The organism is uncultured Roseobacter sp. (genome assembly GCF_947496515.1).
Taxonomy (GTDB): domain Bacteria; phylum Pseudomonadota; class Alphaproteobacteria; order Rhodobacterales; family Rhodobacteraceae; genus Roseobacter.
In genome coordinates this window covers 114535-170749 of sequence record NZ_CANMDB010000003.1, presented here as the reverse complement: position 1 = coordinate 170749, position 56215 = coordinate 114535, and the positions used below count along the sequence as shown (strand labels likewise).

The 56215-nt window shown below is 62.4% G+C and carries 52 protein-coding genes (2 of these 52 running past the window's edge); 20 read left to right on the top strand and 32 right to left on the bottom strand.

Annotated features, from left to right (window positions below; genetic code table 11):
- The 4 genes in view from Q1A53_RS07935 to Q1A53_RS07920 are tightly spaced (at most 2 nt apart) and all read left to right on the top strand, a layout consistent with a single transcriptional unit that may run on beyond the window.
- Window positions 1-440, top strand: partial view of a DUF1365 domain-containing protein gene (locus tag Q1A53_RS07935; RefSeq protein WP_299964832.1) — the 3' portion only. 319 nt of this gene lie to the left of the window's left edge; the window shows 440 of its 759 coding nt (coding positions 320-759); the start codon falls outside the window, past its left edge; the stop codon is at window positions 438-440.
- A complete protein-coding gene (locus Q1A53_RS07930) occupies window positions 437-1672 on the top strand; it encodes an MFS transporter (protein WP_299964830.1) in 1236 nt (411 codons plus the stop codon). Before Q1A53_RS07935 ends, Q1A53_RS07930 begins: the two co-directional genes overlap by 4 nt.
- A 2-nt stretch (window positions 1673-1674) precedes the next feature.
- Complete coding sequence (locus tag Q1A53_RS07925; RefSeq protein ID WP_299964827.1) at window positions 1675-2238, top strand: DUF3833 domain-containing protein; 564 nt, start codon at window positions 1675-1677, stop codon at window positions 2236-2238.
- Window positions 2235-2966 (top strand): SDR family NAD(P)-dependent oxidoreductase, encoded by a 732-nt coding sequence (locus tag Q1A53_RS07920; RefSeq protein ID WP_299964824.1) that lies wholly within the window; start codon window positions 2235-2237, stop codon window positions 2964-2966. The genes Q1A53_RS07925 and Q1A53_RS07920 overlap by 4 nt, the downstream gene beginning before the upstream one ends.
- On the opposite strand, the gene Q1A53_RS07915 is transcribed toward Q1A53_RS07920, so the two are convergent.
- From Q1A53_RS07915 to Q1A53_RS07905, 3 genes are read right to left on the bottom strand one after another with little or no spacing between them, the layout of a single operon-like run.
- Window positions 2945-4024: a saccharopine dehydrogenase gene (locus Q1A53_RS07915; RefSeq protein WP_299964820.1), complete on the bottom strand. Its 1080-nt coding sequence runs from the start codon at window positions 4022-4024 to the stop codon at window positions 2945-2947. The genes Q1A53_RS07920 and Q1A53_RS07915 overlap by 22 nt on opposite strands.
- Window positions 4021-4638: a glutathione S-transferase family protein gene (locus tag Q1A53_RS07910; RefSeq protein ID WP_299964817.1), complete on the bottom strand. Its 618-nt coding sequence runs from the start codon at window positions 4636-4638 to the stop codon at window positions 4021-4023. The genes Q1A53_RS07915 and Q1A53_RS07910 overlap by 4 nt, the downstream gene beginning before the upstream one ends.
- A gap of 24 nt (window positions 4639-4662) precedes the next feature.
- A complete protein-coding gene (locus Q1A53_RS07905) occupies window positions 4663-5316 on the bottom strand; it encodes a histidine phosphatase family protein (RefSeq protein WP_299964815.1) in 654 nt (217 codons plus the stop codon).
- Between the two features lie 222 nt (window positions 5317-5538).
- Here Q1A53_RS07905 and fdhF point away from each other — a divergent pair, with 222 nt between their 5' ends.
- The gene (gene fdhF, locus Q1A53_RS07900; protein WP_299964813.1) at window positions 5539-8304 is read left to right on the top strand and encodes a formate dehydrogenase subunit alpha; all 2766 of its coding nucleotides are present in this window, start codon (window positions 5539-5541) and stop codon (window positions 8302-8304) included.
- A 57-nt stretch (window positions 8305-8361) separates the two neighbouring features.
- Window positions 8362-9123, top strand: a complete 762-nt coding sequence (gene radC / locus Q1A53_RS07895) for a DNA repair protein RadC (RefSeq protein ID WP_299965268.1) — start codon at window positions 8362-8364, stop codon at window positions 9121-9123.
- A 1428-nt stretch (window positions 9124-10551) separates the two neighbouring features.
- Here the strand turns inward: radC and secA are convergent.
- The gene (gene secA / locus Q1A53_RS07890) at window positions 10552-13287 is read right to left on the bottom strand and encodes a preprotein translocase subunit SecA (RefSeq protein ID WP_299964810.1); all 2736 of its coding nucleotides are present in this window, start codon (window positions 13285-13287) and stop codon (window positions 10552-10554) included.
- A 174-nt stretch (window positions 13288-13461) separates the two neighbouring features.
- Here secA and Q1A53_RS07885 point away from each other — a divergent pair, with 174 nt between their 5' ends.
- The 3 genes from Q1A53_RS07885 to Q1A53_RS07875 are packed head-to-tail and all read left to right on the top strand — an operon-like array spanning window position 13462 to window position 15961.
- Complete coding sequence (locus Q1A53_RS07885) at window positions 13462-14325, top strand: peptidylprolyl isomerase (RefSeq protein WP_299964808.1); 864 nt, start codon at window positions 13462-13464, stop codon at window positions 14323-14325.
- A gap of 6 nt (window positions 14326-14331) precedes the next feature.
- Window positions 14332-15558, top strand: coding sequence for a bifunctional glutamate N-acetyltransferase/amino-acid acetyltransferase ArgJ (gene argJ, locus Q1A53_RS07880; RefSeq protein ID WP_299964806.1), 1227 nt, complete (start codon window positions 14332-14334; stop codon window positions 15556-15558).
- A 4-nt stretch (window positions 15559-15562) separates the two neighbouring features.
- Complete coding sequence (locus Q1A53_RS07875) at window positions 15563-15961, top strand: (deoxy)nucleoside triphosphate pyrophosphohydrolase (protein WP_299964804.1); 399 nt, start codon at window positions 15563-15565, stop codon at window positions 15959-15961.
- Window positions 15962-16716: 755 nt separating this feature from the next.
- Here the strand turns inward: Q1A53_RS07875 and infB are convergent.
- From infB to pip, 6 genes are all read right to left on the bottom strand, one after another.
- Window positions 16717-19188, bottom strand: a complete 2472-nt coding sequence (gene infB, locus Q1A53_RS07870) for a translation initiation factor IF-2 (RefSeq protein WP_299964801.1) — start codon at window positions 19186-19188, stop codon at window positions 16717-16719.
- A 9-nt stretch (window positions 19189-19197) separates the two neighbouring features.
- Complete coding sequence (locus Q1A53_RS07865; RefSeq protein ID WP_299964800.1) at window positions 19198-19818, bottom strand: RNA-binding protein; 621 nt, start codon at window positions 19816-19818, stop codon at window positions 19198-19200.
- 22 nt (window positions 19819-19840) lie between these two features.
- Complete coding sequence (nusA, locus tag Q1A53_RS07860; RefSeq protein WP_299964799.1) at window positions 19841-21460, bottom strand: transcription termination factor NusA; 1620 nt, start codon at window positions 21458-21460, stop codon at window positions 19841-19843.
- On the bottom strand, window positions 21461-22039 hold the full coding sequence (gene rimP / locus Q1A53_RS07855) for a ribosome maturation factor RimP (protein WP_299964796.1): 579 nt from the start codon (window positions 22037-22039) through the stop codon (window positions 21461-21463).
- A gap of 129 nt (window positions 22040-22168) precedes the next feature.
- Complete coding sequence (locus Q1A53_RS07850) at window positions 22169-23071, bottom strand: ABC transporter substrate-binding protein (RefSeq protein ID WP_299964794.1); 903 nt, start codon at window positions 23069-23071, stop codon at window positions 22169-22171.
- Window positions 23068-24039 carry a prolyl aminopeptidase gene (pip, locus tag Q1A53_RS07845; protein ID WP_299964792.1) on the bottom strand — a complete coding sequence of 324 codons (972 nt, stop codon included), beginning with the start codon at window positions 24037-24039 and terminating at the stop codon, window positions 23068-23070. The genes Q1A53_RS07850 and pip overlap by 4 nt, the downstream gene beginning before the upstream one ends.
- Before the next feature lie 48 nt (window positions 24040-24087).
- Between pip and ubiG the strand changes: the two genes are divergently transcribed.
- Complete coding sequence (ubiG, locus tag Q1A53_RS07840) at window positions 24088-24834, top strand: bifunctional 2-polyprenyl-6-hydroxyphenol methylase/3-demethylubiquinol 3-O-methyltransferase UbiG (RefSeq protein WP_299964790.1); 747 nt, start codon at window positions 24088-24090, stop codon at window positions 24832-24834.
- Window positions 24835-25035: 201 nt separating this feature from the next.
- Here ubiG and Q1A53_RS07835 read toward each other — a convergent pair whose 3' ends face one another.
- Genes Q1A53_RS07835 through Q1A53_RS07820 form a run of 4 tightly spaced genes read right to left on the bottom strand, consistent with a single transcriptional unit; the run spans window position 25036 to window position 27337 of the window.
- The gene (locus Q1A53_RS07835) at window positions 25036-25479 is read right to left on the bottom strand and encodes a MarR family winged helix-turn-helix transcriptional regulator (RefSeq protein WP_299964788.1); all 444 of its coding nucleotides are present in this window, start codon (window positions 25477-25479) and stop codon (window positions 25036-25038) included.
- On the bottom strand, window positions 25476-26309 hold the full coding sequence (locus Q1A53_RS07830; protein WP_299964785.1) for a carbon-nitrogen hydrolase family protein: 834 nt from the start codon (window positions 26307-26309) through the stop codon (window positions 25476-25478). The genes Q1A53_RS07835 and Q1A53_RS07830 overlap by 4 nt, the downstream gene beginning before the upstream one ends.
- Window positions 26309-26566 (bottom strand): glutaredoxin 3, encoded by a 258-nt coding sequence (gene grxC, locus Q1A53_RS07825; RefSeq protein WP_299964783.1) that lies wholly within the window; start codon window positions 26564-26566, stop codon window positions 26309-26311. Before grxC ends, Q1A53_RS07830 begins: the two co-directional genes overlap by 1 nt.
- 39 nt (window positions 26567-26605) lie before the next feature.
- On the bottom strand, window positions 26606-27337 hold the full coding sequence (locus Q1A53_RS07820; RefSeq protein ID WP_299964781.1) for a ComF family protein: 732 nt from the start codon (window positions 27335-27337) through the stop codon (window positions 26606-26608).
- A 15-nt stretch (window positions 27338-27352) separates the two neighbouring features.
- Between Q1A53_RS07820 and Q1A53_RS07815 the strand changes: the two genes are divergently transcribed.
- Both Q1A53_RS07815 and hemH read left to right on the top strand, forming a co-directional pair.
- On the top strand, window positions 27353-28165 hold the full coding sequence (locus tag Q1A53_RS07815; RefSeq protein ID WP_299964779.1) for a methyltransferase domain-containing protein: 813 nt from the start codon (window positions 27353-27355) through the stop codon (window positions 28163-28165).
- Window positions 28166-28222: 57 nt separating this feature from the next.
- The gene (hemH, locus tag Q1A53_RS07810) at window positions 28223-29302 is read left to right on the top strand and encodes a ferrochelatase (RefSeq protein WP_299964777.1); all 1080 of its coding nucleotides are present in this window, start codon (window positions 28223-28225) and stop codon (window positions 29300-29302) included.
- 73 nt (window positions 29303-29375) lie between these two features.
- Here hemH and Q1A53_RS07805 read toward each other — a convergent pair whose 3' ends face one another.
- Both Q1A53_RS07805 and Q1A53_RS07800 read right to left on the bottom strand, forming a co-directional pair.
- A complete protein-coding gene (locus tag Q1A53_RS07805) occupies window positions 29376-29552 on the bottom strand; it encodes a hypothetical protein (protein WP_299964775.1) in 177 nt (58 codons plus the stop codon).
- Between the two features lie 138 nt (window positions 29553-29690).
- On the bottom strand, window positions 29691-30302 hold the full coding sequence (locus Q1A53_RS07800; RefSeq protein WP_299964773.1) for a L,D-transpeptidase: 612 nt from the start codon (window positions 30300-30302) through the stop codon (window positions 29691-29693).
- A 171-nt stretch (window positions 30303-30473) separates the two neighbouring features.
- Here Q1A53_RS07800 and Q1A53_RS07795 point away from each other — a divergent pair, with 171 nt between their 5' ends.
- Window positions 30474-31019, top strand: coding sequence for a CAP domain-containing protein (locus tag Q1A53_RS07795; protein ID WP_299964771.1), 546 nt, complete (start codon window positions 30474-30476; stop codon window positions 31017-31019).
- A gap of 423 nt (window positions 31020-31442) precedes the next feature.
- Here Q1A53_RS07795 and Q1A53_RS07790 read toward each other — a convergent pair whose 3' ends face one another.
- The 8 genes from Q1A53_RS07790 to Q1A53_RS07755 form a co-directional block, all read right to left on the bottom strand.
- Window positions 31443-31943, bottom strand: a complete 501-nt coding sequence (locus tag Q1A53_RS07790) for a L,D-transpeptidase family protein (RefSeq protein WP_299964768.1) — start codon at window positions 31941-31943, stop codon at window positions 31443-31445.
- 86 nt (window positions 31944-32029) lie between these two features.
- Window positions 32030-32809: an ion transporter gene (locus tag Q1A53_RS07785; protein WP_299964766.1), complete on the bottom strand. Its 780-nt coding sequence runs from the start codon at window positions 32807-32809 to the stop codon at window positions 32030-32032.
- Window positions 32806-34056 carry a class I SAM-dependent RNA methyltransferase gene (locus Q1A53_RS07780; RefSeq protein WP_299964764.1) on the bottom strand — a complete coding sequence of 417 codons (1251 nt, stop codon included), beginning with the start codon at window positions 34054-34056 and terminating at the stop codon, window positions 32806-32808. Before Q1A53_RS07780 ends, Q1A53_RS07785 begins: the two co-directional genes overlap by 4 nt.
- A gap of 39 nt (window positions 34057-34095) precedes the next feature.
- Entirely contained in the window at window positions 34096-35928 is a 1833-nt protein-coding gene (locus Q1A53_RS07775; RefSeq protein WP_299964762.1) for an ABC transporter ATP-binding protein, read from the bottom strand.
- Entirely contained in the window at window positions 35925-37769 is a 1845-nt protein-coding gene (locus tag Q1A53_RS07770) for an ABC transporter ATP-binding protein (RefSeq protein WP_299964760.1), read from the bottom strand. The genes Q1A53_RS07775 and Q1A53_RS07770 overlap by 4 nt, the downstream gene beginning before the upstream one ends.
- Before the next feature lie 165 nt (window positions 37770-37934).
- Complete coding sequence (locus Q1A53_RS07765; RefSeq protein WP_299964758.1) at window positions 37935-39107, bottom strand: CCA tRNA nucleotidyltransferase; 1173 nt, start codon at window positions 39105-39107, stop codon at window positions 37935-37937.
- A complete protein-coding gene (locus tag Q1A53_RS07760) occupies window positions 39089-39685 on the bottom strand; it encodes a CoA pyrophosphatase (protein ID WP_299964756.1) in 597 nt (198 codons plus the stop codon). Before Q1A53_RS07760 ends, Q1A53_RS07765 begins: the two co-directional genes overlap by 19 nt.
- Entirely contained in the window at window positions 39669-40658 is a 990-nt protein-coding gene (locus Q1A53_RS07755) for an Hsp33 family molecular chaperone HslO (RefSeq protein WP_299964754.1), read from the bottom strand. The genes Q1A53_RS07760 and Q1A53_RS07755 overlap by 17 nt, the downstream gene beginning before the upstream one ends.
- A gap of 81 nt (window positions 40659-40739) precedes the next feature.
- On the opposite strand from Q1A53_RS07755, the gene Q1A53_RS07750 reads away from it, so the two are divergent.
- A complete protein-coding gene (locus Q1A53_RS07750) occupies window positions 40740-41177 on the top strand; it encodes an NUDIX hydrolase (protein WP_299964752.1) in 438 nt (145 codons plus the stop codon).
- Here the strand turns inward: Q1A53_RS07750 and Q1A53_RS07745 are convergent.
- Entirely contained in the window at window positions 41165-42442 is a 1278-nt protein-coding gene (locus Q1A53_RS07745; RefSeq protein ID WP_299964750.1) for a PP2C family protein-serine/threonine phosphatase, read from the bottom strand. The two genes, Q1A53_RS07750 and Q1A53_RS07745, sit on opposite strands and share 13 nt — an antisense overlap.
- A 156-nt stretch (window positions 42443-42598) precedes the next feature.
- Here Q1A53_RS07745 and Q1A53_RS07740 point away from each other — a divergent pair, with 156 nt between their 5' ends.
- Window positions 42599-42931: an Hpt domain-containing protein gene (locus Q1A53_RS07740; protein WP_299964747.1), complete on the top strand. Its 333-nt coding sequence runs from the start codon at window positions 42599-42601 to the stop codon at window positions 42929-42931.
- Here Q1A53_RS07740 and Q1A53_RS07735 read toward each other — a convergent pair whose 3' ends face one another.
- Window positions 42932-43738, bottom strand: coding sequence for an SDR family NAD(P)-dependent oxidoreductase (locus tag Q1A53_RS07735; protein ID WP_299964745.1), 807 nt, complete (start codon window positions 43736-43738; stop codon window positions 42932-42934).
- 3 nt (window positions 43739-43741) lie between these two features.
- A complete protein-coding gene (gene ilvA / locus Q1A53_RS07730) occupies window positions 43742-44977 on the bottom strand; it encodes a threonine ammonia-lyase IlvA (RefSeq protein WP_299964743.1) in 1236 nt (411 codons plus the stop codon).
- Between the two features lie 131 nt (window positions 44978-45108).
- Between ilvA and Q1A53_RS07725 the strand changes: the two genes are divergently transcribed.
- Window positions 45109-46326, top strand: a complete 1218-nt coding sequence (locus Q1A53_RS07725) for an argininosuccinate synthase (protein ID WP_299964740.1) — start codon at window positions 45109-45111, stop codon at window positions 46324-46326.
- Between the two features lie 32 nt (window positions 46327-46358).
- Here the strand turns inward: Q1A53_RS07725 and Q1A53_RS07720 are convergent, their stop codons facing one another.
- Both Q1A53_RS07720 and Q1A53_RS07715 read right to left on the bottom strand, forming a co-directional pair.
- The gene (locus Q1A53_RS07720) at window positions 46359-46538 is read right to left on the bottom strand and encodes a DUF1508 domain-containing protein (protein WP_299964739.1); all 180 of its coding nucleotides are present in this window, start codon (window positions 46536-46538) and stop codon (window positions 46359-46361) included.
- Window positions 46539-46813: 275 nt separating this feature from the next.
- Window positions 46814-47509: an HAD family hydrolase gene (locus Q1A53_RS07715; protein ID WP_299964736.1), complete on the bottom strand. Its 696-nt coding sequence runs from the start codon at window positions 47507-47509 to the stop codon at window positions 46814-46816.
- 177 nt (window positions 47510-47686) lie between these two features.
- On the opposite strand from Q1A53_RS07715, the gene msrA reads away from it, so the two are divergent.
- Window positions 47687-48349: a peptide-methionine (S)-S-oxide reductase MsrA gene (gene msrA, locus Q1A53_RS07710; protein WP_299965266.1), complete on the top strand. Its 663-nt coding sequence runs from the start codon at window positions 47687-47689 to the stop codon at window positions 48347-48349.
- Between the two features lie 96 nt (window positions 48350-48445).
- On the opposite strand, the gene Q1A53_RS07705 is transcribed toward msrA, so the two are convergent.
- The gene (locus tag Q1A53_RS07705) at window positions 48446-50701 is read right to left on the bottom strand and encodes an NADP-dependent malic enzyme (protein WP_299964734.1); all 2256 of its coding nucleotides are present in this window, start codon (window positions 50699-50701) and stop codon (window positions 48446-48448) included.
- 123 nt (window positions 50702-50824) lie between these two features.
- Here Q1A53_RS07705 and mutS point away from each other — a divergent pair, with 123 nt between their 5' ends.
- Entirely contained in the window at window positions 50825-53455 is a 2631-nt protein-coding gene (mutS, locus tag Q1A53_RS07700) for a DNA mismatch repair protein MutS (RefSeq protein ID WP_299964732.1), read from the top strand.
- Between the two features lie 56 nt (window positions 53456-53511).
- Here mutS and Q1A53_RS07695 read toward each other — a convergent pair whose 3' ends face one another.
- Together Q1A53_RS07695 and hrcA are read right to left on the bottom strand one after the other, a co-directional pair.
- On the bottom strand, window positions 53512-54075 hold the full coding sequence (locus tag Q1A53_RS07695) for a nucleotide exchange factor GrpE (protein WP_299964730.1): 564 nt from the start codon (window positions 54073-54075) through the stop codon (window positions 53512-53514).
- Between the two features lie 9 nt (window positions 54076-54084).
- A complete protein-coding gene (hrcA, locus tag Q1A53_RS07690; protein WP_299964728.1) occupies window positions 54085-55149 on the bottom strand; it encodes a heat-inducible transcriptional repressor HrcA in 1065 nt (354 codons plus the stop codon).
- A 109-nt stretch (window positions 55150-55258) separates the two neighbouring features.
- Between hrcA and rph the strand changes: the two genes are divergently transcribed.
- Window positions 55259-55972, top strand: a complete 714-nt coding sequence (rph, locus tag Q1A53_RS07685; protein WP_299964726.1) for a ribonuclease PH — start codon at window positions 55259-55261, stop codon at window positions 55970-55972.
- Window positions 55969-56215 carry the 5' end (the start) of an RdgB/HAM1 family non-canonical purine NTP pyrophosphatase gene (rdgB, locus tag Q1A53_RS07680; RefSeq protein ID WP_299964724.1) on the top strand. The gene runs 365 nt beyond the window's last position, so the window shows 247 of its 612 coding nt (coding positions 1-247); the start codon lies at window positions 55969-55971; its stop codon lies beyond the right edge, outside the window. Before rph ends, rdgB begins: the two co-directional genes overlap by 4 nt.

Below are 56215 nucleotides of genomic sequence, written 5' to 3'. Positions count from 1 at the left end.
GGCTCTGTCGCCGGGACGACGGTGCGCTGATCACGGTGATCCCGGAGGTCAGCAACACCTTTGGCGACCGTCACAGCTATCTGTGCTGTCACCCCGATCTGGCGCCGATCACCGGGGCCGATACGCTGAGCGCGCAAAAGATCTTTCACGTCTCGCCCTTTCAGCCGGTGGAGGGGGGCTATAGCTTTCGCTTCGAGATCACGCCCGAGCGCATCAACATCCGCATTGATTATGATCGTCCCGACGGTGGGTTGATCGCGACGCTGACGGGGCGGCGCGAGCCGCTGACCAATCGTGCGATCCTGCGCTCCGCCTTGCTGCGGCCCCTTGGCGCGCGCCGTGTGCTGGCGCTGATCCACTGGCAGGCGCTGAAGCTCTGGGCCCGCGGGGCGCACTACCGCGCACGGCCCACACCGCCCCCGCAGGAGGTGTCGCGGTGAGCACACGCGCCGACCGGCTGCCTGCCTATTCGCTCTTTGCAGCATTGCTTGCCGCGGCGGGGCTGCCGATCTATATCCACGCGCCAAAGTTCTACGTGGATGAATACGGCGTGTCGCTTGCCGCCCTTGGGACCGTGCTCTTCGCGCTGCGGCTGCTCGACGTGGTGCAGGATCCGCTGCTGGGCAAGCTCGCCGAAAAGCTGCGCAACCACCGGGGTATCGCGGTGGCTGTTGGATGCACGGTCATCGCACTTGCCATGCTGGGGCTCTTTGCGGTGTCGCCGCCGGTGCCGCCGCTGGCGTGGTTCGCGCTGACGCTGACGCTGGTGTTCTCGGCATTCAGTTTTCTGACCATCAATTTCTATGCCCAAGGGGTCAGCAAGGGCAGCGACATGACCGGCAAGGGGCATCTTCGGCTGGCCCGCTGGCGGGAAAGCGGCGCGCTCTTGGGGGTCTGCGTGGCTGCTGTGGCACCGGTCGCCCTGGGCGCGGTCCTCGGTGCGCCCTTTGCGTGGTTCGCGGTGGGGTTCGCCGTGCTGGCGCTGGCCTCTGTCCTTGCGATGCGGCCTGAATGGAGCACCGCGGGCGTGCCATCCTCCACCGGGTTCGGCACCGTGCTCAGGGACAGGCTCGCACGCCGTCTGCTGTTGATCGCGCTGGTCAATGCCGCACCCGTCGCCGTCAGCTCGACGCTATTCTTGTTCTTCGTCGAAAGCAGGTTGGATGCGCCGGGGTATGAGGGGCCGCTGCTCCTGGTCTTTTTCCTCTCCGCCGCTGTGGCAGCCCCGTTCTGGGGCGCCATGGCGGAGCGTTTTGGCCCCAAACCGGTGCTGCTGACCGCCATGGTTCTGGCCATCGCGGCCTTTGGGGTGACCCTGACGCTGGGGCCGGGGGACTGGGTGTTGTTCGGGCTCATCTGCATCGCCTCCGGCGCGACGCTGGGGGCGGATTTGACGCTGCTGCCTGCGCTCTTTGCCGACCGCATGGCCCGGATTGCGCCCTCGGCAGCGGAGGGGTTCGGGCTGTGGTCTTTTGTCTCGAAGCTCACGCTTGCCTTTGCCGCGGTGAGCCTGTTGCCGCTGCTGGAGCAGGCGGGGTTTGAGAGCGGCGCGGGCGCGCAAAACCCAGATGATGCACTGGCGCTGCTGGCGCTGCTCTACGCGGCGGTGCCCTGCGCGCTGAAAATCGTTGCGATCGCGCTGTTGGCCATAACCGATCTGAGGGAGGCCTGAACATGGATGCCTGGATGTATCTTATCGTCGGGATTGTGCTGACACTGGGCGGGGTGGCGTTCGTCCACCGGACCTGGGGGTTTGTGGCCCAGAAACCGGAGGATTACGAGGACACTGGGCCCGCGTTTGACGTGCGGCAGCATCTGAACGGCCCGCTGCTCTGCGAAGGCGTGATCTACGGCCCCCTCGGCCGAGTGAGCAGCCGCTTTGTCGCCGAGTTCGACGCCACATGGGACGGCGACAAAGGGTCGATGAAGGAACATTTCGTCTACGATGACGGCAGCACGCAGGACCGCGAATGGCATCTGCACCTGCAGCCCGATGGCCATATCAAGGCCACCGCCGAGGACGTGGTCGGCGAAGGCGCGGGCCGTCAGACGGGCCCCACGGTTCTTTTGACCTACCGCATCCGGCTTCCGCAAGCCTCGGGCGGCCATGTCCTTAGCACGGTTGACTGGATGTATCTCACGCCCAATGGAACCATCATGAACCGGTCGCAGTTTCGTAAATTCGGGATCAAGGTGGCAGAGCTGGTCGCGACCATGCGACCCAAGGAGGCATCGTGAGAGACTTCAAAGGCAAGCGCTATTGGCTTGTTGGCGCGAGCGACGGTCTGGGGGCGGCACTGGCGCATCAGCTCAGCGAGGCGGGGGCGCATGTGATCGTCTCCGCCCGGTCGGAGGACAAGCTGCGCGCGCTGGTCGAGGACCTGCCGAATGAGGCAAGCTATCAGACCGTCGATGTGTCCGATGACGCAAGCGTTGAAGCCGCGGCAGAGGCCATCGGGCACGTGGATGGCTGCGTCTATTTGGCGGGTGTCTACTGGCCCTTTTCGGCGCAGGAATGGAACGCCGAGCAGGCAACCGCGATGGCGGACATCAACTTTACCGGGCTGGTGCGGGTGATGGGCACTGTCGTGCCCGGCATGGTGCGCCGGGATTCGGGCCATATCATGATCACGAGCAGTCTCACCGGGTTCCGCGGGTTGCCCGGCTCCATCGGCTACACGGCCTCAAAGGCGGGCACCATGTCGCTGGCGGAGTGCATGTACGCCGATTTGCGCACAACTGGGGTCGACGTTCAGGTCGGCAATCCGGGCTTCATCAAGACCCAGCTGACCGACAAGAACGATTTCAAGATGCCGTTTCTCATGACACCGGAAGAGGCGGCGGGCTACATGTTCCGGCACATGCAGGGCAACGGTTTCAAGATCAGTTTCCCGCGGCTCTTTTCGCTGGTTTTTCGGGGCAGTCAGTTTCTGCCCGACTGGCTCTACTTTCGCATATTCTCCTGAAGGCGTCCGAGATGGTCGCGAAAGAGCGCCTCGGCCCTGTTCCATACGGCAGCGTCTGGCTCCGGCAGGCTGTGCAGAACCGGCAGAAGTTGCTCGGCGAAATCCTCTGAGCTTTCCAGAGGTAACAGCGACGGCAGATTGTCGATGGCAGTCACGTCGAGCGGTGGGGCGTCGTGGACCCGCAGCGCGGGCTGTTCCCAGCTGGTCGCGCTGTCATAGAGCTTGATGGGGGAGAAATCGCTGTCCGGGTCGCAGGCGATGTCGGCGATCACGGTCAATCTGCGCGGATGTGTGGGGGTATCCGCCGGCACAAAGACCGGTGTGCCGGGGCGCGCCAGCACGCAGTTGAAGAAGAGGTCATGGCTGAGCACCTCTGGGAACGGTCCACCCGAGGCCGTCTCGGTCATGTCCCATTTGGTGCAGCCGACACCCATGGCGGTGCACAGATCCGTGACGCCCGTGCCGACACGTCCCAAAGCACCGATGATCAGGGCGGTGGGTCGGTGACTGCCAGTGCTCAGCAGATCGGACTGCAACTCTGCCAGCAGATGGGTGGAACTGGCCTGTGACGTCACCGGGCCTGCGATGCTGCCGCGTTGCTGTGCCGCCCAGCAGGTCAGCGCGACCGCTGCCCCGGCGTAGCCTGCCCAGTACCCGAAGGCAGCGAGGCGGCGATCCTCGTCGTCGGTCAGATACTCCAGATCGAGCAGGGTCCCGCCGCCGGTGGCAAAGCGCTGCAACAGGCGCAGCCCGGCGGGCTGGCCCTTGAAAGCATGGCCAAACATGATGTGACGATGCCGCAGGGGCGTGCCGTCGTCGGGCAATTCCTTGAGACCGAAGATGATCGCATCGCCGGGCGCCTCGGGCCAGCTGTGCGTGGGCACCATGGTGCAACCGGCAGCGGCGTAATCCGCGTCAGCGATCACCCGGGTAGGCCCGTGTTCAACGCTGATCCGGATGCCCGCGGCGAGCAGCCGCGCGGCTCCCTTGGGTGTCAGGCCCGTACGGGTTTCATTCTCGCGCTGTTCGGCCCGCAGCCACAGATGTGCACGGCTCATAGCATACCTTGGGCTGTCACCGCCCGGACCGAGGGGCGCGCGCGCATCCGGTCGAGGTAGGACGCGATTTGAGGAAAATCGCGTAAGGAGACGTTGTCTCCTTCCAGCCAGTTGCAGACGACAAAGGCATAAGGGTCGGCCAGCGATATCTGCGCGCCCATCACGAAATCGCCCCTCAAGCAGTGATCGGTAAAGAACTGCGCGGAGGCTGCCATGGTCGTGGGGGCCATCGCGGCCATGTCGTCAAAGCTCGACTGCTGGCTGGCCCAGCGGCTGCCGCGCCGCATGTGAGCATGGTTCACGTGCATGGTCGAGGCGAGGTAGTACATGACGCTGCGCATCTGCGCGGCCTCTTCGGGCGCTTGCGGGATCAGACCTGCCGCGGGCGCCAGAGCCGCGATATATTCCAGCAGCGCGCCCGTTTCGGTCAGCAGCGTGCCGTCGTCTGTCTCCAGCGCGGGCACGCGGCCTTTGGGGTTGAGCGTGAGATAGGCCGGTTTGGTCTGTTCCGCGCTGGCGAAATCCACCAGCACGGGGTCATAGGCGAGACCCGCTTCCTCCAACGCGATGGCGGTGGCGACGGAGATTGTGCGGGGGGCGTAGTAAAGGCGCATGGGGCGGCTCCTTTTGGACTGCGGTCAGACGTGGGTTTGGGCGTGGTGCCTGTCCGGCGCTTCGAGATGCGGAATGGCGTTGAACATCGTGGGCGACAGCCTGCCGCCGATGGGAAAAATCCTGTGCTGCGAGGTATTGTAGATCGCCAGCGCCATCTGCGCCATGCCCTCGATATCGAGCCGCAGCATCTGGCGCATGGCCATGGAAATGAGCCCGCCGGAGGTCACGACGAGCGCGGGGCCATCGCCCGCGGCAATCTCCTCCAGCGCCGCGGCCACGCGCGCGTCGAACTCGGCGAAGCGCTCGGGCGCGCCCTCGATCAGATCCCGCTGCCAGTAATCGAAGACCTGGGGCAGATGCGCGGTGAAGCTGACGTTGTCACTGGGGAAGGGCACGCCGTGCTCTTGCTCCAGCGCGCGGGCCAGGGTGAGGTATTCCAGCTCATTGAGCCGCGCGTCCCGCACGGGTTTCAGCCCGGTGTCCATGGAGGCCGCAGTGTCGATGTGCCGGTTCAGCGTACCGGTGTAGAGCCGCGCGTGGTGCTGGTGACCCGCGCGCAGGTGGCTGCCCAGCCAGGCGGATTGCTGATGGCCGAGCGGGCTGAGCTGGTCGTAGCTTGCTTCGTCTTTGGCGCCGGAATTGGCCTGACCGTGGCGGATGAGTGTGATGTGAGACATGTGGTTTCCGGATCCTGACGCTCTGTCATAGGGCAGCGGTGCGGGGGTTGGAAGCGGGGGGCGTGCCTCCGGCGGGAGTTTCTTTGGCAAGATGACAGGGGAGCCTATCGGAAACAGCCCGGGCAGATGGTGGCGCAAAATCGATGTCGGGCGTCGGGAAAGGGGCTGCCGGTAGGGTCCGGGGACGCGTACACTCCCGACAGGTTTTGAGGGAGTGCCGTCATGGGCGAGACCATCACATTCACCCTGGATGGGTCAGAGGTTGAGGCCGAGGCCGGCATGACCATTTGGGAAGTTGCCAACGGTCGGGGTCTGGTGATCCCGCATCTGTGCCACAAGCCAGCCCCCGGGTATCGGCCCGATGGCAATTGCCGCGCCTGCATGGTGGAGATCCAGGGCGAGCGGACACTGGCGGCCTCCTGCATTCGGGAGCCTGCGGAGGGGATGGTTGTGACAACCAACTCCGCACGGGCGGAGGGTGCGCGCAAGATGGTGGTGGAGATGCTGCTCGCGGATCAGCCCGAGCAGGAGGTGGCGCACGACAAGTCGAGCCATCTGTGGGACATGGCCGCGCTGAACGGTGTGGAAGGCAGCCGGTTTCCCAAGCTGGAGGAGGGGCGGATACCGCCGCTGGATGACAGTCACGTAGCGATGTCGGTGAACCTCGATGCCTGCATTCAGTGCGGGCTCTGTGTGCGGGCCTGTCGTGAGGTACAGGTCAATGATGTGATCGGCATGGCGGGGCGCGGGCATGATGCCTATCCGACTTTTGATATGGCGGATCCGATGGGCGACAGCACCTGTGTGGCCTGCGGGGAATGCGTGCAGGCCTGTCCGACCGGCGCGCTGATGCCCGCCACCGTCGTGGACGAGGCGCAGGTCGGGGACAGCAAGGACTTCGATAGCGAGGTCGAGAGCATCTGTCCTTTCTGTGGTGTCGGCTGTCAGGTGTCGCTGAAGGTCAAGGACGGCCGGGTCAAATACGTTGAAGGCATCAATGGCCCCGCGAATGAAGGGCGGCTTTGCGTCAAGGGGCGGTTTGGGTTTGACTACATCCATCATGACCATCGGCTGACAAAGCCGCTGATCCGGCGTGACGATGCACCGGCGAAAGGTCTGAACGTGGATCCGGGCAACTGGTCCACGCATTTCCGTGAGGCGACGTGGGAGGAAGCGCTCGATTTTGCCGCCAAAGGTATGAAGGGCCGGGGGCGCGAGATTGCGGGCTTCGGCTCCGCCAAATGCACCAATGAAGAGGCATATCTGTTCCAGAAGCTGATCCGACAGGGGTTTGGGCACAACAACGTCGATCACTGCACGCGGCTGTGCCATGCGTCCTCGGTCGCGGCGCTGATGGAGAATGTGGGATCGGGTGCCGTGACCGCGACCTTCAACGAGATCGAAAATGCGGATGTGGCGATTGCCATCGGCTGCAACCCGATTGAGAACCATCCCGTCGCCGCGACCTTCTTCAAACAATTCACCAAGCGGGGCGGTAAGCTCATTGTGATGGACCCGCGGGGGCAGGCGCTAAAACGCTTTGCCAGCCACATGCTGCAGTTTCGCCCGGGCGCAGATGTGTCGATGCTGAACGCGATCATGCATGTGATCGTGGAGGAGGTGCTCTACGATCAGCAGTACATCGAGGCCTATACCGAGAACTGGGAGGCGGAAAAGGCGCATCTGGCGGATTTCAGCCCCGAGGCGATGGCGCCCATTTGCGGGATCGAGCCCGAGGTGCTGCGGGACGTGGCGCGGACCTTTGCGGGGGCGAAGGCCGCGATGATCTTCTGGGGGATGGGGATTTCCCAGCACATCCACGGCACGGATAACTCCCGCTGTCTGATCAGTCTGGCGCTGATGACGGGCCAAGTGGGGCGTCCGGGCGCGGGGCTGCATCCGCTGCGTGGACAGAATAACGTGCAGGGGGCGTCCGATGCTGGGCTGATCCCGATGTTCCTTCCGGATTATCAGCCGGTCACCGATGATGGCGTGCGCTCTGCCTTTACCAAGGTCTGGGGCACCGCGGATTTCTCCAACGAACGCGGGCTGACGGTGACGGAGATCATGGATGCGGTCCATGAGGGCAAGATCAAGGGCATGTATGTGCTGGGTGAAAACCCGGCCATGTCGGACCCGGATGTGGAACATGCGCGCGATGCTCTGGCCAAGCTCGACCATCTGGTGGTGCAGGATATCTTTCTGACGGAGACCGCCAATTTTGCCGATGTGATCCTGCCTGCTTCGGCCTTTGCCGAGAAATCGGGGACCGTGACCAACACCAACCGGCAGGTGCAGATGGGGCGCCCCGCGGTGCCGCCGCCTGGTGACGCGCGTGAGGATTGGTGGATCGAGGTTGAACTGGCTGGGCGGCTTGGGCTGCCGTGGGACTATGAAAGCCCGGCGGATGTGTTTGCCGAGATGAAACACAACATGCGCAGCCTCGACAACATCACCTGGGACAGGCTCTCGGGCGAGAATGCCGTGACATATCCTTCGCTCAGCCCCGAAGATCCGGGTCAGGCAATTGTGTTCGGTGACGGCTTTCCGCGCCCCGAAGGTCGCGCGCGGTTCACCCCTGCGAGTGTGATCGCGCCCGATGATGTGCCCGACGAAGACTACCCGATGATCCTGACCACCGGGCGACAGCTGGAGCATTGGCATACAGGCTCGATGACGCGGCGGTCTGCGGTGCTCGACGGGTTGGAGCCGGAGGCGAACTGCTCGCTGCACCCATCTACCCTGCGCAAGCTCGGTGTGGCCCCGGGCGAGCATGTGCAGCTGACCACCAAGCGGGGCAGCATCTCCATCATGGCGCGGGAGGATCGCGCGGTCTCTCCCGATATGGTGTTCCTGCCGTTTGCCTATGTGGAGGCTGCGGCCAACATCCTGACCAACCCCGCGGTGGACCCCTACGGCAAGATCCCGGAGTTCAAGTTCTCGGCCGTGCGGGTCGAGAAGGCCGAGAACGCGGTCGCAGCAGAATAGTTGATAGCGCGGACCGGCTTTAACCAATCAGAAACCATGATCCGGCACAGTCGGGCCATGACGCAGGATCCGAACACCTTTGCCGAATCGACTCTGCCGTTTCTGCTGGACGAGGCGGAGCCTGTGCCTTTGCCCTCGGGTCAGACACCTTCTTACATCGCGGACCATCGCAAGCGATTGCGTAGCCGCTTTATGGAAGGTGGTGCCGGTGCCATGCCGGACTATGAAATGCTGGAGCTTGTGCTCTTCCGGGCGATACCCCGGCGCGACGTCAAACCGCTTGCGCGCGCTTTGATGGAACGGTTCGGCGATTTCAACCGGGTGTTGACGGCCCCCGTGGCACGGTTGCGCGACATCAATGGCGTCGGCGAGGCGGTGATTACCGAGCTCAAGATCGTGGAGGCTGCGGCCCACCGCATGGCGCGCGCCCGTGTTATTCAGCAGAATGTGGTCAGCAGTTGGGACGCGCTGCTGGATTACTGCCACACCACCATGGCCCACCGCGAGACGGAGCAGTTTCGCGTGCTCTACCTCGACCGCAAGAATGTGGTGATCGCCGATGAGGAACAAGCAAAAGGAACGGTGGATCACGTGCCCGTCTACCCGCGCGAGGTCGCCAAGCGGGCACTTGAGTTGAACGCCAGCGCGCTGATCCTTGTGCATAACCATCCCTCGGGCGATCCCAGCCCATCGCAGGCTGATATCTCCATGACGGATCAGATCAACAATGCCTGTCTGGCACTGGGTCTGACACTGCATGACCATCTGATCATCGGAAAATCCAACGAGCTCAGCTTTCGGGCAGAAGGGTATCTGTAGGGACCCGCCAGACGACAGGTCGCGCACTCATCATCAGAACTGATCCTTTCGGTCGCGGGACAACGGGAGCCTGCCGCGAGCCGGTGTTGATGGTGCCGGAAGTCCTGCTCTCGGGCGGTTGTGTTGAAAAACCAGCGGATCCCTTACCGGGACGAGGCCGAAAACCGAATGGTTTTTTGCTGCCCGGTCCGATCCGCGCAAGCCCTTGCGGCAGCGTTTTAATATGTCGGTGTCGCTCTAGCGGAACCCAGCGTCCACGCGGTTGCTGGCGGCTGGATCCATTGATGCCTCACCGCCGTCCCTTGGCACAGGTTTCGCAAAGCCCGCGAATTCTGCGATCCCTTCTGAGCCGTGCGGGTCCAGCATCTGGGCAACCGCAGCATGAACCGTCTCTGCCGGGCGGGCCTCGCACTGGCTTGGGTGGAACGCGCGCCCTGGCCGAACCCGACGAACAGTAGATCGCGGATGTCATATTTTCCGACCCGAACGGCATCATCCTGAAGACGACAGAGGGTGCCTGCGCTCTCCGAGCAGATGGGCCATACGCTGCAGTTCGGTTTCGGGCATCCTTTCAGCAATCGCGCTCACGATGCGACTACCATGATCGGGCAGCGAGTGGTCTTGCATCGGCTCATCACCATCTGTGCCGCACAGTCTTTGGCGTGATCAAGAAGGTAACGGGCAGTGGAAGGCAGAGTTGCTCAGGCATGTTAAGGATAGCAGAGGCCGTCAGAGGATAGATTGCAGTCTGGACGCCGTGCCTGTCCACCACCTCCGCTACTGCGCATGTCTTCGTCGGCGCAAGACGGTGCAAGACAATGGGATCGGGCCATCGCATCATGCCGAGCGCCTTAGTATCTGCACGCACACGATCCATCACTGACTGGCTGTCGGCACCACGCTTCAACTCACCCGACAACTGGGGAGAATGCGATCTGCGGTCCGGCCAACCGGCACCACATGCAGCATCAAGGGCAGGTCGACCGTCTGTCCTGCTACGGTTTGGCGCAAACTGCGCTGACGAAATCGACCAGTTCGGTCTACGCGCTGCAACGACCGTCGAGGGCAGGAGCATGGGCTGGCATCTCGACTGCGTCTGACCCTAGTTTGATTTCCGCTGCGCTTTGAGCAGAGCAGCGCGCGCTCGACAGTGTGATCCGCATCATAGACATCCAGCAGCGGTGCAGGCGTTGCCGGTAAAGTCCACACCACCCCCATCCACTGTCAGCGCATCACCGCGCGTCTCAAGCCCGAAAGGTCGCCGTCAAATCCCAGCGGCCCGCAACTATCAGGAATACCTGTGCCGCAGGCGCTGAAGAAAGAGAGGCCAGTACACCAAAGGCGGCATAGATCCTCCGTCGCATCCACGTGCTTCGCACGCTGCCTTAGGGCGGATTGACGAAGGTTTTTGCCGGTGGCGCAGACGGCCTAGACCAGACGTCCGTGACAGTGTTTGAACTTCTTGCCGGATCCACAGGGGCAGGGGTCATTGCGACCGGGGTTGCCCCAGGTGGTGGGATCGCCCTCGACGAAACCAGCCAACGGCGCGCCAGCGGCTGCTGTCTGAGCCGGTGCGCCACCGGCGGGCGCAGCACCGCCTGCAGCACCAGCGGAGGTCGCCGCAGCTTGTGCCGCCTGTTGCTGCGCGCGGATCTGTTCCAGCATCTCGCGCTGCTCATCCTCGGACAGCGGTCGGATTTGCGACAGCTTTTGCGTCACGTCCGAGCGCAGGCTGTCCAGCATCCCTTCGAACAACTGAAACGATTCATTTTTGTATTCGTTTAGTGGATCGCGCTGCGCGTAGCCTCGGAACCCCACGACCGACCGCAGATGTTCAAGCGTAAGCAGGTGTTCGCGCCACTTCGCGTCGATGGACTGCAAAAGCAACTGCTTTTCGATGTTGCGCATGTTCTCGGAACCGAACTGCTCGGCTTTGCTGGCCATGAAGCTGTCGGATGCCTCAACCAGACGCTCACGCATCACATCGTCATCCACGCCCTCTTCCTCGGCCCATTCCGCGGCGGGAACGTTGACGCCTAATTGCTCCGCCACCGCGGTTTGAAGGCCCTCGGCGTCCCACTGATCGGCGTAGGTGTTGGGCGGCAGATATTCGTCGATCATGTCATCAATGACCTGATGCCGCATGTCGGTGGTGATCTCGCTGAGGTCCGCCGCCTCCATGATGTCGCGCCGCTGGGTAAAGATCACCTTGCGCTGCTCGTTCATCACATCGTCGAATTTCAGCAGCTGCTTGCGGATGTCAAAGTTGCGCCCTTCGACCTTGGCCTGCGCACGTTCGAGCGATTTGTTGACCCAAGGGTGGACGATGGCCTCGCCTTCCTTCAGGCCCAGCGTCGTCAGCACCTTCTCCAGCCGTTCCGAGCCGAAGATGCGCATGAGGTCATCTTCGAGACTGAGGTAGAAGGACGACCGCCCCGGGTCCCCCTGACGGCCCGAGCGACCGCGAAGTTGGTTGTCGATCCGGCGGCTCTCGTGCCGTTCGGAGGCCAGAACATAGAGCCCGCCTGCTTCCAGCACCTTAGCCTTTTCGCCTGCGTGCTCCGGTTCGATCTGCGCGCGGATCTCGTCGGGGTCCGCCTCCGGGTCGGCGGCGATGGCGTTCATCACCTGCATGTCCACGTTGCCGCCGAGCTGAATGTCTGTCCCGCGCCCCGCCATGTTGGTGGCGATGGTCACTGCGCCGAACTTACCGGCATCTGCGACGATCTGGGCCTCCTGCTCGTGCTGGCGCGCGTTGAGCACATTGTGGGGGATCTTCGCGTCGGTCAGCATACTGCTGAGCGCTTCGGATTTTTCAATGGAGGTGGTGCCGACCAGCACAGGCTGACCCTTGGCGTTGCTTTCCTTGATCTGCTCCAGCATCGCCTCGTATTTCTCGCGCACGGTGCGGTAGACCTGATCGTCCTCATCAACCCGCGCGATGGGCTTGTTGGTGGGGATCTCGACCACACCCAGCCCGTAGATCTCCTGAAATTCTTCCGCCTCCGTAAGCGCGGTACCGGTCATCCCGGCGAGCTTGTCGTAAAGACGGAAGTAGTTCTGGAAGGTGACCGACGCCAGCGTGACGTTCTCGGGCTTGATATTGACGCCTTCCTTGGCCTCGATGGCTTGGTGCAACCCGTCCGACAGCCGCCGCCCCGCCATCATGCGGCCGGTAAACTCGTCAATCAGCACCACATCGTCGTCGCGGACGATATAGTCCTTGTCGCGCTGAAAGAGCTTATGCGCGCGCAGACCCTGATTGACGTGGTGCACGATGGTGGTGCTCTCGGGGTCATAAAGCGTGTGGCCCTCTTCCAGCAGATCGCGCTCGCGCAGCAACCCTTCGAGGAACTCGTTGCCCTCGTCGGTGAAGGTGACATTGCGAGTTTTCTCGTCCAGCTCGAAATGGCTGTCGTCCAGCTCCGGGATGACCACGTCGATGGTCTTGTACATATCGGACCGGTCCTGCGCGGGGCCGGAGATGATCAGCGGTGTCCGCGCCTCGTCAATCAGGATCGAATCAACCTCGTCCACGATGGCGAAGTTGTGATGCTTCTGAAAAATCTGGCTCAGCTCGGACTTCATGTTATCGCGGAGGTAATCGAACCCAAGCTCGTTGTTCGTGGCGTAGGTGATGTCTCTGTCGTAGGCGGCGCGCTTTTCCTCCTCGGGCATGTCGGAATGCGCGACCCCGGTGCTGAGCCCGAGCGCGCCGAATACCTGACCCATCCAGGCCGCATCCCGCTTGGCAAGGTATTCGTTCACGGTGACAATATGAACACCCTTGCCCGTCAGCGCGTTGAGGTAAGCGGCAAAGGTTGCCGTCAGGGTCTTGCCCTCACCCGTCTTCTGTTCGGCGATATTGCCACGGTGCAGAAAGACCGCGCCGATCAGCTGCGTATCAAAGGCCCGCAGCCCAAGCGCACGCCGTGCGGCCTCGCGGCAGTTGGCAAAAGCCTCGGGCAACAGATCGTCGAGGCTCTCACCCTCGAGCGCCCGCACCCGGAGCGCTTCGGTCTTCTCTTTGATCTCAAGATCGCTGAGCGCCTCATACTCCGGTTCCAATGCGTTGATCGCGTCAATCAGGGGGCGGGTCGCTTTGACTTTGCGGTCATTGGGCGTGCCAAAAACCTTTTTCGCGAGTGTTCCGATGCCCAGCATGCATTCTCCAGCCGAAGTTGTACGATTGGTGCCGATGTGCTTGCTCGTCCGCGACACAGCCCATAGATAAGACGGACTGGTCACCCTTTGACCAAGCCCATAGGGCGATGTAAGGGGCGCGCCAAACCGTGTCAATGTTGCGCTTTTCGCGCACCGCAGCCCAAGGACCGATCCATGCACAAACACCTCAGACCCCTGGCCGGTGCGGCTCTTTCGCTTTGCCTGGCGCTCCCCGGCTGGGCGCAGGATACGGCCCCCGCTGAGGAGCCGACGGCCGCGACGGTACTTGCCACCGTCAACGGCGAAGAGATCACCCTGGGCCATGTGATCGCAGCCCGTGAAACGCTCCCGGAGCAGTATAACAACGTGCCTGCGGACGAGCTTTACAACGGTATCCTTCAACAATTGATCCAACAGACAGCGCTGGCTCAGAACCTCGGCGATCAGCTGCCCCTGCGGCTCCAGAAGGTGCTGGAGAACGAGGTCCGCTCGCGCAAGGCTTTTGGCGCGATCACCATGCTTGTCGACGGCACCGTGACCGAAGAAGAGATACAGGCGCTCTATGATGAGCAGTTCGGCAGCATTGATCCAGAGGAGGAATATAACGCCTCCCACATCCTGCTGAAGACCGAAGAGGAAGCCATCGCTGTCAAGGAAGCGCTGGATGGTGGGGCGGATTTCGCCGTGACCGCACGCGATAAATCCACCGGCCCCTCCGGTCCCAATGGTGGTCAGCTTGGCTGGTTCGGCGCGGGCATGATGGTCCCGGACTTTGAGGCGGCGACGATCGCCTTGGGGGTCGGTGAAATCTCCGATCCGGTGCAGACGCAATTTGGCTGGCACATCATCCGGCTCAACGATGCACGCGAGACGGCGATCCCGACGCTGGAAGATGTCCGCGATCAGCTGACCGCAGAGCTGGAAAACATCAAGGCGCAGGAAATTATCTCCACCGCGCCGGAAGATGCGGATGTGCAGATGCGGGCGGAACCGGCGATCGACCCTGAGCTGGTGAACCGGACCGACCTGTTGGACTGATCCGGGATGGCCAAGAAGACCTCAGTCTCGCCGCTCGCCCCGGCAGCCTTTCCGGCATTGCAGCCCGTTGAAGGTGTTCGCTTTGCGACGGTTGCAGCGGGCGTGCGCTACCGGGGGCGTGACGATGTGATGCTGGCGCAACTGGATCCGGGCACGGTGCTGGCGGGCGTTTTCACCACCTCCTCGACCCGCGCGGCACCCGTGCTGGACTGCGAAGAAAAGATCGGCGGTGCGTCGGAGGCCGGCGCGGTGATCCTGGTGAACTCCGGCAACGCCAATGCGTTCACCGGCGGCAGGGGGCGGGAGGCCGTCTCTGCCATCACCGACGCGGCGGCGCGGGCCTGTGATGTACCGCACGCCCGGGTCTTTACCTCATCCACCGGTGTGATTGGCGAACCTCTGCCCTTTGACCGGATCACAGCGCATCTGGATACGCTCGCAAAGGCACTCTCCCCCGACGGGATTGCCGCCGCGGCCCGTGCCATCATGACCACCGACACTTTTGCCAAGGGCGCCGGCGCAACGGTTGATCTGGGAGGTAAGACCGTGACCATCTCGGGCATCGCCAAAGGCTCTGGCATGATCGCGCCGGATATGGCCACCATGCTGGTCTATATCTTCACCGACGCCCGGATCGGCCAGGCGGACCTGCAGGACATGGTCAGCCGTCAGAACGCACGGACGTTCAATTGCATCACCGTGGATGGTGATACCTCAACCTCCGACACGATGCTGGTGGCAGCCACGGGTGCGTCGGGCGTCGATGTGACCGGTGACGCAGGCTTCGAGGCGGCGCTGCACAAGGTAATGCTGGATCTCGCGCACCAGGTGGTCCGTGACGGCGAAGGAGCGACGAAATTCGTCGAGATCCGGGTGAGCGGTGCCGTGAACGATAAAGACGCGCGCAGGCACGCCCTGTCGATTGCCAATTCCCCTTTGGTCAAGACGGCCATCGCCGGTGAAGATCCCAACTGGGGCCGTGTCGTGATGGCCGTCGGCAAGTCAGGCGCAGAGGCGGATCGCGATCAGCTCTCCATCCGCTTCGGCGATGTTCCCGTTGCTGAAAAAGGCTGGGTCAGCCCGGATTACGACGAGGCCGCCGCAGCCAGGCACATGAAGGAACAGAGCATTTTCATCACTGTCGATATCGGGCTGGGCGAGGGGGCTGCCACCGTCTGGACCTGCGATCTGACGCACGGGTACATCGACATCAACGCTGACTACCGGTCGTGATGCGATGAAAGTGGTTCTCGTCTCTGCGGTGGCGCTGATCGACGTGGATGGGCGCATCCTGCTGGCTCAACGACCCGAAGGGAAATCCATGGCAGGGCTGTGGGAGTTTCCGGGCGGCAAGGTTGAATCCGGCGAGACACCCGAAGCGGCGCTGATCCGCGAGTTGGAAGAGGAGTTGGGGATCAACACGTGGCAGTCTTGCCTCGCGCCCTTGACCTTTGCCAGCCACAGCTACGATGATTTTCACCTGCTGATGCCGCTCTTTGCCTGCCGCAAGTGGGAAGGCACGCCGATTTCAAGAGAGAATCAGGCGTTGAAGTGGGTACGCTCCGCAGATCTGAAGCAATACCCTATGCCAGAGGCGGATATTCCGTTGATTCCCATCCTGCGCGACTGGCTGTGATCTAGGCAACTGCTTAAAATCGCATCACTTTTTCGGAGTGCTATCTCCATCAAAGCCATCTGCTGAAATTTTAAGCGGTTATGGGCAGTCGCTTGCTCGCCTTTAAGGCGACTGCCTACGCAAAAATTCGCCAATGCAGCAGAATGTGTCGAAATTGTTTATGGTAATTTAAGATAATTACGGTACGCTCAAACTAGTCTTATTCCTGGGGAGGAGAGAGGCATGTTACGAACGATCACTCTGGGGAGTGCTATTTCCATTCAAGGTCAATACGTTCGGGCGTTGCCCGATGGACGGATTGTCGTAAAGGTGGATGATACAAGCTACGCAGGTTCGCCCGTCGTTAAAGCGGCCTGAGTAACGCACTTGTAGCCAAGAAAGAGGGGATGGACATTTTGCCGTCCCCTTTTCCGCGTCGATTTGCAACTTGAACCAAAACAGTCAGCGTATTGTTGGCAAACTCAAGGCAGGCGTTTAGCGGCTGCAACAGGCGCCGCAGCTTTCCTGTAAACAACCGATACTGACATCCCGGCTTTTGGCGGGAGACACTGGCGCAAAATCTCAAAGGCTTCAGTGAAGATACTTGCGCCGAGCGATCACGCTCAGCGCTCCATCCGTTCCCGCCATGTCAAAGCCCGAAAAACCTTACAGTAAAACGCTTGGTGGCGTCTAACGAAGTACCTTACGCATCACGCAGAGCGTTGAAATCCAGGATTTCAGACAGCACTGCGTGACTTAGGTCTTCGCATGACGCCTTAGCTGAGCGTCCGGGTCACCTCTTCGCGCTCGAAGATCTCGATCACGTCATCGGCGCGGATATCGTCGTAGTTCTCGAACGCCATACCACATTCCTGACCGGACTGAACCTCCGCCACTTCATCCTTGAAGCGCTTGAGCGTTTTGAGCGTTCCTTCGTGGATCACCACGTTGTCGCGCAGCAGACGCACACCGGCCGAGCGGCGTGCAACGCCTTCGGTGACCAGACAGCCTGCAACCTTGCCGACACCGGTGACCTTGAAGACTTCCTTGATGGTCGCGTACCCGATGAAGTTCTCGCGGATCTCCGCGCTGAGCAGGCCAGAGGCCGCCGCTTTCACGTCGTCCACAAGGTCGTAGATCACCGAGTAGTAGCGGATCTCCACACCCTTCTGGTTGGCCGTGTTGCGTGCCGAGGCATTGGCCCGAACGTTGAAACCCATGATCGGCGCGCCGCTGGCTTCTGCCAGACCCACGTCCGTTTCCGTGATGGCCCCCACACCGGAGTGCAGAACACGCACACGCACCTCGTCGTTGCCGATTTTCTCCATCGCCTGAACGATAGCCTCGGCAGAGCCCTGCACGTCCGCTTTAACCAGAATGGGCAGCTCGCTGACATTCTCGTCTGCCTTGGCGTTGGCCATCAGCTGTTCGAGCGTTGTGGCAGCACCCGCAGCCGCACGTTTGTCCTTGGCCGCATTTTCGCGGTACTCAGCAATTTCACGCGCCTGCGCTTCGGTATCTGTCACGTTCAGCACATCGCCTGCTTCGGGCGTACCGTTGAGGCCCAACACCTCGACCGGCACAGAAGGCCCGGCCTTTTTGACCCGGTCGCCTTTGTCGTTGATCAGCGCGCGGACCTTGCCGTACTGCTCGCCCACGACAAAGATATCGCCCTGCTGCAGCGTTCCGTTCTGAACCAGGACGGTGGCGACCGGCCCGCGACCCACGTCAAGCTGCGCTTCGATCACCGCGCCGATGGCCGCACGATCAGGGTTGGCCTTGAGCTCCAGGATCTCCGCTTGCAGCGCAATCGCTTCCAACAGCTCGTCCAGACCCTGACCCGTGATCGCGGAAACCTCGACATCCTGCACGTCACCGGACATCTTCTCGACGATGACCTCATGTTGCAGCAGATCCGTCCGCACCTTGTCGGGGTTCGCTGCCGGGCGGTCGATCTTGTTGATCGCCACGATCATCGGGACCTGCGCGGCCTTGGCGTGGTTGATCGCCTCGATGGTCTGAGGCATCACTGCGTCATCCGCAGCAACCACCAGAACGACGATGTCCGTCACCTGTGCCCCACGCGAGCGCATGGAGGTAAAGGCCGCGTGGCCCGGCGTGTCGAGGAAGCTCAACAACTGGCCGCTTTCGGTCTTCACCTGATAGGCACCGATGTGCTGGGTGATACCACCGGCCTCGCCCGCCACAACCTTGGCATTGCGGATTGCGTCCAGCAGAGAGGTCTTGCCGTGATCCACGTGACCCATGATCGTGATGACCGGTGGGCGTGACTGCAGATCCTTGGCGTCGTCTTCGATCTCCTTGATCACGTCCTCGACGTCCGCATCGGAGACCCGGACGACCTTATGGCCAAACTCTTCGACGATCAGCTCCGCGGTGTCCTGATCAATGGTCTGGTTCTGGGTGACCATCATGCCGTTGTTCATCAACGCCTTGACGACCTCGCCAACCTTCTCGGACATGCGGTTGGCCAGTTCCGAGACGACAATCGCCTCGGGCACCTGGACGTCGCGCACAACCTTTTCACGCTCGACCGGGCCACCCATGGCCTTTTGCCGCGCGCGTTCCTGCTTGCGCTTCATCGCCGCCATGGAGCGTTGGCGTCCACCTTCGCCGCCGCGCAGCGCCTGGTTCAGCGTCAGCTTGCCCGAGCGGCGATTGTCCTCGCCGCCCTTGCCACCGCGCTTGTTGTTGTCGCGCTCGCGCTCTTGCTTGCGCGGTGCAGCATCGGGTGCCTTGGCACTGGTCGGACGCGCCACCACAGGCTCGGCGGCGGGGGCGGCTGCCGCTTTGGCCGCTGCCTCGGCTTCATCCTTACGGCGTTGATCCTCTTCGGCCTTGGCCTTGAGGCTTTCCTCACGCTCCCGCTCGGCGCGCTCTTTCTCTTCCTGCTCGGCACGGCGGCGTTCACGATCTTCGGCGCGGGCCTTCTCTTCTGCCTCGCGGGCAGCAGCCTCTTCGACTTCACGCGCCTTGGCAGCCTGAACCGCCTTCAGACGACGCTCCATCTCCGCATCAGAAATGCCCGCAGGCCGTTTGGACGGATCGCCGATAGCGGCCCCGCCAGACCCGGACTTGGCGGCACCCGGCTTGGGCACCACGACACGCTTGCGCTTGGTCTCAACCACGACGTTCTTGGTCCGCCCGTGGCTAAAGCTCTGCTTTACGTTGCCCGGACGCGCGCCGCCGCGCAGACCCAATGTTTTCTTGCCGTCAGTATCGCTCATGAAGCTCGTCTATCCTTTCGGATGGCCGTTGCCACCCATCAATTCGCGCACGCCTTTTAGTCGGTTGGCTTCCTCTACAACACGTTGCGTGAGTCCACCAGAGGCGAGCGCCCCATGTATCACAGTTTGACGTCCGAATGCCAAACCCAATTCCTCTGCCGTCAGCCAGCCGATGTAGTGGCCGAAATGCGGCGTACTCAGTTTCGACTTGCCGCGTCCCGACCCGTCGACGGCCTGGATCAATACTTCGGCTTCTTCCATCTGAAGCCAGTTCTTCACCTTTTCGTAGCCCGCGACGGCCTTGCCTGCCTTGCGCTGGAGCGAGATCAGATCGACCACACGCCGGGCCAGCTGTCGTTCGACCTCCGCAACCAGATCATCGGGCAGCGTCACCGCCTGTTTGGCACCGCGCGCAAAGAGCCGTTTCTTCACGGCCATTTCAAGGGCGGCGCGGTCCGCAGCCACATAGATGCCACGGCCGGGCAGCTTGCCCAGAACATCCGGCACGATCTGACCCGCGGGTCCGACCACAAAACGGATAAGCCCAAATTTAGGCTGCACCTCGCCCGTGGCAATACACTTGCGGTCAGGACCGTCACCGCGGTCTTTGGGAGCGCCACCGCGACCCATCAGGAGACCCCGAGGCCTGAAATCAGACCCCGGCTTCCTCCGTTTCGGCATCCTCGTCCGTCTCTTCGGCCTCGGCCTCCAGATCGGCGGGATCGACCCAGCCCAGCAGGACGCGGGCGGTCATGATCAGATCCTGAGCTTCTTCCAGCGAGATGTCGAAGGGTTCGAGCACCCCATCGTCCTTGACGCGCTCGCCGTCCACGGTCGTCCAGCCGCCGGCCAGTTCCCAATCCGCACAGGTCGCAAAATCTTCGAGGGTTTTGACGTCGTCCTTGGCTAGCGCCTCTACCATTTGGGGGGTCAGCCCCTCAAATTCAATAAGGCTGTCCTCCACACCCATGCTTCGCGCGTTTTCAAGAGCGGCCTTGTTCTGCGCTTCGAGCACGTCTTGGGCGCGGGCCTGCAGCTCTTTTGCGGTGTCTTCGTCCACACCGTCGATCACCAGCAACTCGTCCAGCTCGACGTATGCCACTTCTTCGAGGTTGGTAAAACCTTCGGAAACAAGCAGTTGCGCAAAGAACTCATCCAGATCGAGATTGTCGACAAAGAGTTTCGTGCGCAGCTCGAACTCGGCCTGACGGCGCTGGCTCTCCTGCTCTTCGGTCATGATGTCGATGTCGAGCCCGGTCAGCTGCGACGCCAGCCGCACGTTCTGACCGCGACGACCGATGGCGAGGCTCAGCTGCTCCTCGGGTACCACCACCTCGATCTTGCCCGCTTCCTCGTCCAGAACCACTTTGGACACTTCGGCAGGCTGCAGCGCGTTCACCAGGAACGTGGGCTGGTCTTCGTTCCACGGAATGATGTCGATCTTCTCGCCCTGCAGCTCATTTACGACGGCCTGCACGCGGGAGCCGCGCATACCGACACAAGCGCCCACCGGGTCGATGGAGTTGTCATAGGAAATCACCGCGATCTTGGCGCGCGAACCCGGGTCGCGCGCGACCGCCTTGATCTCGATGATGCCGTCGTAGATCTCGGGCACTTCCATCTTGAAAAGCTCGGCCATGAACTCCGGCGCCGTGCGCGACAGGAAGATCTGCGGGCCGCGCTGTTCGCGCCGCACGTCCTTGATGTAGACGCGGATGCGATCATTGGGCCGGTAGCTTTCACGCCCGATCTTTTCATTGCGGCGCAGGATCGCCTCGCCCGCGCCCACATCAACGATGACGTTGCCATACTCTTCGCGCTTGACCAGACCGTTGATGATCGTGCCCGCGCGGTCCTTGAATTCCTCGAACTGGCGATCACGCTCGGCTTCGCGCACCTTTTGGAGAATCACCTGCTTGGCGGATTGCGCGGCGATGCGGCCCATCTCGACCGGGGGAACCTCTTCGACGAACTCCTGCCCGACCTCCGGGTTTTCCATGTATTGCTTGGCCTGCTCGACGGTGAATTCGGCCTGGTAATTCTCCAGCTCTTCTTCCTCGACCACGGTACGCACACGGGTAAAGGTCGCGCGGCCCGTCTTGCGGTCGATGCTGACGCGGATGTCCATTTCAGCGCCGTAGCGGGACTTGGCCGCACGCGCGAGCGATTCTTCCATCGCCTCGACCACCAGCGCGGGGTCGATCATCTTTTCGCGGGCCACGGCCTCAGCGGTTTGCAACAGCTCAAGCTGGTTCGCAGACGTAATTGCCATCTAGTTGTCTCCTTCCGCGGACCCTTCGGTCTCGATCTCGTCAAATTTCGTCTCGTCAATGGCGCCCGACGCTTTGCGCTGGCGCAGCATTTCCTTGATCAACTCATCCGTCAGCACCAGCTTTGCATCCGACAGCCAGTCGAACTTCAGGCCAATGGTGCCTTCGTCCACATTAATCAGTACTTCGCCGTCCTCGACGCCCGCCAGCTCACCCTTGAAGCGGCGGCGACCGTCGATCATCTCGCCCGTCTCGATCTTGGCCTCGTAACCTTCAAAAGCCTCGAAATCCTTCAGCCGCGTCAGCGGACGGTCAATCCCGGGGCTCGAGACCTCCAGCGTGTACTCATCAAGGATCGGGTCCTCCACATCCAGCACGGCGCTCACCGCCTGACTGATCTCGGCGCAGTCGTCGACCTCGATCCCGCCATCGGGTTTGTCGGCCATGATCTGCAGAGTCGTGGATTTGCCCGACATCAGCCGCACGCGCACCAGCTCAAACCCCATGTCCTCGATCACCGGGGTGATGATCTCGGCCATGCGGCGGTCGATGGCGGCTTTTGCGATCAGATCGTTGGTCATGGAACCCTTCGGGCACAAAAAAACGGGCGCGCGGCCCGTGTGATTTTCCGGTGGAGCGTTGGGTGTGGACCCCGACGCGCCGCTATTGATGCTGATATACGCACAGCGGCGCGGCTGTGCAACCCCGGATCAGCCGGACGCCATCCACCAGCGCTCGGCAGCGCGCAGATTGTCGAGCGGCCAGCGCGTCCCGATCCCCGCGGGCAGGGCGACGCCCGCCTGGATGGCCGCGCTCATCGCATGAACGTCCGGCAGCAGGCGGATGTCCTGGGTCGTGCCAATCAACGCGCGCTCCGCCAGATCCGCCGCATCGACCAACCCTTCTCTCAACGCTTGCGCGCGCACCGCATCAGCGGGCACCGAGACCAGTTCCACGCTGTCAAACCACCCGGCGGTGCCGTCCTTGTAGTGGTCCTCGACCCGTGTCCCGATGAACTGCCGACCGGGCAGGAATTTCGCCGTCCGGTAAAGCCCGGTGCCGGTACCCTCGCGGATGGCATCCTCCAAGCGGTCGCCCGGCAGGATCACCAGCGCAGGCGTGCTGAGCCGGTAGGGAAAGTCCGCATCCCCCTGCCGCAGGGTGATCCGCAACTGCCCGGTGCCCTGCGTCTCGATCCGTATGACATCGGCCAGAAGCCCCTGTCCGTGCAGCGCCAGCGAGGCCGCAACATCCTCAGCCACCAGTGTTTTGCCGTTGTGAAAGAGCACGTCACGCCGCAGATCGAGGGTCCAGACATCCGCTTGCGGGTTTCCCCGCCAACCGGTCGCCAGTTCCCCGCGCAGGGTCCCGTCGGCGGCAATCTCGGTGAGGGTATCAAAGGCCGCCCCCGCCATCGCCACCTGCATGAAGAGACCCTGTGCGGCGCGCGGGTCGAACGTATCGTCGCGCGCGGCACCCGAGAGCGCCATGCGCAGACGCCCGCCCCGTTGCGGTGCCGGACCTGCCGAAAGCCCTGTCGCGGCCAGCAGCGCCGCAGCAGCACCCGACGCAAAAAGCGCCCGCCGGTCCATCTGCGACCGCGCGCCGCTCATCTACCGCCGATCCTGTCCATCGTCCGCACCAGCTCCGCGCTGATGCCGGGTTCTGACAGGGCGTGGCCCGCATTGCGCACCATTTTCAGCTCGCAATTGTCCCACAGCTGCGACAGCGCGTAGGCGCCATCTGGCGGGCAGATCATGTCATAGCGTCCCTGTACAATCACGCCGGGGATATGCGCGATCCGCCCCACATGGGCGAGGATCTGGCCATCGAATTCCAGAAAGCCGTTGTTCGAGAAATAGTGATTCTCCAGCCGGGCAAAGGCCCGCGCGTATTCGCCGGGGCTTTCGCTTGTCGAACCGGAAGAATAGATCGACGCGAGCGCATTTTCCCAAGCGGACCAGGCGCGGGCGTAGCGCGTCTCCAACGCCATGTCACCGGAGAAGAGCCGCCGGTGATAGGCCGCAATCAGATCGCCGCGCTCGTCCTCGGGGATCAGACCCACGAACCGTGCCCAGACCTCGGGCCAGAACTTGCCCGCGCCCCCACCGTAGAACCAAGCAAGCTCGTCCCGTGTCATCAGGAAGACACCGCGCAGCACGAGATGGCTCACCCGGTCGGGATGCGCCTGCGAGTAGATCAGCGCCAGCGTCGCCCCCCAGCTGCCGCCGAATGCGATCCACTGCGGGATGCCCAGCTCATGGCGAATGAGCTCGATGTCGTCCACCAGATGCCATGTCGTGTTGTTGATCACGCTCGCATGCGGCCGCGACCGGCCACAGCCACGCTGATCAAACAGGATCACCCGGTAGATCTCAGGATCGAAATACCGCCGCATTGCCGGGCTGCAGCCGCCACCCGGACCGCCATGCAACACCACGACCGGAATGCCCTCGGGGTTACCGCATTGCTCCACGTAGACCTTGTGGCCCTGCCCCACATCGAGCATGCGCTGATCGAACGGGTCGATCGGCGGGTACAGATACTGCACTGCGCGCTTTTGGTCCGAGTATTTGTCCATTACCCGCCTATATAATACGAAAATGCACATGAGCACATGGAGAAGAGAATGCAAGCGGCACAATCGACCATCGACCCCGCAGAGATCGCGAAATTCGAGGCGATGGCAGCGGAGTGGTGGGACGAAAACGGCAAGTTCAAACCGCTGCACATGCTCAACCCCTGCAGGCTCGACTATATCACCAGCCAGATCGCGGCAGAATTCGACCGGAATCTGAAGGCACCGACCCCGTTCGAAGGGTTGCGGTTGCTCGACATCGGCTGCGGTGGCGGTCTGCTGGCGGAGCCCATGGCACGGCTGGGCGCGGATGTGGTCGGTGCGGATGCGGCAGAGCGGAACATACCCGTCGCCAAGCTGCACGCCGAGCAATCGGGCCTGGAGATCGACTATCGCCACACCACCGCCGAAGACATGGCAGCAGCGGGCGAGCAATTCGACGTGGTGCTGAACATGGAGGTGGTCGAACACGTGGCATCACCGCCCGACTATCTGCGCGCCTGTCATGATCTGTTGAAACCCGGCGGCCTGCACATTTGCTCGACCCTGAACCGCAACCCGAAGTCCTACGTGATGGCGATCATCGGCGCGGAGCACGTGATGCGCTGGCTGCCCAAGGGCACCCATGAATGGTCAAAATTCATCACACCGGATGAGCTCTATGATCTGCTGCGCGGCGCGGGGCTCGACCCTGTGGATCGCAAGGGATTCGTATTCAATCCGCTCGACTGGTCATGGAGTCTATCGGACCGCGATCTGAGCGTGAACTACGTGACCGCGAGTGTGAGACCACGCTGACGCGTCGCTCCTGCACCGAACAGCGCGACGGATGTCATGGGGGTGCATGGTTTTTCGAAAAACCATGCAGTGGCGAAAGGTGGCAATCACCTAAACTCAGTCAGGCACGCCGGGCGACAGTCAGCGGATCGCGAGACAGGGTTTTTCGAAAAACCCTGCGCCGGCGGCTCCGCAGCCAGCATCCGTCACCTGCACGATGGCTCAGGCATCCTCGCCAAGCTGGCGGCGCATTTCCCGCAAGATCGGCAGGGCCTCACGCACCTGGGTTTCACCCAGCTTTTCCACCACCTGATTGATCAGCGGCGTCAACGAGCCGACCGCATGATCGCGGGCCTGCCGCCCTGCGGGGCTGATCGCCACCATCTTGCGCCGCGCGTCGTCCCAGTCGGGCCGGATGTGCACGTAGCCAGCCCATTCCAGCCGGCTGAGCGTGTTGGTCATCGCACCTCGGGTCACATGAAAGGTCTCTGCGAGCTGTGCGGGCGTGCGCTCGTCCGAGACCCGCGCCAGATGGTTCAAGACCGAGAAATGCGAGATCTCCATGCCCTTGGGCAACACCCGGGTCAGCCGCGCGCGCACCATCTGATCGGCGGCGAGCACCTCGCTGAAAAGGGCAATTGCCAAGGCATTTCTATCGTCGCTCATTTGGGTCCATCGAAGGATCGCGCATTCTGCAGGCTGGGCACGCGGGCGCGTGCTGCCTCTACCTGTCCCATATCGAGGTCCGTCATGTAAACGCCCGGGGCTGTGCCTGCGTCCATTTGGATCTCGCCCCAGGGCGCGATGACAAGCGAATGACCGTAGGTGGACCGTGTCTTGTTGCGGACGCTGGCGTGGGTGCCCGTTTGCGCCGGAGCGAGAACAAAGCACCCTGTCTCGATCGCGCGGGCGCGCAGCAACGTATGCCAATGCGCGGCCCCGGTCACCGGCGAAAACGCGGCGGGGACAGTCAGGATCTGTGCGCCTGCGCCAGCCAAAGCAGCGTGCAGCTTTGGAAACCGCAGATCATAGCAGATGGAAAGACCCAGCGTGCCAAACTCCGTCTGCGCCACGACCGCCTCACCGCCGGGGCGGTAGCCTTCTGATTCGCGCCAGGTCTCCTCGGGCGTCACATCAACGTCAAACATATGGATCTTGTCGTACCGCGCGATTATCTCGCCCTGCGGGTCGATCACAAAGCATCGGTTGGCAAAACGGCCATCGGCATCGCCGGTCTTGAGACCCAGAGAGCCGATCACCAGCCAGATGCCGAACTCTGCCGCATCCGCCCGCAGAGCAGCCAGCGTCTGATCCTCGTCTTCCCGCTGCAGCACGGTGTTCTGATGCGACCGGCTGGTGGAGATGCAGTTCGTGACCTCGGGCGTCAGGACAAACCGCGCACCCGCCTCCACCGCCTCGCGCAGATAGGCACGGGTGACGGGCAGGTTCTGGCCGGGATCATCGGAAACATTCAGCTGCAGCAGCGCCGTTTTCATTACGCCGCCAGCAATGCGTCGAGCTTGCCTGCCCGCTCCAGCGCGTAGAGATCATCGCAGCCGCCCACGTGCATGTCGCCCACAAAGATCTGCGGGACCGTCCGCCCCCCGTTCGCGCGGGAGATCATTTCCGGCTTGCGGTCCGGGTTGGCCATCACGTCCACCTCGGAAAAATCGACGCCTTTCTGGTCCAGCAGGCGCTTTGCCGCGTGGCAAAACCCACAGAGCGGTGATGTGTAGATTTCGACAGTCTTCATCGTATCGGGTCCTCATGTCACGCATGTCTCACCCGCTAGTTAAGCATCCCGGGCGACGCGCGCCAGTGTCACGACGTAGATCGGACCCGATCCCGCCGCCAGACAGGCATCTGCTGCCGCCGCCAGCGTGGCACCCGAGGTCAGAACATCGTCCACCAACAGCACGGGCCGCGCCACAAGCCGGTGTCTGCGACGCGGATGTACCGAAATCGCCCCTTTGACGGAGGAAAAACGCACCTCCTTGGTCATACCCTCCATCGACGGCGTGCGTCGCTGACGCTGCAGAAGATCCGGACAGACGGGCAGGCTGAATTCGCGCGCGAGTGCCTGCGCCAGCAGCGCGGACTGGTTGTACCGCCGCTTGACCATGCGGGTCCAATGCAAGGGAACCGGGGCGACGAGCATGTTCTCACGCGGCAAATCCTTCATCGCCTGGGCCATCCACTTGGCGGCCGGTTTGGCGATCTCCTGCCGGTCACCGTGTTTCAGCGCCAGCACCAGACGGCGCGCGTTGTCCTTGTAGATCAGAGCGGAGCGCCCCTTGGTCCAGGGTCGCGGTGTGCGCATGCAGTCATCACAGCTCAGCACGTCGCCCTGATCCTGACCCGGCAGCGGCGTGCCGCAGCAGTCGCAGATCGCCCCACCGATGAACAGCGTCTCACCCCAGCAGGGACCGCATAGCCCAAAATCACTTTCGACCTTGCCGCCGCAGCCCAGACAACGCGGCGGGTAAATCAATGAGACCGCCGTTTGAAAACTCAGATCCGCCACCCTATTCTTCCTTTCATGACAGTCCCCAACACGCTGACAGATGAGGCGGCCGTGCGCCGCAATCGCGCCCGTGCCACGGCTCTCTTTCTGCAAGAGCAGGCAGCGGACGAAGTGCAGGATCGCCTCTCCATGGTTAACAGGTCGTTTACGCGGCCCGCCGTCGTGACCCCCTTTCCGTCCGTCTGGGCAAAGCGGCTACCCGATGCTGAGCTCTGTCAGGATCAGGAAACACTGGCGCTGGCCGAAGGCGCCCATGATCTGGTGATCCACGCCATGGGGCTGCATTGGTCCAATGATCCGGTGGGGCAGCTGATCCAGTGTCGCCGTGCGCTGAAACCGGACGGCCTGCTGATCGCGGCCTGCCTCGGCGGGCAAACCCTGCAGGAGCTGCGCGTGGCCCTGGCCGCGGCAGAAGTTGCAGTGCTGGGTGGGCTGTCGCCGCGCATCGCCCCCATGGCCGAGATCCGCGATCTGGGCGCGCTTTTGCAACGGGCGGGCCTCGCACTGCCCGTGGCGGATAGTCTCACCCTGCGCGTTGACTACCGCGACGCCTGGCATCTGATGCAGGACTTGCGCGCCATGGGAGAGGGCAATGCGCTGACCGCCCGGCGGCGCCACCCGGTACCACGGCAGCTTTTTCAGAAAACCGCCCAGGAGTATGCGGCTTTGCACACCACGCCAGAAGGCCGGGTCCGCGCCACCTACGAGATGGTGTTTCTGACCGGCTGGGCGCCCGACGCCAGCCAGCAGCAACCGCTGCGCCCCGGTTCGGCCAAGCAGCGGCTGGCGGAGGCGCTGGCAGTTCCGGAAACCCGGCTACCCGATTGACGCTCGCCGAAAACCCTCTATCTCAGCCCGAATGATGCCAAACCGAGGATCCGCCAGATGCTGGATAGCAGTGCTTCCATGTCCGTAGCCGTTCGTCCGACCCATGCGGGCAGCGATCATCCCGCGGTCTCCATGCCCAAGATCGGGATCCTGCTGGCCAACCTCGGGACACCCGATAACTACGACTACTGGTCGATGCGGCGCTACCTGAACGAGTTTTTGTCGGACCGTCGCGTGATCGACTACAGCCCGTGGATCTGGCAGCCGCTGTTGCAGTTGATCATCCTGTCAAAGCGCCCGTTTTCCAGTGGTGCGGCCTATAAGTCGATCTGGAACGAAGACGCGGGCGAGAGCCCCTTGATGACCATCACCAAGGCCCAGACCGCCAAGATCAAGACGGAGATGCACAAGCGGCACGGTGATGAGGTCATGGTGGATTTCTGCATGCGTTACGGCAACCCGTCGACCCGGTCCAAAGTGGCGGAGATGACGGCTGCGGGATGCCGCAAGATATTGTTTTTCCCGCTGTATCCACATTATGCTGGCGCCACATCGGCCACCGCCAACGACGAGTTTTTTCGGGCGTTGACCTATGAGAAATGGCAGCCCGTGACGCGCACGGTGGAGCCTTACTTCGCACGAAAGGACTACATCGACGCGCTGGCCCAGTCGATTGAGCGTGCCTACGGCATGATGGAAAAAAAGCCCGATATTCTGGTCTGTTCCTACCACGGGGTGCCGATCCGGTATCTGATGGAGGGCGATCCCTACCACTGCCAGTGTCAAAAGACGACGCGACTGCTCAAGGAGCGGCTGGGCTGGGCGGATACGGAAATCACCACGACGTTCCAGTCGAAATTCGGGCCCGAAGAATGGCTGCAGCCTTATACGGTCGAGGAGGTCGCGCGGCTGGCGGAGGCAGGCAAGAAAAATATCGCCGTCTGTGCGCCGGCATTCTCCGCCGATTGCATCGAGACGCTCGAAGAGATCAACGAAGAGATCAAAGAGAGCTTTGAGGAGGCAGGTGGCGAAAACTTTACCTACATTCCGTGCCTCAACGACGACACCGCGCACATCAATGCGCTGGCGAACGTCATCGACGACAACCTGTCAGGCTGGGTCGATTCGCCGCGGTAAGTCGCCGGGCTCCGCACAAACGAAAAAAGGTGGCACATTCGCACCACCTTTTCTTCGTAAAACCAAATCTGGCTTAGGCGACGGCAGCAGCCACAACCAGCAGCAGCAGGATCGGCAGCAGGACGCCAGTGGACGAGCCTTCCGCTTCTTCAACAACAACCGGTGCTTCGACGATTGGCTCTTCGATGGAACCAGCAAAAGCAGTCGATGCGGCAGCTGTCAGAGCAGCGGCGAGAACGAGTTTCTTCATTTCATAACCTCCAGTAAAGGCGAGCCACAGATATTAGTGGACCGCACCCAAGACTTACCTCGTGGCTGTTGATAAACCATTATAAGATGATGTTTGCAAACTGCATTTCCGCAAAGAGCCACATAGGAAAGGATGTCGTCAAATAAGCAACACTTGGGTGCCGACCTTGGTCATCTCGTACAGCTCGGCAATGTGCTCGTTGTAAAGACCGATGCATCCGTTGGAGGATTGCCGCCCGATTTTGCGGGTGTCGTGCGTCCCGTGGATCCGGTAGTACGTCCAGCTGAGATAGAGCGCATGGGTCCCCATGGGGTTGTCCGGCCCCGGCCCGATGAATTCCGGCCAATCCGGGTTCCGCTTGAGCATCGAGGGTGTCGGCCGCCAGCTTGGCCCTTCAACCTTGCGGGTGATTTTTGTGCGGCCCCGCCGTGTCAGCTCCTCTGTCAACGGAACGCTGGAGGGATAAAGTTTATAAAAGCTCTCATCCTCTGCCCAGTAGTGCAACGCGCGACTGTCGATGTCGACCAGCACGGCACCGTTGTTCAGATCAGAGAAGTAGGGCCGCCAGTCGAGCGTCCGAAAGCTGGAGATGTTGCGCGGAACCGTCTCCGTGAGATCCTGCTCCCCTTGTGTCGTCGCCGCAGAATTGACGGATGAGGCGTCCTGCGCGACCGCAGACGTTGCAACCATCGCCGCGGTTCCAGCAAGGAAACGCCGACGAGACGGGCTATTGAAACAATTGAAAGACATGGGACTGCCTCCGTTCAGAAATTCTGTTTAGTCGTGTTCAGCGCTAGGTTTACGCCGCTGCCTGCGATGCGACAAATCAAAGTCCTGTCATCACAATCGCAAGTCTTGATCAACGTTTGAACTCTATGGCTATGCACGATATGCGATGAAACAACGCTTAAGGAGTGCAAAATGATCCGGTTCATCTCGATTGTTCTGATGTTGGGCCTTGTCCTGAGCGCTTGCGCACCGTCTTCGCGGGTGAATGACGGCAGCAGCGACGGCAAGATTTACCGAATCGGTCGGGGCGATACCGCCAAGATCCAGTTCCGAATGCTGGATTCGGTCAATGCGCTGCGCAGCGCATCGGGCCAGGGACCACTCGCACTCGATCCGCAGCTGAATGCAGCGGCTGCCACCCACTCCCGCGATATGTCGGTGCAGAACCGGCCCTGGCACTTTGGCTCAGATGGGTCGTCGCCCATCGACCGGGTCCGGCGCGTCGGCTATTCCGGCTCGCTGGTTGGGGAGAACATCTCCGAGACCTACGAATCAGAGCTGGAGACGCTCGCCGCCTGGATGCAGAAACCCGACACCCGCCGGGTGATCCTGTCGCCCGACGCCACTCAGATGGGGTTTGCGTGGTTTCAGGAGAGAAACGGCAAAATCTGGTGGACCATGGTGACCGGCAACAACCGTCCACCAGCACAGGTATCTGATTCGTTCGCGAGCCTCTGACGCAGTCGAGCGCCTTTCCGAGCTCGAATGCTCCAAATGCGTGGACGTCTCGTCCGTCGGCAAGTTGATGCGCGTAGAGTCCTCCGCTGAACCGTCAGCTTCATTCAAACCCGGTCTGACCGCGATCAAAATACCATCAACCGCTCCGAACCGACCTGATCCGGGCAACCCAAAGCATCCGACCTTCAACCTTGGGACACCCAACATTCATGCTGAAGCGCCGGTCCGAAGGGGGCGCGGTCGCGCCGTCCGTTTTGCCAAAGGCCAACCTCCAGCCTGACGGGGGCAGAAGGGTGCTGTGCTACAGTGCCTGTTGCGCGGGTGCTTTGAACGGGGCGGGGTGTCTCAGGTTTAAGGCTGGATACTTTAAGAGTGTTTCAAGTAATCCAAATGAGTACTAACCCGATGCAGCGCTCCGAGGACTCAGGCGTTGAGCGCAATCAGCGTGTTGTCCTGAACCATCGCGTAGATCTCTTCCATCTCGTCGTTCGACACGGCAATGCAGCCCCAGGTCCAATCCCCCTTGTCCCTGCGAAACGCGCTTTTCTGACCATGGATGAAGATGTTACCGCCAGCGGACTGGCCCATCGCCTTGGCAAGGGCAACGTCCTTGACGTTGGGGTAGGAGATCCCCAACGACAGATGAAACTGAGAGTTGGGATTGCGCCGGTCGATGCGGTAGACACCCTCCGGTGTCCGGCCATCACCCTCGATCTGCTTGTGCCCGATCGGCGCAAAACCAAGGCTGATATCATAGCTCTTTAATGCCTGGTCGTGGTGCAGCAGGTGCATCCGCCGCTGCGCCTTTTGCACGACCACGAAAGTCACCTCCGGCCCATCGTACCGGCGAAACTTGGAACTGCCGGCACACCCGCTCAATGCCGCCGCCGCGGCGGTGCTCAAAATCAGATCTCTGCGACGCATTTTATGCTGTCCTGTAGTGTCTTTTCGACGTTCTGCTCTTTTGCCATGGGTATCATGAAAAATGGTTAACCACACTCACAAATTTGTCAGCGCGGTCCGGTTTCGTCCAACCGCTTTTCGATTGCGATCAGACGGGTCAGCACCTCGTCCCGGTAGGCGTCGGTGACGGCGCCTGCCTCTTCCTGATGCGCGTCCTGCATGGAATTCACGATCAGGCCGACGAGCAGGTTCACCACCGCAAAGGTCGTGATCATGATGAACGGCACAAAGAACGCCCATGCGTAGGGGTAGACCTCCATCACCGGACGCACGATGCCCATGGACCAGCTTTCCAGCGTCATGATCTGAAACAGCGTATAGCCGCTGAGCGGGAGGTTCCCGAACCAGTCCGGAAAGCTCGCCGCAAAAAGCTTGGTCGCAATCACCGCACCGATGTAAAAGATGATCGCCATCAGGACAAAGACGCTGGCCATCCCCGGCAGGGCCGTGACAAACCCCTCGACCACCCGGCGCAGGCGGGGTGCGACGGAGATCACCCGCAACACCCGCAGGATCCTCAGCGCCCGCAGCACCGACATCGTCTGCGAACCGGGCACCAGCGCCGCCCCCACGATCACCACGTCGAACAGGTTCCAGCCGTTGCGGAAGAACCGCGTGCCTCGCGCGAAGACCTTGAGCAGGATCTCGACGATGAAGAACCCAAGGCAGGCCTTGTCCAGCGCGGTGATAAGCGGCCCGAAATCTGACATGATTGCGGGCGATGTCTCCATCCCGAGCAGGATGGCATTGAAGATGATCACCCCCATGACAAGGTTCACGACCCAGGACTGATCCAGCCACACATCGAGTTTTTGGCGCAGCGTCATCTCTGTCTCCTCCGAGGCTCATCGCGGATATGCGGCGCGGTGAAACACGCAGCAAGCTCTACATGCGCGGACCAGCGAAACTGATCGACCACCTGTATCCAATCAAGGGTAAAGCCCGCGTCAACAAGCGTTTTGGCATCCCGGGCGAAACTCACCGGATTGCACGATACATAGGCGATGCGCGGCGGCCGGGCGCGGGCAAGCTCCGCCACCTGTGCCACGGCACCGGCGCGCGGCGGGTCGATCACCACGGCCTCAGCCCGGGCCAGCTCATCCGGCAGCAGCGGACGGCGAAAGAGGTCGCGCGCCTCACTGCTCAGCGGTTTAAGGCCTGTCGCCTGCCGCCAGCCGTGATCGAGCGCGGCGACCATCGCCGCGTCCCCTTCCACCGCGTGTACTTCCGCGTGACGGGCCAAGGGCAGCGCAAAGGTTCCGCAGCCAGCAAACAGATCAATGATCCGGCGCGCGCCCTGGGTTATCTCGGTCACCGCCTCCCGCAGCGCAGTCTCTCCTTGCGCCGTCGCTTGCAGAAAGGCACCGGGCGGCGGCGACACGGCGATACCGTCAAAGCGCAGCATGGGCGGCGCGCGCATCGCCACGACCTCTGTGTCCCAGGCAAGCCGGGCCAGATCAAAGCGCGTAGAGACGGCGGCCAGCTGTTGTCTCAAAAGACCGTCGAGCGGTTTGCCGTGGCTCACCGCAACATCCAGCGCCGTCTCCGTTTCCGTGATCATCACCGACAGTTCCGCCTTGCGGCTGGCGCCCACCACGGCGAGCGCTTCGGCCACTGCGGCACCGGCGCGCACCTGAGGCGTCAGAAGCTGACACATCGGCACCGGTACGATGGTACCCGATGCGCGCCCGTGAAACCCGACCATCGCGCCCTTTTTGGTGCGCCGGGCGGCAAAACCCGCGCGCCGCCGGGTCAGGGCTGGGGAGGTGTCGATGGACCGGAACGCGGTGCTCAGACCCTGCCCGGCCAACGCGCGCTCAACGATCTCGACCTTCCAGGCGGCGACAAAGGCGTCATCCGCATGCTGCACCTGACATCCGCCGCAGGATTTGAAATGGGTGCAGGGCGCGCTGACCCGCCGGTCCGACGGTGCCAGAACCTTGACGTCGCACAGCGCGGAGCCGTCCAGTGTGCCGCTGACGCGCTCGCCCGGCAGGCTGCGCGGCACGAACACGGGGCCATCGGCGACACCATCGCCCTGCGGTCCAAGAAAGCTGATCGTATATTCCGCCATGCCCCGTGGCTTACGGCAGGGCGCGGAAACGCAAAAGCCCTATTCAGCGGCCTGTGTGCGAATGAAGCCGCCCGACTGCCGCGCCCAGTACTGGGCATAGCGCCCGCCTTTGGCGATCAGCGCATCATGTGTGCCGTCCTCGATGATGCGGCCGCTCTCCATCACGACGATCCGGTCCATTTCCGTCAGCGTGGACAAGCGGTGCGCAATGGCCAGCACGGTCTTGCCCTGCATCACCTGGTCGAGCGCCAGCTGGATCGACGCCTCCACCTCGGAATCCAGCGCGCTGGTCGCCTCGTCCAGCACCAGGATCGGCGCGTCCTTGAGGATGGCGCGCGCCAGCGCGATCCGCTGACGCTGACCGCCCGACAGTTTCACACCGCGTTCACCCAGATGCGCGTCATATCCCGTCCGCCCCTGATGATCGGCCAGCGCCTCGATAAACGCGTGCGCCTCGGCTTTTCGGGCAGCGGCGATCACATCGTCGCGGGTGGCATCGGGACGACCGTAAAGGATGTTGTCGCGGGCCGAACGATTGAACATGGCGGTTTCCTGGGTGACCATGCCGATGCTCTGGCGCAGGCTTTCCTGGGTGATGTCACGGATGTCTCTGCCATCGATCTCGATCCGGCCTTCTTCGGTATCGTAGAGCCGTAACAGCAGGGCCACGAGCGTCGATTTCCCTGCACCCGAGGCGCCGACAATGCCAACCTTCTGGCCCGGCTGAATGGTCAGGTCGATCCCCTGAACGCCACCCGTTGCGCGCCCGTAGGCAAAGCCCACGCCTTTGAGCGCGATCTCACCGCGCTGGACCACCAGTGGCGTGGCATCCGGCGCATTCTCCAGCCGGTTGCGCGGGGTCAGGGTCCGGATCCCATCCTCGATCTCACCGATGTTGGAGTAGATCTGCATCAGCGTGAAACTCACCCAGCCGGTCATCTGAGCGATGCGAACGGCCACCGCGCCTGCGGCGACGATGTCCCCCTGCGTGGCCTGACCGGACTGCCACAGCAGAATGGTCCCGCCCAGCAGCACGACTGGCAAGACCCCCGCCATGGCCATCAGCGCAAAACGAAACCCCGCCGCCAGATAGCCGAAGGCAAGCGCACGTGTCCGAAAGCTCTGCATCGCGCCGAGTGCTGCGCGATCCTCGTGATCCGCATGCGCAAAGAGCTTCACCGTCTTGATGTTGGTGATCGTATCGACAACCTGCCCCGAGACCATCGCCCGCGCCGCCGCGCGTCCGGCAGAGCGCTGGCGGATCCGCGGCAGGAACCAGTTGATCATGGTGAAATACCCGATCAGCCACAGCCCGAACCCCAGCGCCACGCGCCAGTCGATGGCCAGCAGCAACAGCACCGACCCCGCCAGTGACGCCAGCGCGAAGGCAACGACGTTGATGACCTCTGCCGTCACATCGGTCACGGCCCGGGCTGTCTGCATCTGCTTTTGGGCAATGCGGCCTGCGAAATCATCGTCAAAGAACCCAACCGTCTGACCCAGCGACCAGCGATGCAGCCGCGACAGGACCAGCGGGTTGATATTGGGCTGCACGATGATCGCGTTGGCCGACGCCGAAAGGCCAAAGAGCAAGGGCCGCGCGATCAGAAAGAACCCCACCGCACCCGCAACCAGCATCAGATTGCCGCTGGCAAAAAACGCCTCCGGTCCGGCGCTGGCGGTCGCATCGATCACCAGCCCCAGGATCAGTGCCGTGCCCGCCTCCATCGCCCCCGCGGCGGCGGACAGAAACGCGGCAAGACCCAGCGACGGCCACGCGCCTGACAGACACCACCGCAGAAACGCCCAAAGGGTCTGTGGCGGGGGCCCGTCGGCGGGGCGAAAAGCGTCGATCCAGTCCGATATTCTCAAGACGCGTCCTCTATCTCGGTGGCCAGAAAACCGCCCGACTGCCGGGCCCAGAATTCTGCATATAGGCCACCCTTGCGCAAAAGCGCGTCATGACTGCCATCTTCGACAATCCGCCCCTGATCGAGCACCAGAATGCGGTCCATCTGGGCAATTGTCGAAAGCCTGTGCGCGATGGCGATGACCGTCTTGCCCTCCATCATCCCATAGAGCGTATCCTGAATCGCGGCCTCCACCTCACTGTCGAGCGCGCTTGTCGCCTCGTCCAGCAGCAGGATGGGCGCGTCCTTCAGGATCACCCGCGCCAGCGTCACCCGCTGCCGTTGACCACCCGAAAGCTTCACGCCGCGTTCGCCCACCTGCGCATCATATCCCTTGCGGCCCTCCGGATCCTCCAGATCAAGGATGAACTCATGCGCCTGCGCCTGCTGCGCGGCGGCGATCACCTGATCCTCGGAAGCATCAGCGCGACCGTAGCGGATATTGTCCCGCACCGACCGGTGCAGCAGCGAGCTGTCCTGCTGAACCATGCCGATGGCCCGGCGCAGGCTGTCTTGCTGTACCTCGGTGACATCCTGACCGTCGATCAGGATGCGGCCCGCTTCGGGGTCGTAGAACCGCAGGAGCAGCTTGACCAGCGTGGATTTCCCGGCACCGGACCGGCCCACCAGCCCGATCTTTTCACCCCTCCGTATCGTCAGGTCGATCCCGTCAAGCCCGCCGCTGCTACGCCCGTAGTGATGGCTCAGCCCGTCGATGCGGATGGTACCCTCCGTGAGATGGAGCGGTTTGGCATCCCGCTTGTCGGTCAGCGTGATGGGCTGCGCAATCGTCTCCATGCCTTCTGAAATCACACCGAGTTCGCGGAAGAACGTGGTCAGCGCCCACATGATCCAGCCGGTCATGGCATTGAGCCGCAGGGTCAGCGCCGTCGCCGCCGCCACCACGCCGACGCTGGCGGCTCCCTGCATCCACAAAACAATCGCCCAGCCGACAACGCCCACGATCAGCAGCCCGTTCAGCGCCACCAACGCGATATCCATGATGGTGAAGATCCGCATCTCTGCCTGAAAGGTCTCGCGCGATTGCTCGATGGCGTCCTTGGCGTAGTCGAGTTCCTGCGCGTGATGGGCAAACATCTTCACCGAATGGATGTTGGTATAGGCGTCCACCACGCGCCCCGTGACAAGCGAACGCGCGTTGGAGGCCGCCTGGCTCGCGGGACCCACCCGCAGGATCGTCCAGCGCAACAAAAAGCCATAGAGCACAAACCACCCCACCAGCGGGATCAGAAGCCGCGGGTCCGCTTGCCCCAAGAGGATGGCAGCACCGATGAAATAGGCGAGCGAAAAGGAGATCGCGTCAAAGACCTGAAACACCACCTCACCCGCGGCGGGTGGTGTCTGCATGATCCGGTTGGCGACACGGCCCGCGAAGTCATTCTCGAACCAGCCCACGGACTGGCGCAGCACCTGACGATGGGCCCGCCAGCGGATCATCGCGGTAAAATTCGGCACAATCGAGTTGTTGAGCAGCGCCACATCCAGCGCCTGCAACACCGGCCGCAGGATCAGGATGAAAGCCGCCACGAGCAGCAATTCCGTTCCGTAGCTCTCCCAGAAGACGGCAGGATCGCCGCCCAGCAAATCCACGACACGGCCCATGTAAAAGATCAGCCAGACCTCGATCGCGGCAACCACCAGCGACATGATCCCGGCGAGGATGAACACCGTGCGGAAAGGTGCCGCGTATTGCAGCAGGAACGGCCAGAGCCGCTGCGGCGGGTGATTGGTTTCCGTGTAGGCGCAATAGGGGTCAACGAGACGTTCGAAAAAACGGAACATGGGGAGGGCCTTCGAGAGAATATGCAGAATGATCAGGCGCCGCCGGACGGGCCTGCAAGATACGTGGCTAAAGGGGCCTCAGCCCAACCAGATCCCGCGATACATTCCGTATTCCTCCGTGTTTCGACGATGACCTACACCAAAGGGCGCGTTTTGTCGATCACTTCATTCCGGTGTCATCAGATCTTCACGCGACAACCGAAAGCCGGAGGCAATCCAGCGCGCTTCGAGGCTGGCAAGCCGGTGGCCCAAAGCCTTGCCTGTCAGCGCGGGCATGAGGTCACGGGCCGCGACAGGAAACCGGGCCTTGGCCCCTTCTACCAAGGGCGGGAGGGCTTTCGGGTCAATCGCCTCACCTGCCATGGCCGCCCGCAGGATCAGCGCGCTGACAGCGACGTCGTAGCCATGGCGATAGGCAATCTCTGGCAAAGGCATCATACCGCTCATGGCCTCTTGCAGCGTGTCCAATGATCTGGCGTCGGCCCGGGTCAGGCGCAACCGCGCGGCGACATCCTGCCCGCCAAGCGCCACCAGTCGGCGCAACCAGTCAGGGCCGAGATCCAGCTCCCCTTCCAGATGGACAACGGGACCCAGCCACAGAGGGTCGCTGCCCGGCAAAAGCCGGCCCAAGACGCCCGTCTTCTGCATACCGGCCACGGCGCGGCAGGGATCGGATGCCGCCAGCAAGCGGCGCATCTCCGATCCGATACGCTCCGCCGAAAGCGTCTCTAACCCGGTGGTATTTGCCGCGATTGCCGCCAGGGCCTCCGTGTCAAAGCCATCCTGTGGCGCCGCGTACCACGCATGAAACCTGAAAAACCGGAGGATGCGCAGATAATCCTCGCGGATCCGATCGCTCGCCTCCCCCACAAAGCGGATACGCCGCGCCAGACAATCGGGCAACCCGCCCAGCGGGTCGATGATTTTGCCCGTCGTCGTGGCGTAGAGCGCATTGAGCGTGAAATCACGACGCCGCGCGTCCTCCGTCATATCCGTTGAAAAGGCGACAACGGCGCGGCGGCCGTCTGTCTCCACATCCTTGCGGAAACTGGTGATCTCGAACCCGCTGCCGTCCACGACCACCGTGACGGTGCCGTGCTCGATGCCCGTGGGCACGACCTTGAAGCCCGTCGCCTCCGCCAGCCGGGTCACCTCGGCGGGCAGCAGCGGCGTCGCCAGATCCACGTCGCCGCCCGACACGCCCAACACCGCATCGCGCACGCAGCCACCCACCAGGTAGATCGGCGCGCCCTCGAACGCCGCGGCCAGCGCCTGCACCCGTCGGTCGTTCAGCCAACCGGTGTCCGCCGGTACATGGGTCAGAGTTGATCGGTCCATGCGCGCAACATACGCGCAGTCGCGCCCCAGATGTAATAGGGTCCGTAGGGCACCGCAAAATAGGCGCGCGACTGGCCGCGCCAGCGCCGCGACTGTATCACGTAATTCGCAGGGTCCAGCACATGGGACAGCGGCACGGAGAAGACTTCCTCCACCTCGCCCGGCTCCGCCATGATCTCGAAAGGCCTCTCGACCAAGCCAATGACCGGCGTGACCTGAAAGCCGGTCACCGTCTCATGCCCAGGCAGGGTGCCCAGAACCTCGACCGATCCGCTTGGCAAGCCGATCTCCTCCTGCGCCTCGCGCAGAGCGGCGGCCACCGCGTCCGGGTCGCCCTCATCCTGCTTGCCGCCGGGAAAGGCGATCTGTCCGGGATGGTGTTTCAGCCGCGACGACCGTTTCGTCAGCAGCAGATGAAGCCCGCCACTCTCCTGCACGATCGGCGCAAGCACCCCGGCAGGCCGCAGTTTGCGACCCGCTGGCAGGACGGTGTTAGGGTTCAGATCGTAATCCGATGACGCGCGCCCGGGACGGCCCAGCGCCGCCCGCAGCGCCGCGAGATCAGGAGTCCTTCGCACTATCTTGCGCCTCGAACCCAACGGTTGCCGGGTCGAGATCATAATGCGCACCGCAGAACTGACAATCGGCCGTGACCCGACCTTCATCGGTGGTCATTGTCTCGATGTCCTGCGCGGAATAGATCGACAGGCTTTGCCGCACGCGCTCTTCCGAACAGGTGCACCCAAAGCGGACCGTTTGCGTGTCAAACACCCGTGGTTGCTCCTCATGGAAGAGCCGCAGCAGCAGATCGTTGGGCGGCAGGGACGGGCCAATCAGCTCAATCTCATCCACCGTATCAAGCAGGATGTTCACGCGGTTCCAGTTCTCCGCCTCGTCCTCCTGCACCAAATCGGAAGCGGACAGCGTCCCGCCATCGCCCTCGCCCGAGGCGACAAAGGGCGATGCCTTGGGCATGTGTTGCAGCATCACGCCGCCGCCACGCCAGTGCTGCGCCACACCGGGTTCGGTTGACTGACCGAAGCTTAGCGAGAACCGCGTCGGCAGCTGTTCTGATTGCGCGAAATAGGTCTCTGCACAGGCGGCGAGCGATCCGCCTTCCAGCGGCGTGATCCCCTGGTAGGGCGTCATGCCCTGACCCTGGTCGATCATGATCGCGAAGTACCCCTCGCCCACCTGATCGAAGGCCGGACCATCCGTGAGCCGCTCCGCATCATAGCTGGCATAGGCGCGGATGCGCGCGGGCTCGCCTTCGGCTTCGGGGCCGTAGTAGTCCGTCGCGATCATGCGCACCGCGCCCTTGGACTGCACCTGGAGTTGCAGCTTCCAGCGCAGCTTGATCGTCTGACCGATCAGCGCCGTCAGCAGCGCCATCTCCGCCACCAGCGCCTCCACCTGCGGGGGGTAGTCATGCTGTTTCAGGATGCCATTCAACACGCCGTCGAGCCGCGCAACACGGCCGCGGATGTCGCTGGCATCAAGCTGAAAGGGCAGGACCGTATCGTCCCACGCGATCTGGTGTCCAAGGGTCATTGGGGTTTCCTTATCGCCAAAGGGTTGGCATACCGCGTCCATATAACGGTCCGCGTTGTGATGAAAAGAGGTCAAGCCAGAATGATCAGACGCATCGGCCATGCGCCCCGTGCAGACCAACGCTACCGGATGCGGCCCGGCGCCTACGCGGTTCTGCCGCTGGATGGCGGTGTTTTGCTGACCGCACAGATCGCCGACATCGTGGATATCCAGCTGCCCGGCGGCGGCATCGACCCCGGCGAGAGCCCCATTCAGGCGCTCCACCGCGAAGTTCTGGAAGAAACCGGTTGGCGCATCGCGGCACCTCGCCGCTTGGGGGCCTTCCGGCGGTTTGCGTACATGCCGGAGTATGACCTCTGGGCGGAGAAGATCTGTCACGTCTACGCAGCCCGCCCTGTAATTTGCACAGGCCCACCGTCAGAGCCCGATCACCGCACGATGATCATGCCCGTCGATGAGGCCATGGCCGCCATGGGCAACGCGGGCGACAGGATTTTTCTTGGGCGCTACTTCACCTGATCCGCGGTAAAGGCAAAGACCGCGCCGGACAGATCATCAGGAAAGGCGTCATGCCCCGCGAACTCTGTCAGCCGCGCCACCAACGCATCCAGCAGCTCAGGGCTCTGCACCGCCTGTAGCCCTGTCAGCATCTCGCCCAGCCCGTCCTCGCCCAGGAGGACATCCTGAGGGTCGGGACATTCGGTAAAGCCATCCGATAGAACGACAAGACGATCGCCCGGGTCCAGCTGCAGGCACCCTTCCCCGAAAACAGCCCCCGGCATCAGCCCGACGGGAAAACCGCCCGGGCCTTCCTGCACGATCCTGCCGTCCGCCCGCTGAATAACCGGATGCGGGTGGCCTGCCTGCGCGAACCGGACCTCCCCCGTGGAACAGTCAATATCGGCCAGCACCATGGTGAAGTAGTGCGCCGTCTCCATCTCATCCAGCACCAGCGCGTTGAGCCGCTCGACCGCCTCCACCGGTGGAATCGCCACATACCCGCCCGCCGTATGGGTCAGCGCAACATTCTGATCGAGCGCGCTCGCGGAGAGATAGCCCGCCAGCCGTGCGGTCATCAGCGCAGAGCTGACCCCGTGCCCGGATACATCGATGGAGTAGACGCACAGATGATCGGGTCCGCCGGGAAAAAAGCCCACGAGATCACCGCCCACATGCCCGCTGGACCGCAGCAGAAGCGAGACATTGCCACCAGCCACCTGCCGGAATCGCTCCGGCACCAGCGACTGTTGCAGCTGTTTCGCTTCGATCAGATCACTGTCGAGCGCGTCATAAAGCCGTTGCAACTCGTCGAGCGTCTCGGTGATCACGCGGTTTTTCTGGGTCAATTCCCGCTGCATGTCGAGAATGCGCAGACCCGCGGTCAGCCGCGCGCGCAGCTCCGGCGCATTGACCGGTTTTGTCAGAAAATCATCGGCCCCGGCATCAAGGCCCTGCGCCACGGCTTCTTTTTCGCTCTTGGAGGTCAGCAGGATGAAATAGCCATAGGCATCCCCCGCCAGCGCCCGGAACGCTGTGCAGAACTCGATGCCGCTCATCCCCGGCATCATCCAGTCGCTCAGGATCATCTGGGGCGCGTGGGTCTCGCACAACGCCAACGCCTCCTCGCCCGAGGCGGCCTCGATCACCTCATAGCCCCATTTCTGCAAGGAACTGGTCAGGATTTTCCGCTGCAACCGGCTGTCATCGACGACAAGGATCCGCGGTGGCTCCGCCGTCTCGGTGGATGGCGTGGCTGGCCGCAGTGCGGCGCGGTGATGTTGCATAAATCGCCCAAACTCAATCGTTACCGAACAGGATCACAAAACCCTTAAGAGAGGATGAAGGGGAAAGCTCGAATTCGAGACAAATAGCGCTCAGTCAGTCAACGGACCGGTAAGCGGAAAAGGGTAGAAGACACGCACACTGAGGGAGCTTGGCCAGTGATTGATTGGGATAGGATCGACATCCTGCGCGACGAAGTAGGTGCGGAGGATTTCGACGAAGTCGTAGAGCTGTTTCTTGATGAAGTCGATGAAGCGGTCGGTGACCTCGATACCACCGCAGACCCCGTGGCACTGTCGGAAAAGCTGCACTTTCTGAAGGGCAGCGCGCTGAGCCTGGGGTTTCGATCGTTCTCGGAGATGTGTCAGTCCGGTGAAGCAGCTGCCGCCCGGAAAAACACAGCCGCGATTGATCTGGTCGCCTTGCGTGATTGCTACGGCCAGTCGCGCCATTCGTTTCTTGCCGAACTGCCGGGGAAGTACCCCGGCTGACTACTCCAACCGGTAGAGCGCGGCCCGGTCTGCATGGCCCAACTCGCTCACCGCCCGCTCCTGCAACCTCTGCATGCCTTTGATCCAGCTGTCGTGATCCTCGGCGCGGCGTCGCGCAAACCCGGCAACCTGCGGGTGGGGCAGGATCAGGAACCGCCCGGCCTCCACTCCCGCGACGATGCACTGCGCCACCTGTGCTGCTGTCAGGACCTGACCACCTGCCTCGGCGTCTTTGATCAGCGGCGTGGCCACATACTGAGGGCAGGCAAGCGATACCTGAATGCCCGCCTGCCCGTGGCTGATCGCCAGCGAGTCGGCAAAGCTGACGGCGGCGTGTTTCGTCGCCGAATAGGCCGCGTCGCCGATCTGGTTCAACAATCCAGCAGCCGACGCGATAGTGACGAAACACCCGGACCCCCGCGCCAGCATCTCCGGCAACAACGCCCGCGCGGCATAGACATGCGCCATCACATGAACCTGCCAGCTGCGTGCCCAGACGGCATCTGGGGCAGAAGCCGCATGATCCGGCTGGCCCTCAAAAACGCCTGCATTAGAGACACAAATATCAATGGGACCCAATCGGTCAGCCACCCGCGCCAAAGCGGTTTGCAAACCGCTTTCCTCGCCCACATCGCAAGTCAGTCCCAGAACATCCAGACGCTCTGCAGCCTCTCTCACCAGTGTCGCATCGCGGTCGAGGATCGCCACTTTCGCGCCTTTGGCACGCGTCGCCTTGGCAAGTGCCGCACCGATCCCGCTCGCCCCACCTGTGATCACCGTCACGCTTTGATCAAACCGCACAGCCATCTGTCAGATCACGAACTGCGCGAGCGTTTCGTCATTGGTGATGTCGGTATAGGTAAACCCTGCCGCGTCCAGCTCACCGAAGAGCCGGGCAAAGTTGTCCGGCACACTCGTCTCGATCCCGATCAGCACGGAGCCGAAATTACGCGCTGATTTCTTGAGATACTCGAACCGTGCGATGTCATCCTCCGGGCCGAGAATACTCAGGAACTCCTTGAGCGCACCGGGCCGCTGCGGCATCCGCAGAATGAAGTACTTCTTCACGCCGGAATAGCGCTGCGCGCGTTCCTTGACCTCCGGCAGACGCTCGAAATCGAAGTTGCCGCCCGAAGCAACCGCCACAATGGTCTTGCCCCGGATCAAATCCGCAATCTCGTGCAGGGCCTCGATGGCCAGCGCACCTGCGGGCTCCAGCACGATGCCTTCAACGTTCAACATCTCCACAATGGTGGTGCAAATACGGTCCTCGGACAGATGCACAATGGTCTCTGGCTTGACCGTACTGAGCCGCGCAAAGGTCCGCGCCCCCAGCTTCGCCACAGCCGCGCCATCTACGAAACTGTTGATCGGGGAGACATCCACCGGCGTCCCCGCCGCGATTGCAGCGCCCAGGCTTGGCGCGCCAACAGGCTCTACAAAGGTGTATTCGACCCTGTCCTGGAAGTAACTCCGCACACCCGCCGACAGCCCGCCGCCGCCGACGGGCAGGATGATCCGGTCGGGCGCCCTGCCCAATTGCGCCTCGATCTCCACGCCGACCGAAGCCTGACCTTCGATCACGTCCTCATCATCGAAGGGCGACAGGAAATGAGCATTCTGGGCAGCGCAAAACTCCTGCGCTTCGGCCAGCGTATTGTCGAAGTAGTCTCCAACCAGGCGGATCTCCACGTGATGACCGCCGAACATCCGGGTCTTCTGGATCTTTTGCTGCGGCGTGGTCACGGGCATGAAGATCACCCCCTGCACACCGAAGTGACGGCACATGAAAGCCACACCCTGCGCGTGGTTTCCCGCACTGGCACAGACGAAAACGGACTGCGCCGGGATCACCTTGCGCATGGCGTTAAAGGCACCGCGCAGCTTGTAGGACCGCACCGGGCTCAGATCCTCGCGCTTCAGCCAAATGTCCGCACCGAACCGCGCCGACAGATGGTCGTTGCGCAACAGGGGCGTGGGTGGAAACACGGCCCGCATTTCAGCCTCTGCCGCGCGCGCCGCTTGTGCAAAACCCTTTGCCGCCATCGGCATTCCCTTTTCTGGCGAAGTCCCCGATCAGTAAGGTGCCACACCCCGCTGGTCAACGCGCATCCGCCTTGCCGCCCCTGTCAAAACCCGCTATCGCAGCCGGGATTTCGTCACCAAGGAAAAACCCCATGTCCGCGCCCAAGAAAGTCGTGCTTGCCTATTCCGGCGGCCTCGATACCTCGATCATTCTCAAGTGGCTGCAGACGCAATATGACTGCGAAGTCGTGACATTCACCGCCGATCTGGGCCAGGGGGAGGAGCTTGAACCGGCGCGCGCCAAGGCCGAATTGATGGGTGCGAGCGACATCTTCATCGAGGACCTGCGCGAGGAATTCGTGCGCGACTTTGTCTTTCCGATGTTCCGCGCCAATGCGGTCTACGAAGGGCTCTACCTGCTGGGCACCTCCATCGCGCGGCCCCTAATTTCCAAACGTCTGGTGGAGATTGCCGAAGCGACGGGCGCGGATGCCGTCGCCCATGGTGCCACAGGCAAGGGCAACGATCAGGTCCGTTTCGAACTCGCGGCCTACGCGCTGAACCCTGACATCAAAGTCATCGCCCCTTGGCGCGAGTGGGATCTGTCCAGCCGGACAAAGTTGATTGATTTCGCCGAAAAGAACCAGATCCCAATCGCCAAGGACAAACGCGGCGAGGCGCCGTTCTCTGTCGATGCAAACCTGCTGCACACCTCCTCCGAGGGCAAAGTGCTCGAAGACCCCGCGGTAGATGCCCCCGATTACGTCTACCAGCGCACCGTGAACCCCGAGGATGCGCCCGACACGCCCGAATACATCGAGATCGGGTTCGAGCGGGGCGATGCAGTCTCTATCAACGGTGAAACGCTCTCTCCCGCTGCTATCCTGACCCGGCTGAACGAGGTTGGCGGGCGGCATGGCTGCGGGCGGCTCGATCTGGTGGAGGGGCGTTTCGTCGGCATGAAGTCCCGCGGGATTTACGAGACCCCAGGCGGTACCCTGTTGCTGGAGGCCCACCGCGCCATCGAATCCATCACGCTCGATCGTGGCGCCATGCACCTCAAGGACGAGCTGATGCCGCGCTACGCAGAGCTGATCTACAACGGCTTCTGGTTCAGCCCGGAACGCACGATGCTGCAGGCCGCCATCGACGCAAGCCAGACCCATGTGACAGGCACGGTGCGGCTCAAGCTCTACAAGGGCCACGCGCGCACGGTGGGCCGCTGGTCGGATCACAGTCTCTATTCCGAGGCGCATGTGACCTTCGAGGATGACGCAGGCGCCTATGACCAGAAAGACGCCGCCGGGTTCATTCAACTGAACGCGCTGCGGCTGAAGCTGTTGGCCGCCCGTGATCGTCGGTTGAAGTAGAGGCGGGCGGCACTGCACCGCCCACTTCTTTGTCAAACGGATTCGCGTTCGTAGACCGGCGCGTTGTAGGCTGACTTCGTTAGCTGGATACCATGCTCGGCATCCGACTTGCGAACGTAGCTTTCAGACGACACGGCGATGGTTTCGTGGTTCGAAGCTTTGAGTGTCCAGCGCCAATAACCCGAAATGTCTTTGTACAGTACAAAATACACAGTGTTGCTCCTCAAGTGTTTGTCAGCACCGGCACCATTGCCGGGACTGACGAGGACGCCGCAGCATACTTGACGGGAGAACCCAAATTCGCGAATGATCGCGATGTCTGAACAAGACAGGCTGCCGTCTACGGCGATCAAGGGGCGCGACGGGAATCGCGCCCCTTATGATTCCCGAAAGTGCCTATCGTGTCGAATCTTTTTGTCTAAATATATTTTGGCTCCATTGGGCAGACCCAATATCGTGTGCTCACCCATAGGGATTCGATAATCGATTAACTCAGGGCGCGCGCTGCTAATCTCTCGTAGTAAGGCAGCGCCGCCTCCAGAACCTCACTCGCCGCGCCCTCAAACACCGGCAGATCCCCTTCCGCCCCGGCAAACCCCGTACTGCGGTGGACCGCCCCGTACCAATGGCGCGCCCAGATGCCATCTTCGGGCCGCGGACCCGCTGGCCAGCGCAGCATGGCCGTATCGAAGGGCAGGCCAATCGCGTCGCATAGCTTGCGGAGCATCCCCTCCGGATCGGCGCGAATGTCTGTGCTGTCGATCACGATCCCGCCCAGTTTTTCGTACAGCGCCAGTTGCTCCACAACCGCGATGTCCGCCAACGTCGGGTTCTCGTGTTTCGCCGCATAGCTGGCAATGACCCGCGCCGGATGGCGGATCAGGTGAATGTTCACGCAGCTCTCCGCCCAGCCCATCGGAAAGCCTGGGCACATGTGGTGCGGCATGTGCTTCATATAGATGTGTGGTGTGTCTACTGGCGCAGAACAGGCCTCTTCGACCTTGTTAGGGTCTGTTTCATGCGTCGAGATGATCGCCTCCCGCATCGGATGGTCTATCCCGGTCGTGGCGAGATAGGGTGCATAAAACGGCTCATCCATGACGGAGAAATCCGCCCGCGCGGCAAAGCTGTACATCATGGCAGTCGACAGGTTCCGCGGACCTGACCACATGGCAATGCGCATATCTGGCTCCTTTGCTGCACACGGCGCTTTTCCACAAACACGTCCCTACCCACCGGGTGGCGTGAATTTTATCATGATCACCACATATTACCGGTCTTCACCAGCACGTGACGTCGCAGCCTCGTGAGTTGTGTGTCAGCCCCGTCTTGTCGATGGTGAGGAAAAGGAGATGTTATGATGCGCAAAACGGAAACACTCAAATCCATCGCTCTGGCGGGCATGATCGCCCTCGGCGTCGTCGCACACAGCAAATCGAGCCATGCCGCAGACATCCAGACGCTGACGGTTGCGGGCGGCTGCTTCTGGTGTGTCGAAGCGGACTTCGAACGCGTCAAAGGCGTGCAGGAAGCGGTCTCGGGCTTTACCGGCGGCAACGTTGCCAACCCGACCTACAAGCAGGTGACGGGCGGCAACACAGGACATTACGAAGCGGTCCAGATCACCTTTGACGCCGATGTCATTGACCGGCGCAGCCTGATGGACATGTTCTTCCGCTCCGTGGATCCGACGGATGCGGGCGGGCAATTCTGTGACCGGGGCGAAAGCTATCGCACCGCGATCTTTGCCGGGAGCGCCGCCGAACGGCAAGTTGCCGAAGCGGCCAAGGCCCAGGCCGCTGCCGATCTGGGGCAAACCGTGGTCACCCCCGTGCTTGATCTCGGCACCTTCTACCCGGCGGACTCCTACCATCAGGACTATTACCTCAGCCGCGATCTGATCATCACCCGTTTCGGGCCAAAGCGCAAAGCCGCCGCCTACAAGGCCTACCGCGACGCCTGCGGACGCGATGCACGGGTGCGCGATCTCTGGGGCAATGCCGCGCCCTTTGTCGGCAGCTAAAAGCAAGAACAAACCGATCGAACTGCGCCGCCCGGCGATCAGCCGGGCAGCCTCCGACCCTCCTCGATGGAGGGGAGGAGGCTTCCCCCGGCCGGATCAGCCCACCCTGCAAGCGGCCAGCACCGCCATATTCAAAATGTCATTCGCCGTCGACACAGTGGAGCAAATCTGGATCGACCCATCGACACCTGCCAAAATCGGCCCGATCACCGTGGCCCCCGCCAACTCCTGCATCAGCTTGACTGAGATGCTCGCCGAATGGCGCGCGGGTACGATCAGAATATTCGCAGGCCCCGTCAGCCGCATGAAGGGATACCCCTCCTGCGCCTGCGCGTTCAGCGCCACATCCACGGTCATCTCACCTTCGTACTCAAAGCTCACACCGCGCTTGTCCAGCACCTCCGCCGCCTTGGCCATCTTGTCCGCACGTTCGGACACCGGGTAGCCAAAGGTCGAAAAGCTCACGAAAGCCACCCGGGGCTCCAGCCCCATGTTGCGCGCCACCTTGGCCGACCGTTCGGCAATATCGGCCAGATCCTCTTCGTCCGGCCATTCGTTGACGATGGTGTCCGCGATAAAGACGATCCGACCCTTGTGCAGCACCGCGGTGATCCCGGCCACGCCGTGTTCCTTGTCGGCGTTATAGACGTGGTTGATCCGGTCGAGGATATGCGCTGATTTCCGTGTCGCCCCGGTCACCAGCCCGTCGCCATGACCGTGCTGTAACATCAGCGCGGAGAACACATGCCGGTCGCGCGCCGCGAGCCGGTGAATGTCCTGCGCATCAAACCCGCGCCGCCGCAACCGATCGTAGAGGAACTGCTTGTAGGTCTCCAGATGCTGGGTGTTGGCCGCGTTTACGATCTCGATCTCGCGGTGCGCATCCGCCAGACCAGCGGCATCGAGCTTGGCCTTCACATCCTCGGCCCGGCCCACCACCAGCGCCTTGCCGAGACCCGCGCGCTGATACATGACCGCCGCGCGCAAGACCCTCGGGTCATCCCCTTCGGCAAAGATCATCCGCGCCTGATTGGCCCGGGCGCGGGCGTTGATGCCGCGCAGGATGCTCGCCGTCGGATCCATCCGCGATTTCAGCGACAGCTCATAGGCTTCCATGTCGATGATCGGCCGCCGCGCGGCACCGGTGTTCATCCCCGCCTGGGCCACCGCTGGCGGCACCCGGTAAATGAGCCTCGGATCGAACGGCGTCGGGATAATGTAGTCCCGCCCGAAACTGAGGTTCTTGCCGTAGGCCAGCGCCACCTCGTCGGGCACATCCTCGCGCGCAAGATTGGCCAGCGCATGGGCGCAAGCGATCTTCATCTCGTCATTGATGGCGCGCGCATTGATGTCGAGCGCGCCGCGAAAGAGATAGGGAAAGCCCAGCACATTGTTGACCTGATTGGGATAGTCGCTGCGCCCCGTGGCCACGATGGCATCGGCGCGCACAGCATGGGCATCTTCGGGCGTGATCTCCGGATCGGGATTGGCCATGGCGAAAATCACCGGATCATCGGCCATGCTTGCGACCATCTCCTGCGTCACCGCCCCCTTGACCGACACGCCCAGAAAGACATCCGCCCCCTTCATCGCCTCTTCCAGCGTGCGCGCCTCGGTCGAGACCGCATGCGCTGATTTCCACTGGTTCATGCCCTCGGCGCGGCCCTGGTAGATCACGCCCTTGGTGTCGCACATGATGCAGTTCTGATGCCGCGCGCCCATCGCCTTCAGCAGTTCCAGACAGGCGATCCCCGCCGCCCCCGCGCCGTTCAGCACGATACGCACATCCTCGATCTTCTTTCCCGACAGCTTCAGCGCATTCAGCAACCCAGCCGCACAGATCACCGCCGTCCCGTGCTGGTCGTCATGAAAGACGGGGATGTCCATCTCCTCTTTCAGGCGCTGTTCGATGATGAAACACTCTGGCGCCTTGATGTCCTCAAGGTTGATCCCGCCGAACGTCGGCCCCATCAGCTTGACTGCGTCAACAAACGCCTCCGTATCTTCCGTATCCAGCTCGATATCGATGGAGTTCACATCCGCGAACCGTTTGAAGAGCACCGCCTTGCCCTCCATCACCGGTTTCGACGCCAGCGCGCCGAGGTTCCCCAACCCCAGCACCGCCGTCCCGTTGGAGATCACCGCAACCAGATTGCCCTTGTTCGTATAGTCATACGCCGTCTCAGGGTTTTCCGCGATGGCCTCGCAGGGCACGGCAACACCGGGCGAATAGGCAAGGCTCAGATCCCGCTGCGTGGTCATCGGCACGGTCGCCGTTACCTCGAATTTTCCGGGCGTGGGCTCAAGATGGAAGGCCAGCGCCTCCTCCGGTGTGACGCGGGTTTTCGACATGGGGTTCTGGCCTTTACTGACAATCCGGGTGTCAACCGTAGACCAGCCGTCCCAGCGCTGCAATTGAGGCTTTTACCCCCGGTCGCGCATTTGTAAGGTCTGCCAAATGCCGCAGGAGGCCCCATGACCGTCACCCCGATGATGGCCCAGTATCTCGATCTGAAGGCGGACTACGCGGATGCGCTGCTCTTCTACCGCATGGGTGACTTTTACGAGATGTTCTTTGAGGACGCCGTCGCCGCAGCCGAAGCGCTGGACATTGCCCTGACCAAACGCGGCAAGCACGACGGCGCCGATATCCCCATGTGTGGCGTGCCCGTGCATGCCGCCGAAGGCTACCTGCTGACGCTCATTCGCAAGGGGTTTCGCGTGGCCGTCTGCGAGCAGATGGAAAGTCCTGCAGAGGCAAAGAAACGCGGCTCCAAATCCGTGGTGAAACGCGACGTGATCCGCCTGGTCACCCCCGGCACCCTGACCGAAGAAGCCCTGCTGGAGGCGCGCCGCCACAACTACCTCGCCGCCTATACGCATGTGCGGGATGACGACGCACTTGCCTGGGTCGATATCTCTACCGGCGCTTTTCACGTGATGCCTGTCACCTCTCTGCGCCTCGGCCCGGAGCTTGCCCGGCTCGCCCCCTCCGAACTGCTGGTCAGCGAGGCCAAGGAACCCGAGCTGCGCGAAACCGCAGAAGACTTCGGTGTGGCGCTGACATCTCTCGCGCGCTCCGCCTTCGACAGCCAGGGCGGAGAGGCGCGTCTGTGTGCTCTCTTCGGGGTCGAAACACTGGACGCCTACGGCACTTTCAGCCGCGCCGAGATCTCTGCCATGGGCGCTATCCTGCAATATCTGGAGATCACCCAGAAAGGCAAACTGCCCCTTCTGCGCCCGCCGCAGAAAGAAGCGGAGGCCCGTAGCGTCCAGATCGACGCCGCAACCCGCCGCAACCTGGAACTGACCCAGGCGCTCTCAGGCGGGCGCGCCGGATCGCTGCTGTCGGTGATCGAACGGACCGTCACCGCCGGTGGCGGACGACTACTGGAGCAGCGCCTCTCCAGCCCCTCCCGCGTCCTCTCCGTCATTCACGATCGCCTCGCCGCCGTTCGCTGGGCTGTCGATACGCCCCAGCATCGCCACCAGATCCGCGAGCTGCTGCGCAAGGTACCCGACCTCGACCGCGCCCTCTCCCGATTGTCCCTCGACCGCGGCGGCCCCCGAGACCTCGCCGCCATTCGCGACGGGCTGACCCAGGCCAACGCGCTGTGTGAACTGCTCGGCGATCAGGAACTGACGACACTGCTGAGCGAGACGCACACCGCCCTGTCGGGCCATGATGCGCTCATCGACACGCTGGATACCGCCCTTGTAGCAGAGCCGCCCCTGCTCACCCGCGACGGCGGTTTTATCGCACCCGGACATGACGCCGATCTCGACGAGACCCGCGCGCTGCGCGACGAAGGCCGCAGCATCATCGCACGCATGCAAGCAGACTTCATCACGCAAACGGGGATTTCCTCGCTCAAGATCAAGCACAACAACGTGCTGGGATACTTCGTGGAAACCACCGCGACCCACGCGGAAAAGATGCTCTCCCCGCCCCTGTCCGACAGCTTCATCCACCGGCAGACCACGGCCAATCAGGTGCGTTTCACGACCGTCGAGCTATCCCAACTGCAGACCCGAATCCTGTCCGCCGCCGATCGCGCGCTGGAGATCGAAAAGCGCCTGTTCGAGGTCCTGCGCAACAGCGTCCTTGCCGCGGCAGGCCCCGTCGCGCAAGCCGCCACCGGCCTCGCTGAGCTGGATCTGACAACCAGCCTCGCCGAACTGGCCGCAACGGAAAACTGGGTCGAACCCAAGGTCGATACCACCCGGGCCTTCGACATCTCCGCAGGTCGGCACCCGGTTGTGGAACGCGCGCTGCAAGCGGGCCAAGCCACCCCCTTCATCGCCAACGATTGTGACCTCAGCGCCGAAGATACCGGCAATATCCACCTGCTCACCGGTCCCAACATGGCGGGGAAATCCACCTACCTGCGCCAGAACGCCCTGATCGCCATCCTGGCTCAAATGGGCAGCTTCGTGCCCGCGGACCACGCCCATATCGGCCTCGTCTCCCAGGTCTTCAGCCGCGTTGGCGCTTCGGATGATCTCGCCCGGGGTCGCTCCACCTTCATGGTGGAGATGGTCGAAACCGCCGCCATTCTCAACCAGGCAGACGATCACGCGCTGGTCATCCTCGACGAGATCGGCCGCGGCACCGCCACCTACGACGGGCTCTCCATCGCCTGGGCCACGCTCGAACATCTGCATGATGTCAACCGCTGCCGCGCCCTTTTCGCCACCCACTACCATGAGATGACAGCGCTCGCCGGCAAACTCGCAGGCGTGGAAAACGCCACCGTCGCGGTCAAGGAATGGCAGGGAGAGGTCATCTTCCTGCATGAGGTCACCAAGGGCGCTGCCGACCGCTCCTACGGCGTTCAGGTCGCCCAGCTGGCGGGCCTCCCCCCCGCCGTGATCACCCGCGCCCGCACCGTTCTCGACGCGCTGGAAAAAGGCGAACGCGAAGGTGGCCCCGCGCAAAAAGCCCTGATCGACGACCTGCCGCTTTTCTCGGCGACACCGACACCGCTGCCACCCCCCAGGTCCACAGCACTTGAAGACACCCTGGCCGAGATCCACCCCGATGAGCTCACGCCCCGTCAGGCGCTCGACGCCCTCTACAAACTGAAAGAAGCGGCCAAAGACTGACCGCTCCTTCATCTTGCCAGATAAACTCCCCCCGGAGGGCCGCTCTCAACCAGCCGTCAAGACGCCGGAGCGGAGGAGACCCCGACCTGCGCGGGACGCAACAACCGGTCGTGCAACATGAACCCTTCCGCAGCGACCTGAATGATGTCCCCTGCCTTGGTCCCGGGCAAAGGCGCCTCGAACATGGCCTGGTGGTGCTGCGGATCGAACCTGTCACCAACCTCGGGCGCGATGATCTCGATCCCGTGCTTCTTGAAGACGCTCAGCAACTCGCGCATCGTCAACTGGATCCCTTCGATCAGGGCAGAGTTGCTTTCCATCTGCTCCTCGGTCACCGTCTCCAGCGCGCGCTTCATATTGTCGTACACGGGCAGCATATCACGGCTCAGCTTGGACCCACCGTAGTTCTCCGCTTCGCGCCGGTCCCGGTCGGAGCGTTTGCGCGCGTTCTCCGCATCCGCCAGCGCCCGCATGAACCGGTCCTTCAGCTGATCGCGCTCTGCCCGCAGCTGGTCAATCTCCAGCGCCTCATCGTCAATCTCTTCCATCTCATCGGCAAAGGCCTCCGCCTCGGCGTTCTCGATATCGTCCAGAAATTCGTTGTCCTTGGGCTCTGCCATATTCCACCTCTAGCTGCGGTCGGAGATCAGCTTGCCGACCAGCTGCGCCGTATAATTCACAATGGGTACGATGCGACCATAATTCAGCCGCGTGGGACCGATAACACCCACCGCACCGATGATCTTTCGATCAGCGTTCATATATGGGGAAACCACCAGAGAGGAACCCGAAAGTGAAAAAAGTTTGTTTTCAGAGCCAATAAAAATGCGCACGCCATCACCGTCCTCGGCGAGCTCCAGAAACTCCGCGATATCGCGCTTGCGCTCCAGATCGTCAAACAGCCGCCGGATGCGTTCCAGATCCTCTGCCTGACCGTCTTCATTCAGCAGATTGGATCGCCCGCGGACGATCAGCCGCTCGATTTCCTGACCTTCGCCTTCCCAGACCGCCAGACCGCTTTCCACCAGATCCTGCGCCAGCTTGTCAATCTCCTGCCGTCGGGCCGAGATCTGCGTCTGCAGCGTGGAATGCAGCTCGCTGAGCGTCTTGCCCTCGATCAGCGCATTGAGAAAATTCGCCGCCTCCCGCATGGAGCTGGGCGTCTGCCCGGGCGGCGGCGCAAAGAGCCGGTTCTCCACGTGACCATCGGCGAAAACCAGCACCACCAGGGCCCGCTCGGGCGAGAGCGACACGAACTCGATGTGTTTGATTGGCGCCTCGTGCTTGGGTGTCAACACCAACGAGGCCCCCTGCGTCACCCCCGACAGGGCCGAGCCCACGCGGTCCAGCAACCCGCCCACATCTTCGGAATTCGACGCCATGGTCGCGTCGATTCTCCCCCGGTCGGCATCATCGGGATCGCCGATCTCCAACAGGCCATCCACGAACATCCGCAATCCCAGCTGAGTCGGAACGCGGCCCGCGCTGATATGCGGGCTGTCCAAAAGACCCAGATATTCCAGATCCTGCATCACATTGCGGATTGTCGCCGCACTCACCTTCTCACTGAAATCCCGCGTCAGCGTCCGCGATCCCATGGGCGTGCCATCGGCGAGGTACCCTTCCACCACGCGACGAAAGACTTCACGCGATCGGTCGTTCATCTCGGCCAGTATGTTGGCGGTATCGTTCATAAAGGATCCTTGGCTGGTCCTCATAAAAGCATGAACCGCCGGAAATTCAATCGGGCTTGCATCTGCCCACCCCGCACAGGTATCGGGTGGCATCAACAAAGGATATACCATGCGCCCCTCTGGTCGAGCTCTGGACGAAATGCGTGCCGTTTCCATCGAGACGGATTTCACGAAACACGCCGAAGGCTGCGCCCTCATCCGCATGGGCGACACCCATGTGCTGTGCACCGCGACCATCGAGGATCGGGTGCCGCCTTTCATCAAGGGCTCCGGCCTCGGCTGGGTCACCGCGGAATACGGCATGCTGCCCCGCGCCACCAACACGCGCATGCGGCGTGAAGCAACCGCCGGAAAACAAGGTGGTCGCACGGTGGAAATCCAGCGGCTGATCGGGCGCTCCCTGCGGGCGGGCATCGACCGGGTGGCCCTTGGCGAACGCCAGATCACCGTGGACTGTGACGTGCTGCAGGCGGACGGCGGCACCCGTTGCGCCTCCATCACCGGCGGCTGGGTTGCGCTCCGCCTCGCCGTCAACGCGCTGATGAAAGCGGGCGATGTGATCAGCGACCCCATGCCCGACCCTGTCGCGGCGATCAGCTGCGGCATCTACGCAGGCCAACCGGTGCTCGATCTCGACTACCCGGAGGATTCCGAGGCGGGCGTCGATGGCAACTTTATCATGACCGGCACGCACCGTCTGATCGAAGTGCAGATGAGCGCCGAAGGTGCTACCTTCTCGCGCGATCAGATGAACCAGCTGATGGATCTGGCCGAAAAGGGTGTGGGGGAGCTTGTCGCCGCACAAAAGACGGCCACCGCATGACACGCCGGTTTGAAGGCGACCGTATCCTGATCGCCACGCATAACGCGGGCAAACTGGACGAGATGCGGCAGCTTTTCGAGCCCCATGGCGTGCGGGTCGTTGGCGCGGCCGAGATGGATCTGCCCGAGCCTGACGAGACCGAGACCACCTTTGTCGGAAATGCCCGGATCAAGGCGCGCGCCGCCGTCGCCGCCACGGGTCTGCCCGCTCTGGCAGATGATTCCGGGATTGAAGTGGAGGCAC

What these genes read in the sequence shown, in the direction of transcription:
- Q1A53_RS07925 (WP_299964827.1), top strand. Translation starts at nt 1,675, where the DNA reads ATGGATGCCTGGATGTATCTTATCGTCGGGATTGTGCTGACACTGGGC.
- Q1A53_RS07915 (WP_299964820.1), bottom strand. Translation starts at nt 4,024, where the DNA reads ATGAGCCGTGCACATCTGTGGCTGCGGGCCGAACAGCGCGAGAATGAA.
- Q1A53_RS07910 (WP_299964817.1), bottom strand. Translation starts at nt 4,638, where the DNA reads ATGCGCCTTTACTACGCCCCCCGCACAATCTCCGTCGCCACCGCCATC.
- Q1A53_RS07905 (WP_299964815.1), bottom strand. Translation starts at nt 5,316, where the DNA reads ATGTCTCACATCACACTCATCCGCCACGGTCAGGCCAATTCCGGCGCC.
- fdhF (WP_299964813.1), top strand. Translation starts at nt 5,539, where the DNA reads ATGGGCGAGACCATCACATTCACCCTGGATGGGTCAGAGGTTGAGGCC.
- radC (WP_299965268.1), top strand. Translation starts at nt 8,362, where the DNA reads ATGACGCAGGATCCGAACACCTTTGCCGAATCGACTCTGCCGTTTCTG.
- secA (WP_299964810.1), bottom strand. Translation starts at nt 13,287, where the DNA reads ATGCTGGGCATCGGAACACTCGCGAAAAAGGTTTTTGGCACGCCCAAT.
- Q1A53_RS07885 (WP_299964808.1), top strand. Translation starts at nt 13,462, where the DNA reads ATGCACAAACACCTCAGACCCCTGGCCGGTGCGGCTCTTTCGCTTTGC.
- argJ (WP_299964806.1), top strand. Translation starts at nt 14,332, where the DNA reads ATGGCCAAGAAGACCTCAGTCTCGCCGCTCGCCCCGGCAGCCTTTCCG.
- Q1A53_RS07875 (WP_299964804.1), top strand. Translation starts at nt 15,563, where the DNA reads ATGAAAGTGGTTCTCGTCTCTGCGGTGGCGCTGATCGACGTGGATGGG.
- infB (WP_299964801.1), bottom strand. Translation starts at nt 19,188, where the DNA reads ATGAGCGATACTGACGGCAAGAAAACATTGGGTCTGCGCGGCGGCGCG.
- Q1A53_RS07865 (WP_299964800.1), bottom strand. Translation starts at nt 19,818, where the DNA reads ATGGGTCGCGGTGGCGCTCCCAAAGACCGCGGTGACGGTCCTGACCGC.
- nusA (WP_299964799.1), bottom strand. Translation starts at nt 21,460, where the DNA reads ATGGCAATTACGTCTGCGAACCAGCTTGAGCTGTTGCAAACCGCTGAG.
- rimP (WP_299964796.1), bottom strand. Translation starts at nt 22,039, where the DNA reads ATGACCAACGATCTGATCGCAAAAGCCGCCATCGACCGCCGCATGGCC.
- Q1A53_RS07850 (WP_299964794.1), bottom strand. Translation starts at nt 23,071, where the DNA reads ATGAGCGGCGCGCGGTCGCAGATGGACCGGCGGGCGCTTTTTGCGTCG.
- pip (WP_299964792.1), bottom strand. Translation starts at nt 24,039, where the DNA reads ATGGACAAATACTCGGACCAAAAGCGCGCAGTGCAGTATCTGTACCCG.
- ubiG (WP_299964790.1), top strand. Translation starts at nt 24,088, where the DNA reads ATGCAAGCGGCACAATCGACCATCGACCCCGCAGAGATCGCGAAATTC.
- Q1A53_RS07835 (WP_299964788.1), bottom strand. Translation starts at nt 25,479, where the DNA reads ATGAGCGACGATAGAAATGCCTTGGCAATTGCCCTTTTCAGCGAGGTG.
- Q1A53_RS07830 (WP_299964785.1), bottom strand. Translation starts at nt 26,309, where the DNA reads ATGAAAACGGCGCTGCTGCAGCTGAATGTTTCCGATGATCCCGGCCAG.
- grxC (WP_299964783.1), bottom strand. Translation starts at nt 26,566, where the DNA reads ATGAAGACTGTCGAAATCTACACATCACCGCTCTGTGGGTTTTGCCAC.
- Q1A53_RS07815 (WP_299964779.1), top strand. Translation starts at nt 27,353, where the DNA reads ATGACAGTCCCCAACACGCTGACAGATGAGGCGGCCGTGCGCCGCAAT.
- hemH (WP_299964777.1), top strand. Translation starts at nt 28,223, where the DNA reads ATGCTGGATAGCAGTGCTTCCATGTCCGTAGCCGTTCGTCCGACCCAT.
- Q1A53_RS07805 (WP_299964775.1), bottom strand. Translation starts at nt 29,552, where the DNA reads ATGAAGAAACTCGTTCTCGCCGCTGCTCTGACAGCTGCCGCATCGACT.
- Q1A53_RS07800 (WP_299964773.1), bottom strand. Translation starts at nt 30,302, where the DNA reads ATGTCTTTCAATTGTTTCAATAGCCCGTCTCGTCGGCGTTTCCTTGCT.
- Q1A53_RS07795 (WP_299964771.1), top strand. Translation starts at nt 30,474, where the DNA reads ATGATCCGGTTCATCTCGATTGTTCTGATGTTGGGCCTTGTCCTGAGC.
- Q1A53_RS07790 (WP_299964768.1), bottom strand. Translation starts at nt 31,943, where the DNA reads ATGCGTCGCAGAGATCTGATTTTGAGCACCGCCGCGGCGGCGGCATTG.
- Q1A53_RS07785 (WP_299964766.1), bottom strand. Translation starts at nt 32,809, where the DNA reads ATGACGCTGCGCCAAAAACTCGATGTGTGGCTGGATCAGTCCTGGGTC.
- Q1A53_RS07780 (WP_299964764.1), bottom strand. Translation starts at nt 34,056, where the DNA reads ATGGCGGAATATACGATCAGCTTTCTTGGACCGCAGGGCGATGGTGTC.
- Q1A53_RS07770 (WP_299964760.1), bottom strand. Translation starts at nt 37,769, where the DNA reads ATGTTCCGTTTTTTCGAACGTCTCGTTGACCCCTATTGCGCCTACACG.
- Q1A53_RS07765 (WP_299964758.1), bottom strand. Translation starts at nt 39,107, where the DNA reads ATGGACCGATCAACTCTGACCCATGTACCGGCGGACACCGGTTGGCTG.
- Q1A53_RS07755 (WP_299964754.1), bottom strand. Translation starts at nt 40,658, where the DNA reads ATGACCCTTGGACACCAGATCGCGTGGGACGATACGGTCCTGCCCTTT.
- Q1A53_RS07750 (WP_299964752.1), top strand. Translation starts at nt 40,740, where the DNA reads ATGATCAGACGCATCGGCCATGCGCCCCGTGCAGACCAACGCTACCGG.
- Q1A53_RS07745 (WP_299964750.1), bottom strand. Translation starts at nt 42,442, where the DNA reads ATGCAACATCACCGCGCCGCACTGCGGCCAGCCACGCCATCCACCGAG.
- Q1A53_RS07735 (WP_299964745.1), bottom strand. Translation starts at nt 43,738, where the DNA reads ATGGCTGTGCGGTTTGATCAAAGCGTGACGGTGATCACAGGTGGGGCG.
- ilvA (WP_299964743.1), bottom strand. Translation starts at nt 44,977, where the DNA reads ATGGCGGCAAAGGGTTTTGCACAAGCGGCGCGCGCGGCAGAGGCTGAA.
- Q1A53_RS07725 (WP_299964740.1), top strand. Translation starts at nt 45,109, where the DNA reads ATGTCCGCGCCCAAGAAAGTCGTGCTTGCCTATTCCGGCGGCCTCGAT.
- Q1A53_RS07715 (WP_299964736.1), bottom strand. Translation starts at nt 47,509, where the DNA reads ATGCGCATTGCCATGTGGTCAGGTCCGCGGAACCTGTCGACTGCCATG.
- msrA (WP_299965266.1), top strand. Translation starts at nt 47,687, where the DNA reads ATGCGCAAAACGGAAACACTCAAATCCATCGCTCTGGCGGGCATGATC.
- Q1A53_RS07705 (WP_299964734.1), bottom strand. Translation starts at nt 50,701, where the DNA reads ATGTCGAAAACCCGCGTCACACCGGAGGAGGCGCTGGCCTTCCATCTT.
- mutS (WP_299964732.1), top strand. Translation starts at nt 50,825, where the DNA reads ATGACCGTCACCCCGATGATGGCCCAGTATCTCGATCTGAAGGCGGAC.
- Q1A53_RS07695 (WP_299964730.1), bottom strand. Translation starts at nt 54,075, where the DNA reads ATGGCAGAGCCCAAGGACAACGAATTTCTGGACGATATCGAGAACGCC.
- hrcA (WP_299964728.1), bottom strand. Translation starts at nt 55,149, where the DNA reads ATGAACGATACCGCCAACATACTGGCCGAGATGAACGACCGATCGCGT.
- rph (WP_299964726.1), top strand. Translation starts at nt 55,259, where the DNA reads ATGCGCCCCTCTGGTCGAGCTCTGGACGAAATGCGTGCCGTTTCCATC.